General features: G+C 51.1%; 45 protein-coding genes (2 of these 45 only partly in view). 24 read left to right on the top strand and 21 right to left on the bottom strand.

Features of this window, described 5'->3' with window-relative positions; genetic code table 11:
• The 10 genes from metG to AACS80_RS13085 all read left to right on the top strand — a co-directional run.
• Positions 1-1,081 carry the 3' portion of a methionine--tRNA ligase gene (gene metG, locus AACS80_RS13140; protein WP_135410158.1) on the top strand. Its footprint begins 953 nt before the window's first position, so the window shows 1,081 of its 2,034 coding nt (coding positions 954-2,034); the start codon falls outside the window, past its left edge; its stop codon occupies positions 1,079-1,081.
• A gap of 140 nt (positions 1,082-1,221) precedes the next feature.
• The gene (locus AACS80_RS23980) at positions 1,222-5,022 is read left to right on the top strand and encodes a DUF4132 domain-containing protein (protein ID WP_138183816.1); all 3,801 of its coding nucleotides are present in this window, start codon (positions 1,222-1,224) and stop codon (positions 5,020-5,022) included.
• Positions 5,023-5,034: 12 nt separating this feature from the next.
• Positions 5,035-8,067 carry a DUF4132 domain-containing protein gene (locus AACS80_RS13125; RefSeq protein ID WP_138183815.1) on the top strand — a complete coding sequence of 1,011 codons (3,033 nt, stop codon included), beginning with the start codon at positions 5,035-5,037 and terminating at the stop codon, positions 8,065-8,067.
• A gap of 9 nt (positions 8,068-8,076) precedes the next feature.
• Entirely contained in the window at positions 8,077-11,724 is a 3,648-nt protein-coding gene (locus tag AACS80_RS13120) for a DUF4132 domain-containing protein (RefSeq protein WP_135410159.1), read from the top strand.
• Between the two features lie 60 nt (positions 11,725-11,784).
• A complete protein-coding gene (locus tag AACS80_RS13115) occupies positions 11,785-12,132 on the top strand; it encodes a hypothetical protein (protein ID WP_135407329.1) in 348 nt (115 codons plus the stop codon).
• Between the two features lie 734 nt (positions 12,133-12,866).
• Entirely contained in the window at positions 12,867-13,955 is a 1,089-nt protein-coding gene (locus AACS80_RS13105) for an ATP-binding protein (protein WP_135410160.1), read from the top strand.
• A gap of 10 nt (positions 13,956-13,965) precedes the next feature.
• Positions 13,966-16,245 carry a DUF5682 family protein gene (locus tag AACS80_RS13100; RefSeq protein ID WP_135410161.1) on the top strand — a complete coding sequence of 760 codons (2,280 nt, stop codon included), beginning with the start codon at positions 13,966-13,968 and terminating at the stop codon, positions 16,243-16,245.
• A complete protein-coding gene (locus tag AACS80_RS13095) occupies positions 16,238-17,374 on the top strand; it encodes a vWA domain-containing protein (RefSeq protein WP_135410162.1) in 1,137 nt (378 codons plus the stop codon). The genes AACS80_RS13100 and AACS80_RS13095 overlap by 8 nt, the downstream gene beginning before the upstream one ends.
• Complete coding sequence (locus tag AACS80_RS13090; RefSeq protein ID WP_135410163.1) at positions 17,371-19,362, top strand: SWIM zinc finger family protein; 1,992 nt, start codon at positions 17,371-17,373, stop codon at positions 19,360-19,362. Before AACS80_RS13095 ends, AACS80_RS13090 begins: the two co-directional genes overlap by 4 nt.
• 133 nt (positions 19,363-19,495) lie before the next feature.
• Positions 19,496-19,957 carry a YehR family lipoprotein gene (locus AACS80_RS13085; protein WP_135491628.1) on the top strand — a complete coding sequence of 154 codons (462 nt, stop codon included), beginning with the start codon at positions 19,496-19,498 and terminating at the stop codon, positions 19,955-19,957.
• Between the two features lie 41 nt (positions 19,958-19,998).
• Here AACS80_RS13085 and AACS80_RS13080 read toward each other — a convergent pair whose 3' ends face one another.
• From AACS80_RS13080 to btsS, 3 genes are read right to left on the bottom strand one after another with little or no spacing between them, the layout of a single operon-like run.
• Positions 19,999-20,469, bottom strand: coding sequence for a YehS family protein (locus tag AACS80_RS13080; protein WP_130257535.1), 471 nt, complete (start codon positions 20,467-20,469; stop codon positions 19,999-20,001).
• A gap of 46 nt (positions 20,470-20,515) precedes the next feature.
• Positions 20,516-21,235: a two-component system response regulator BtsR gene (gene btsR, locus AACS80_RS13075; protein WP_130207024.1), complete on the bottom strand. Its 720-nt coding sequence runs from the start codon at positions 21,233-21,235 to the stop codon at positions 20,516-20,518.
• A complete protein-coding gene (btsS, locus tag AACS80_RS13070) occupies positions 21,232-22,917 on the bottom strand; it encodes a two-component regulatory system sensor histidine kinase BtsS (RefSeq protein ID WP_135410164.1) in 1,686 nt (561 codons plus the stop codon). Before btsS ends, btsR begins: the two co-directional genes overlap by 4 nt.
• A 221-nt stretch (positions 22,918-23,138) precedes the next feature.
• Between btsS and mlrA the strand changes: the two genes are divergently transcribed.
• Entirely contained in the window at positions 23,139-23,870 is a 732-nt protein-coding gene (mlrA, locus tag AACS80_RS13065; RefSeq protein WP_130207028.1) for an HTH-type transcriptional regulator MlrA, read from the top strand.
• Between the two features lie 59 nt (positions 23,871-23,929).
• Positions 23,930-24,037, top strand: coding sequence for a protein YohO (locus tag AACS80_RS13060; protein WP_064526871.1), 108 nt, complete (start codon positions 23,930-23,932; stop codon positions 24,035-24,037).
• Here the strand turns inward: AACS80_RS13060 and yehW are convergent.
• The 5 genes from yehW to bglX form a co-directional block, all read right to left on the bottom strand.
• Positions 24,018-24,749: a glycine betaine ABC transporter permease YehW gene (gene yehW, locus AACS80_RS13055; RefSeq protein ID WP_135410165.1), complete on the bottom strand. Its 732-nt coding sequence runs from the start codon at positions 24,747-24,749 to the stop codon at positions 24,018-24,020. The two genes, AACS80_RS13060 and yehW, sit on opposite strands and share 20 nt — an antisense overlap.
• Positions 24,750-24,753: 4 nt before the next feature.
• Positions 24,754-25,680 carry a glycine betaine ABC transporter ATP binding protein YehX gene (gene yehX, locus AACS80_RS13050; protein ID WP_135410166.1) on the bottom strand — a complete coding sequence of 309 codons (927 nt, stop codon included), beginning with the start codon at positions 25,678-25,680 and terminating at the stop codon, positions 24,754-24,756.
• On the bottom strand, positions 25,673-26,830 hold the full coding sequence (yehY, locus tag AACS80_RS13045; RefSeq protein WP_135410167.1) for a glycine betaine ABC transporter permease YehY: 1,158 nt from the start codon (positions 26,828-26,830) through the stop codon (positions 25,673-25,675). Before yehY ends, yehX begins: the two co-directional genes overlap by 8 nt.
• Positions 26,831-26,836: 6 nt before the next feature.
• Complete coding sequence (gene osmF / locus AACS80_RS13040) at positions 26,837-27,754, bottom strand: glycine betaine ABC transporter substrate-binding protein OsmF (protein WP_130207036.1); 918 nt, start codon at positions 27,752-27,754, stop codon at positions 26,837-26,839.
• Between the two features lie 244 nt (positions 27,755-27,998).
• Positions 27,999-30,296, bottom strand: a complete 2,298-nt coding sequence (gene bglX, locus AACS80_RS13035; RefSeq protein ID WP_130207038.1) for a beta-glucosidase BglX — start codon at positions 30,294-30,296, stop codon at positions 27,999-28,001.
• A 195-nt stretch (positions 30,297-30,491) separates the two neighbouring features.
• Here bglX and dld point away from each other — a divergent pair, with 195 nt between their 5' ends.
• Positions 30,492-32,207, top strand: a complete 1,716-nt coding sequence (gene dld, locus AACS80_RS13030) for a D-lactate dehydrogenase (protein ID WP_131162578.1) — start codon at positions 30,492-30,494, stop codon at positions 32,205-32,207.
• Positions 32,208-32,305: 98 nt separating this feature from the next.
• On the opposite strand, the gene pbpG is transcribed toward dld, so the two are convergent.
• Together pbpG and AACS80_RS13020 are read right to left on the bottom strand one after the other, a co-directional pair.
• A complete protein-coding gene (gene pbpG, locus AACS80_RS13025) occupies positions 32,306-33,238 on the bottom strand; it encodes a D-alanyl-D-alanine endopeptidase (RefSeq protein WP_130207042.1) in 933 nt (310 codons plus the stop codon).
• 173 nt (positions 33,239-33,411) lie between these two features.
• The gene (locus AACS80_RS13020) at positions 33,412-33,999 is read right to left on the bottom strand and encodes a Yip1 family protein (protein WP_001295454.1); all 588 of its coding nucleotides are present in this window, start codon (positions 33,997-33,999) and stop codon (positions 33,412-33,414) included.
• Positions 34,000-34,167: 168 nt separating this feature from the next.
• Between AACS80_RS13020 and AACS80_RS13015 the strand changes: the two genes are divergently transcribed.
• Entirely contained in the window at positions 34,168-34,725 is a 558-nt protein-coding gene (locus tag AACS80_RS13015; RefSeq protein ID WP_130261138.1) for a DedA family protein, read from the top strand.
• A 51-nt stretch (positions 34,726-34,776) separates the two neighbouring features.
• Here the strand turns inward: AACS80_RS13015 and mdtQ are convergent, their stop codons facing one another.
• Positions 34,777-36,216 carry a multidrug resistance outer membrane protein MdtQ gene (gene mdtQ / locus AACS80_RS13010; RefSeq protein WP_135410168.1) on the bottom strand — a complete coding sequence of 480 codons (1,440 nt, stop codon included), beginning with the start codon at positions 36,214-36,216 and terminating at the stop codon, positions 34,777-34,779.
• 159 nt (positions 36,217-36,375) lie between these two features.
• Here mdtQ and yohP point away from each other — a divergent pair, with 159 nt between their 5' ends.
• Positions 36,376-36,522, top strand: a complete 147-nt coding sequence (gene yohP / locus AACS80_RS13005) for a small membrane protein YohP (protein WP_205712852.1) — start codon at positions 36,376-36,378, stop codon at positions 36,520-36,522.
• Between the two features lie 373 nt (positions 36,523-36,895).
• Here the strand turns inward: yohP and dusC are convergent, their stop codons facing one another.
• Positions 36,896-37,843 carry a tRNA dihydrouridine(16) synthase DusC gene (gene dusC, locus AACS80_RS13000; RefSeq protein ID WP_135410169.1) on the bottom strand — a complete coding sequence of 316 codons (948 nt, stop codon included), beginning with the start codon at positions 37,841-37,843 and terminating at the stop codon, positions 36,896-36,898.
• Between the two features lie 272 nt (positions 37,844-38,115).
• On the opposite strand from dusC, the gene AACS80_RS12995 reads away from it, so the two are divergent.
• The 7 genes from AACS80_RS12995 (at position 38,116) to preA (ending at position 44,085) form a co-directional block, all read left to right on the top strand.
• Entirely contained in the window at positions 38,116-38,514 is a 399-nt protein-coding gene (locus AACS80_RS12995) for a CidA/LrgA family protein (RefSeq protein WP_001295452.1), read from the top strand.
• Positions 38,511-39,206: a CidB/LrgB family autolysis modulator gene (locus AACS80_RS12990; RefSeq protein WP_130207051.1), complete on the top strand. Its 696-nt coding sequence runs from the start codon at positions 38,511-38,513 to the stop codon at positions 39,204-39,206. Before AACS80_RS12995 ends, AACS80_RS12990 begins: the two co-directional genes overlap by 4 nt.
• Positions 39,207-39,335: 129 nt before the next feature.
• Positions 39,336-40,220 (top strand): cytidine deaminase, encoded by an 885-nt coding sequence (gene cdd, locus AACS80_RS12985; protein WP_130221870.1) that lies wholly within the window; start codon positions 39,336-39,338, stop codon positions 40,218-40,220.
• A 185-nt stretch (positions 40,221-40,405) separates the two neighbouring features.
• Positions 40,406-41,125 (top strand): outer membrane permeability protein SanA, encoded by a 720-nt coding sequence (gene sanA, locus AACS80_RS12980; RefSeq protein WP_130207054.1) that lies wholly within the window; start codon positions 40,406-40,408, stop codon positions 41,123-41,125.
• 2 nt (positions 41,126-41,127) lie between these two features.
• The gene (locus AACS80_RS12975; RefSeq protein WP_135491635.1) at positions 41,128-41,367 is read left to right on the top strand and encodes a DUF2542 family protein; all 240 of its coding nucleotides are present in this window, start codon (positions 41,128-41,130) and stop codon (positions 41,365-41,367) included.
• 250 nt (positions 41,368-41,617) lie between these two features.
• A complete protein-coding gene (locus AACS80_RS12970) occupies positions 41,618-42,850 on the top strand; it encodes an NAD(P)-dependent oxidoreductase (RefSeq protein WP_135491636.1) in 1,233 nt (410 codons plus the stop codon).
• Entirely contained in the window at positions 42,850-44,085 is a 1,236-nt protein-coding gene (gene preA, locus AACS80_RS12965; protein ID WP_135410170.1) for an NAD-dependent dihydropyrimidine dehydrogenase subunit PreA, read from the top strand. The genes AACS80_RS12970 and preA overlap by 1 nt, the downstream gene beginning before the upstream one ends.
• Positions 44,086-44,143: 58 nt before the next feature.
• On the opposite strand, the gene mglC is transcribed toward preA, so the two are convergent.
• From mglC to folE, 6 genes are all read right to left on the bottom strand, one after another.
• Positions 44,144-45,154, bottom strand: a complete 1,011-nt coding sequence (gene mglC / locus AACS80_RS12960) for a galactose/methyl galactoside ABC transporter permease MglC (protein ID WP_001275110.1) — start codon at positions 45,152-45,154, stop codon at positions 44,144-44,146.
• Between the two features lie 15 nt (positions 45,155-45,169).
• Positions 45,170-46,690, bottom strand: a complete 1,521-nt coding sequence (gene mglA, locus AACS80_RS12955) for a galactose/methyl galactoside ABC transporter ATP-binding protein MglA (RefSeq protein ID WP_135410171.1) — start codon at positions 46,688-46,690, stop codon at positions 45,170-45,172.
• Positions 46,691-46,750: 60 nt separating this feature from the next.
• Positions 46,751-47,749, bottom strand: a complete 999-nt coding sequence (gene mglB, locus AACS80_RS12950; protein WP_001036964.1) for a galactose/glucose ABC transporter substrate-binding protein MglB — start codon at positions 47,747-47,749, stop codon at positions 46,751-46,753.
• A gap of 297 nt (positions 47,750-48,046) precedes the next feature.
• A complete protein-coding gene (galS, locus tag AACS80_RS12945) occupies positions 48,047-49,069 on the bottom strand; it encodes an HTH-type transcriptional regulator GalS (RefSeq protein WP_130207064.1) in 1,023 nt (340 codons plus the stop codon).
• Positions 49,070-49,210: 141 nt separating this feature from the next.
• Complete coding sequence (gene yeiB, locus AACS80_RS12940; RefSeq protein ID WP_135491637.1) at positions 49,211-50,368, bottom strand: DUF418 domain-containing protein YeiB; 1,158 nt, start codon at positions 50,366-50,368, stop codon at positions 49,211-49,213.
• Positions 50,369-50,384: 16 nt separating this feature from the next.
• On the bottom strand, positions 50,385-51,053 hold the full coding sequence (gene folE, locus AACS80_RS12935) for a GTP cyclohydrolase I FolE (RefSeq protein WP_001139613.1): 669 nt from the start codon (positions 51,051-51,053) through the stop codon (positions 50,385-50,387).
• Between the two features lie 257 nt (positions 51,054-51,310).
• On the opposite strand from folE, the gene yeiG reads away from it, so the two are divergent.
• Positions 51,311-52,147 carry an S-formylglutathione hydrolase gene (yeiG, locus tag AACS80_RS12930; protein WP_135410172.1) on the top strand — a complete coding sequence of 279 codons (837 nt, stop codon included), beginning with the start codon at positions 51,311-51,313 and terminating at the stop codon, positions 52,145-52,147.
• Between the two features lie 31 nt (positions 52,148-52,178).
• Here the strand turns inward: yeiG and cirA are convergent, their stop codons facing one another.
• The 3 genes from cirA to yieE form a co-directional block, all read right to left on the bottom strand.
• Positions 52,179-54,170 carry a catecholate siderophore receptor CirA gene (gene cirA, locus AACS80_RS12925; RefSeq protein ID WP_135410173.1) on the bottom strand — a complete coding sequence of 664 codons (1,992 nt, stop codon included), beginning with the start codon at positions 54,168-54,170 and terminating at the stop codon, positions 52,179-52,181.
• A gap of 285 nt (positions 54,171-54,455) precedes the next feature.
• Complete coding sequence (lysP, locus tag AACS80_RS12920; protein ID WP_130207072.1) at positions 54,456-55,925, bottom strand: lysine-specific permease; 1,470 nt, start codon at positions 55,923-55,925, stop codon at positions 54,456-54,458.
• Between the two features lie 204 nt (positions 55,926-56,129).
• Entirely contained in the window at positions 56,130-57,011 is an 882-nt protein-coding gene (gene yieE, locus AACS80_RS12915) for a DNA-binding transcriptional regulator YeiE (RefSeq protein WP_130207074.1), read from the bottom strand.
• Between the two features lie 98 nt (positions 57,012-57,109).
• Here yieE and AACS80_RS12910 point away from each other — a divergent pair, with 98 nt between their 5' ends.
• Positions 57,110-57,671: the 5' portion of a YeiH family protein gene (locus AACS80_RS12910; protein WP_000182044.1), read on the top strand. Its footprint extends 488 nt past the window's final position; the window shows 562 of its 1,050 coding nt (coding positions 1-562); it begins with the start codon at positions 57,110-57,112; the stop codon falls past the right edge of the window.

The following is a 57,671-nucleotide window of genomic DNA, read 5'->3' as shown; positions in this document are numbered from 1 at the left end:
GACCAACCTGTTTGTTCACGGCTATGTGACAGTGAACGGCGCGAAAATGTCCAAGTCTCGCGGCACCTTTATTAAAGCCAGCACCTGGCTGAATCATTTTGACGCCGACAGCCTGCGTTACTACTACACTGCGAAACTCTCTTCGCGCATTGATGATATCGATCTCAACCTGGAAGATTTCGTTCAGCGTGTGAATGCCGATATCGTGAACAAAGTGGTTAACCTGGCCTCCCGTAATGCGGGCTTTATCAACAAGCGTTTTGACGGTGTGCTGGCAAGCGAGCTGGCTGACCCTGAGCTGTACAAAACCTTTACCGATGCCGCTGAAGTGATTGGCGAAGCGTGGGAAAGCCGCGAATTTGGTAAAGCAGTGCGCGAAATCATGGCGCTGGCTGACCTGGCTAACCGCTATGTCGATGAACAGGCTCCGTGGGTAGTCGCAAAACAGGAAGGTCGCGATGCTGACCTGCAGGCGATTTGCTCAATGGGCATCAACCTGTTCCGCGTGCTGATGACTTACCTGAAGCCGGTACTGCCGAAACTGACCGAGCGTGCAGAAGCATTCCTGAATACGGAACTGACCTGGGATGGTATCCAGCAACCGCTGCTTGGCCATAAAGTGAATCCGTTCAAGGCGCTGTATAACCGCATCGACATGAAACAGGTTGAAGCACTGGTGGAAGCATCCAAAGAGGAAGTAAAAGCCACTGCTGCACCAGTTACTGGCCCGCTGGCAGATGATCCGATTCAGGAAACCATCACCTTTGACGACTTCGCCAAAGTTGACCTGCGCGTGGCGCTGATTGAAAACGCAGAGTTTGTTGAAGGTTCTGACAAACTGCTGCGCCTGACGCTGGATCTCGGCGGCGAAAAACGTAATGTCTTCTCCGGCATTCGTTCTGCTTACCCGGATCCGCAGGCACTGATTGGTCGTCACACCATTATGGTGGCCAACCTGGCACCACGTAAAATGCGCTTTGGTATCTCCGAAGGCATGGTAATGGCTGCTGGTCCTGGCGGGAAAGATATCTTCCTGTTAAGCCCGGATGCTGGTGCTAAACCAGGCCATCAGGTGAAATAATCCTCCTTCAAGGCGCTGCATCGACAGCGCCTTTTCTTTATAAATTCCTAAAGTTGTTTTCTTGCGATTTTGTCTCTCTCTAACCCGCATAAATACTGGTAGCATCTGCATTCAACTGGATAAAATTACAGGGATGCAGAATGAGACACTTTATCTATCAGGACGAAAAATCACATAAATTCTGGGCGGTGGAGCAGCAAGGCAACGAGTTGCATATCAGTTGGGGCAAAGTCGGCACCAACGGGCAAAGCCAGGTAAAAAGTTTTGCTGATGCTGCTGCGGCGGCAAAAGCGGAACAGAAGCTGATCGCAGAGAAAACGAAAAAAAGCTATGTGGAAGGCGATTCGGCAAACGTATATATCCCTCCAGTCACCAAAGCCACTCCTGAAGTTAAAACTCCCCCTGTGAGTCAAAATAAACGCCCATGGCTGGCTGATGATGCAGTCATTCCGGTAACTGACGATATTAATCGATTTGCTTTTCCTTATCGCCGCAGGCCAAGAGAAATTAATTATCCGCGCAATAAAGGAGAGATATGGAAGCGTATTGCAGATAACACCAATGCATATGATTTAAAACAATACTACAGTTCTTATCCGGAAAACTGGAAGCAGGCGTTTGCCGAATTACAGTTGCGAATCCGGGATAATCTACAGACAGGGAGTGCGCAGTCTGACGCAGCATTACTCTGGCACTTTAGGAACTCTTACTCTGCAGATGAACTGGTCGATGACTTAGTCATTCGCTGTGGTCTGGAAAGTGCCGTTGAAATTGCCCTTCTCGCTCTTCAACTAAAATATAAATCAGTAAAAGGCGTCGTCACGACCATTATTCCTCCAGCTCACGAAGCAGAATCACTACCGAACTGGCATCAACGTCTATGTCATCATCTTTCACTCGCTTCAGAAGATGAGTGGCAACGCTGTGTAGATAAAGTACTTGCGGCTATTCCCTCGCTCTCCCCCGCACGGCAACCTTTTGCGGCGTTACTGCTCCCTGAACGCCCGGATATCGCCAATGCTATGGCTCTACGCTATGCAGACCAAAACGTTCCGGCGATGACCTGGTTAAGACTGGTGGTAACCGATGACGCCGCTCTGACTACAGCAGAAAAATACGATTTCCCACCGTTATATCGTGATTTTCGCGCTTATCTGGCAATGTTGCTGGCAAATAATGGGGTGCGCGGTGTAAGTCGGATACTTCTTGAGTTAACAGAAGACCATTCTGACAATCCCACTTATCTCTTCGAGCGCATCAGCGAGACTGAAGATCTTGTCAAATGGCTATGGAAAACGAATCACCCGGATGCGATTCAAATTCTGATCCTCGGTGTAATTGGCAAGAAAAAGCACCTGGAATACTTAAGCAAAGCTTGTCACAAACATCCCGCTGCGGCTATTGCCGCTTATGCAACTTTGCTGGCAATACATGAAGATAAAGACTGGCGTAAAGCGCTTATCAAACTGATTACCGCCACGCCAGAGTTAGTATGCGACGTCATTCCCTGGGTGAATGTCAAAGCCGCTGGCATCTTATCTGAATGTCGTCCGCAGCCAGTAGCTGAAGTATGTGAATATGCCACTGTGGATATGTTGCCACAATTGCTTGTTTCGCCCCCCTGGATGACCAAAGAGAAAAAGAAAAATACGCCGGGGTTTGATCTTCCTGTGCTCCCAGTTCCTTCTGTTTCGGATATCACTCCCGAGATTGCCAAAAGACTAACCCGTACATACCTTGTCACCCGCTTCCAGCAAATAGCCCAACAGCAGGCAACAAAACAAACATTGTTTACTGACCTGCCGCCGATGGAAAAAGCAAGCTGGGAGACTCACTTAGTCCCCCTTACGCCAGAACAGCAAATTCTGTGGCATCTTGGTTTTGACAAATGGCGGGAGAGCGGAGAAAAAACATACGAAAAAATTCCGGCGCCACAAAGTGCCGTTGATGCCCTGCTACGCTTCGATTTTCCAGCACTCAATGCTGAATTTGCGCAATACCATAACAGTGCTTACAAAAGCTGGAATCTCATTGCCCTCTGTTATCTACCTGGTCAACAGGCCATTTCTTTTCTTAACCAGATAGTCAAAGAAGATAACTACTCTGGTGAGGGAAATATTCTGGCAATTTTTGGTAGTGCCGCCATTCCTGCATTTATGACCTGCCTGCAACGTGATCCACGACGCCTGTGCTTCTTCACCTTTTTCCTTGGTGTCAATGACCTGGCCTTACCGATGGCGCAACAGCTACAGAAAAAAATGTCTTATGAAGATGCGCGAAACTGGCTAACTGATTACCCACGCCATGCCGCCGCCGGGCTACTGCCTGTGGCACTGGGCAAACAGGGAAAAGATCGTGATTGTGCTCGCCAGGCGCTCCGCCTGCTAGTGAAATTAAACCAGCGAGAAACGATTGAGGAAATCGCGCAAGGCTATAATCAACCTGATGTTTTAACTGCGCTGGCAACATTATTTGATAGCGACCCGCTGGAAGAATATCCCGCAAAAATCGCCCCACTGCCCGGTTTTTATGAGTTCACCTTATGGCGCAGGCCACGGCTGAAAAGTAATAACCTGCCTCTATCCGATGACGCTATGCGCCACCTCGGCACAATGTTGAGCTTTCCACGCGACATTACCTCCTACGCTGGGCTGGCGATCATCAAAGAGACCTTCACCCGCGAATCACTGGCTGACTTTGGCTGGGATCTGTATACCGCCTGGACGGAGGCTGGCGCTCCCGCAAAAGAAAACTGGGCATTTACTTCGCTTGGGATTTTAGGCAATGACGACACCGCGCGTAAATTAACCCCGCTTATCCGTGCCTGGCCTGGGGAATCCCAGCATAAACGGGCGGTTTACGGGCTGGATGTGTTAGCCAGTATCGGTAGCGACATTGCGCTAATGTTGCTTAATGGCATTGCGCAAAAGATTAAATTCGTTGCATTACAGGAACATGCCAGCGACAGAATCAATATGGTCGCCGAAAATCGCGGACTGACAATGGCCGAACTGGAAGACCGCCTGGCACCGGATTTAGGGCTTGATATCAACGGCTCGCTGATACTTGATTTCGGCCCCCGCAAATTCACCGTTGGTTTTGACGAAACCTTAAAACCTGTAGTGTGCGATGCAAACGGCAACGTCCTGAAAGATTTACCTAAGCCAAACCAGAGCGATGATAAAACACTGGCAACTGACGCAGTTAATCTCTTCAAACAGTTGAAAAAAGATGTTCGTGCTATCGCCAGCCAGCAAATTACCCGTCTGGAACAGGCTATGTGCCAGCGCAGACGCTGGACGGCAGAGCAGTTCCGCCTGTTTCTGGTGGAGCATCCGCTGGTACGTCACTTAACCCGACGGCTGTTATGGGGGGTATATACTGAGGAAAACACGCTGATTGCCTGCTTCCGGGTCGCAGAAGACAGCACTTACAGCGATGCGCAGGATGAGCTATTCACGCTGCCAGCAGGAAACATCGGTATTCCGCATGTGCTGGAAATCCCCCCTGAATCCGCCGCTGCATTCAGGCAAATTTATGCTGATTACGAACTGCTTCCCCCTTTCCAACAGCTCGATCGTGGTAGTTACCACCTTGCTGATAACGAGCGTAATGTCCATGAATTGTCACGCTGGGACGGACGTCTCTGCCAGGCCGGATGCATTGTCGGGCTGGAACGCAGAGGCTGGCAACGTCTGGAAGAAAGCGGCAGCATCTATGCGATGCGCAAATCTACCCCTTATGGCGCTCTCGAACTTGAAACAGAACATTTTTCATTAATTTATGGCGAAACGGGGTATAGCGACCTGCTGCCTGTCGAAAGCGTAAAAATCACTGCCTCTTATGATCGCTACGGTAAACAATCCTCCCCCACTTTCTCCGTGCTCGACGATATCACCGCCAGCGAGCTGATTAACGACATCGAATCACTGTTTGATTAAAAGGACTTTGCAATGAAAACCTATATCTATCAGGACGAAAAATCACACAAATTCTGGGCGGTTGAGCAGCAAGACAACGAGCTGCATATTAGTTGGGGTAAAGTCGGTACCAACGGGCAAAGCCAGGTAAAAAGCTTTGCAGATGCTGCGGCGACGGAAAAAGCGGAACTGAAGCTGATTGCGGAGAAGGTGAAGAAGGGATATGTAGAGCAAGTAGACTCTAACGCTCACTCACATGACGCCTCAGCAAAGAAAATCCTCGTCACAGAGGAAAAAACCTTAATAAATCATCAGGCTGCGACTAACGGTTTACCCTGGCTGGCAGACAACGATCCCATTATTCTTCCCCCGAATATTGCCCGCTATGCACTCAGCCACCGCCTTTGGCCTGGGGAACCAGTAAAAAAAACGACCAAACCCGAGAAACAAAATTTAATTTCCCGGCTGGCAAATCGTACTTATCACTATTATAAAAATCTGACTTTCGATTACAGCTCATGCTCTGATGAATGGGCTGATGCGATTAACCAGGCAATTAGCTTAATTAATGCTCAAAAGCTGGAGGTACCTGCACGTGCTATGGCGGTGCTGACCTTACTGGAAATTTGTTTTTGTCAGAGCTGGAATGATGAAACCTCATCCGAGTTGCTGGATGAAATTGTAAGTACGTTCGGTATTGAATACGCGACTGAAACAGTCATCTTCTGGTGGCAAATTGATTTCGATTTTGACTATAAAGATGAACATTTAACTTTCTTTATTAATCATGCAGATAACAGCAAGGACAGTTATAGAAGGAATAGAGACAAGTTTAGTTTCCGTCTACGTAAACATTTATCGCTGGCTGATGAGGAAGTCTGGAATAACTGTATTGCAAAATTACTCGTTGCGTTACCAGATATATCACTCTATCGCCAGCCGTTAATTGCCATTTTAATGCCAGAAATACCCGAAGTGGCCCATGAGATCGTACACCGATTGCACCAGGTCGCAGATGTTCCACAACTGGAAATGTTGAAACTGGTTGCGACAGATGCCTTCACGCTCGAAATACTGGAAAACTATCAACATATTGATGTATTTAACATCTATGGTACCAGCTGGTCAGCTACAGTATTACGGGAACAAGGCATAGCGGCATTAGCTCGCCTGGTTCCCTATGCTCAACATGACAGTTGCGGCGATGTACTTACATGGGTCAATCATCCCCTGGCTGTTTCTGCCCTTATAGAAGCCGCCGATAATAATAAACGTTGTTATGAACGACTGATAAAAAGTGCCGAAAATTTTCCTTCTGCCACAATAGCAGCATTAGCCGAAGCATTAGTAAAAAAAGATGATAAACGCAAACATACATTGCTGGTTTCATTACTCAATGCAAATCCTTTATTGGCCGAAAAATTAGTCATGAGGTTATCGCCATACGCTGCGGACTTAGTGCAACAATGCCAGCAATTGCTGAATAGTCGCAATGAAGATTTTGCAAACTCAGAAATGCTACCAATGATATTAGTCTCGCCGCCCTGGGCAACGCCAAATAAAAATAACGACAACAGTCCTATGGGTAAATACCCGGCGAAAATACCCGCTTTGCCGTTGTTTTATCAACCCTCATTATGGACACGCCCGAAACTCAAAAATAGCAGCAAGGTACTTCCAGATAACGCCCTCCTCCACCTCGGTGAAATGCTCCGCTTCCCTCAGGAAGAGGCGCTGTATCCGGGATTATTGCAGGTGAAAGACGCCTGTACCGCCGACTCACTGGCTGGATTTGCCTGGGATCTGTTTACCGCCTGGCTGACTGCGGGAGCACCGTCGAAAGAGAGCTGGGCGTTCACTGCGTTAGGTGTTCTCGGCAACGATGACACCGCCCGCAAACTGACGCCATTAATCCGCGCCTGGCCTGGCGAATCCCAGCACAAACGCGCTACCGTCGGGCTTGATATCCTCGCTGCTATCGGCAGTGATATCGCCCTGATGCAGCTTAACGGCATCGCCCAGAAACTGAAATTCAAAGCATTACAGGAGCGAGCAAAAGAGAAAATTGCCGACATTGCCGAGAGCCGCGAACTCACGGTCGCGGAGCTTGAAGACCGGTTAGCGCCCGATCTCGGTCTGGATGATAACGGTTCGCTACTGCTGGATTTTGGCCCACGTCAGTTCACCGTCAGCTTTGATGAAACCTTAAAACCGTTTGTGCGCGATGTTTCCGGCAGCCGCCTGAAAGACTTACCTAAACCGAATAAAAGCGATGATGACTCACTGGCGAACGTGGCTGTTAACCGCTACAAATTGCTGAAAAAAGACGCGCGGACCGTTGCTGCCCAGCAGGTGGCAAGGCTGGAATCCGCCATGTGCCTGCGCCGCCGCTGGTCGGCTGAAAACTTTCAACTCTTCCTGGTTGAACATCCACTGGTCCGCCACTTAACCCGCCGTCTGATTTGGGGCGTTTATAGCGCCGACAACCAGCTACTGGCTTGCTTTCGCGTGGCTGAAGATAACAGCTACAGCACCGCTGACGATGACCTTTTCACTTTGCCGGAAGGCGATATCTCTATTGGTATTCCTCACGTTCTGGAAATATCACCGACGGATGCTGCCGCCTTTGGTCAGCTTTTTGCCGACTACGAACTGCTACCACCGTTCCGCCAGCTCGACCGTAACAGTTACGCCCTGACAGAAACCGAGCTCAATGCCAGCGAATTGACCCGCTGGGCGGGCAGAAAATGCCCGAGCGGTCGGGTCATGGGACTGGCGAATAAAGGCTGGGTGCGTGGCGAGCCGCAGGATGCTGGCTGGATCGGCTGGATGATCAAACCCCTGGGGGGCTGGTCGTTAATCATGGAAATCGATGAAGGTTTTGCGGTAGGCATGTCACCAGCCGAACTCAGTGCCGAGCAACTCTTAAGCAAACTGTGGCTATGGGATGGAAAAGCAGAGAATTATGGCTGGGGAAGTAATTCAACTCAGGAAGCGCAGTTCTCCGTACTCGATGACATCACCGCCAGCGAGTTCATTAACGATATTGAAGCTCTGTTTGAATAAGGAAAGCACATGAGCAAGGAACTACCGTGGCTGGCGGATAACGCACAACTGGAACTGAAATATAAAAAAGGCAAAACACCACTCAGCCATCGTCGCTGGCCGGGAGAACAGGTGCCTGTTATCACTGAAAGCCTCATCCAGACACTGGGTGATGAACTTCTGCTACGTGGAGGCAGCAAAGAAAATATTAACTGGCAATATGAGCACTGTTCAGCTGAGTGGCACGCCCCCATCAGACAAGCAATCGCGCTGCTCGGCGAGCATAAGCCGTCAGTATCTCCCTTTACAATGGCGGCACTGATCTGTATCGCAAACAATGACAGTGAGCAGTTGCTGGATGAAATCGTCCAAAAAGAAGGGCTGGAATATACGACGGATGTAGTGATAGCCCGTCAGAGTATTGCGCAGGGCTACCGTACTGATCCATTAATAGTGCATTTAATGACGGTGACTGATGACCAGAGTTATGGCTATCGCTCAGAAACCTATAACGATTTCGATCTGCGACTGCGTAAACACCTTTCCCTGGCGGAAGAAAGCTGCTGGCAACGTTGCGCCGACAAACTCATTGCCGCACTGCCAGGAATACCCAAAGTTCGCCGTCCTTTTATTGCGCTGGTGTTGCCGGAAAAACCAGAAATTGCTAATGAACTCGTAAGTGTTGAAAGCCAGTGGACTCATTTTCATTCTAAGGAATGGTTAAAAGTCGTAGCGACTGACCCTAAAGCGATAACGAAACTTGAACGTTTCTGGGTCCTGGACATCTTTTGCGATCGCGAAGCCAGCTACATGTCGCATGAAAACCGCTTCGGCTACGCGGCCTGCGCCGCCCTTTTGCGCGAACAAGGATTGGCAGCCGTTCCGCGCCTCGCGATGTATGCGCATAAAGAAGATTGCGGCAGCTTGCTGGTGCAAATTAACCATCCGCAGGTCATCCGCACTTTGCTACTAGTTGCCGATAAAAATAAACCCAGCCTGCAACGTGTTGCTAAATTTAGTAAAAATTTCCCCCATGCAACACTCGCCGCACTGGCAGAACTGCTGGCGTTAAAAGAACCACCTGCGCGCCCTGGTTATCCAATCATCGAAGACAAAAAGCTGCCTGCACAGCAAAAAGCTCGAGATGAATACTGGCGTACGCTGTTACAAACGCTGATGGCATCGCTGCCACAACTGGCAGAAGACGTCATGCCATGGTTAAGTATTCAAGCCCGGACAGTGCTGAAGAGTTATTTATCGGCACAGCCCAAACCGGTTATTGATAGCACCGATAACAGCAATCTGCCTGAAATCCTCGTTTCACCACCGTGGCGTGGGAGGAAGAAAAAGACTTCCATAACTCACTTTTCGCTGCCTGATCTTACGCTTGCACCGCAAACGTACAGGTCGCCGAATAAACACTGGACGCCGGAGCAGCAAGCTGCAATTGACCATTTTAGCGCCATGTCTTTTGACGAACGTCTTGCTAACAGAGGGGCGGATACCTTCTTGCGGGAATTAGGTTTTGACGTTCATAGCCTGAAATTTAATAAGTGTCTTCTTAATGGACAGTTGGATGCCTTTGATGCTCAGCAACTGCAAGAATACACATCAATAGGACTATTGCGTACTTATCACGCGCATCAGGCCAAATCTAAACAGTACCGGGAAGAAGCCACCAAATCATTACTTGCACAAGATAGCATTGCATTGATGGGAGGGTGGCGAACTTTTCAGCACGGATTTTACTATGGTAATGAAAAGCGTTGGGGGATTTGGAATCTGTACCTTATCGCGCAGATGCCGCGCGAAATGGCGGTATCGTGCTGGCAACAAATTGTTGAGGCTGATTTTCATTACACCGGGGTGGAATATCTGTTAAGTGTGCTGGGTACCGATGCTTTGCCTGGATTAAACACCGCCTTTGCCCGACATCCAAAAGAGATATTTCCGCTGCTGATTTATTTCGGCGCAACAGAACTGGCGCTGCCCGTTGCCCGCGTCTGGCACCGTTTTGCGGGCCAGCGTAATCTGGCACGCCAGTGGATTTTACAATGGCCAGAGCATACGGCTACTGCACTCATCCCTCTTGTCTTCACCAAATCCAGCGACAACAGTGAAGCCGCATTACTTGCCCTGCGTTTACTTTACGAACAAGGATATGGCGAATTGCTGCAAACCGTGGCAAACCGCTGGCAGCGTACAGATGTATGGCCTGCCCTGGAGCAATTACTTAGACAGAGTCCAATAGAGATTTACCCGGCACGCATTCCAAAAGCTCCTGATTTCTGGCATCCGGCAATGTGGTCCAGGCCGCGACTTATCACGAATAATCAGCCTGTTACCGATGACGTTCTGGAAATTATCGGCGAAATGCTGCGCTTTACCCAGGGTGGACGTTTTTATAGCGGGCTGGAACAACTGAAAACGTTCTGCCAACCGCAAACGCTGGCCACTTTTGCCTGGGATCTCTTTACCGCGTGGCAACAAGCTGGCGCCCCCGCAAAAGACAACTGGGCATTTCTGGCGTTAAGTCTCTTTGGCGACGAAAGCACGGCACGTGATCTGACGACACAGATCCTCGCCTGGCCACAGGAAGGCAAATCTGCCCGTGCTGTCAGTGGTCTGAATATACTTACCCTGATGAATAATGATATGGCGCTGATACAGCTACATCATATATCACAACGGGCGAAATCCCGCCCCTTACGTGATAACGCGGCGGAATTCCTTCAGGTGGTCGCAGAAAATCGCGGGCTAAGCCAGGAAGAGTTAGCGGACAGATTAGTCCCATCACTGGGCCTTGATGATCCGCAGGCGTTGATTTTTGATTTTGGTCCCCGGCAGTTTACCGTTCGCTTCGATGAAAACCTCAACCCGGTTATCTACGATCAGCAAAACGTTCGCCAGAAAAGTGTTCCCCGGTTGCGCGCCGATGACGACCAACTAAAAGCATCCGATGCACTGGCCCGACTAAAAGGACTAAAAAAAGATGCCACTCAGGTGAGCAAAAACCTGCTCCCGCGTCTTGAAACGGCCCTACGCACCACCCGCCGCTGGTCGCTGGCAGATTTTCATTCTCTCTTTGTTAATCATCCCTTTACCCGCCTGGTTAGCCAGCGACTGATATGGGGCGTTTATCTGGCAAATGAACCGCGACGTTTACTCAACGCCTTTCGTGTGGCCGCAGAGGGGGAGTTCTGCAATGCGCAAGATGAGCCAATTGACCTGCCTGCCGATGCTCTGATTGGCATTGCCCACCCGTTAGAAATGACAGCAGAAATGCGCAGTGAATTTGCACAGCTTTTTGCCGATTACGAAATTATGCCGCCTTTTCGCCAGTTGGCGCGGCACACGGTACTGCTCACACCTGACGAGTCAGCCAGTAACAGCCTGACTCGCTGGGAAGGTAAATCCGCTACCGTTGGGCAACTTATGGGAATGCGATACAAAGGCTGGGAGTCAGGCTATGAGGACGCATTTGTCTATGACCTGGGCGCGTACCGGCTGGTCCTTAAGTTTTCACCCGGTTTTAACCACTACAGTGCTGATAGCAAAGCGCTGATGAGCTTCCATTCTCTTCGGGTGTACCGTGACAATAAATCCGTCACTTTTGCCGAACTCGATACGTTTGATTTAAGTGAGGCGTTAAGTACGCCAGATGTCATTTTCCACTGACACACAGCGGGCAGTGATGCAACTGCCCGTTATCAACACGACTTACCACCGGGAAAAGCGATGATCGTGCCAAAAGAGCTGGTCGCTATTTACGATTATGAGGTTCCTGTACCTGAAGATCCTTTTTCCTTCAGACTTGAGATCCATAAATGCTCTGAATTATTTACAGGTTTCGTCTATCGACTGGAACGATTCCGGCTACGTCCAACATTTAATGATGCCGACCCGCTAATAAATGATGCGTTGATTTATATAAGAGATGAGTGTATTGATGAGCGAAAATTACGAGGTGAATCACCAGAAACGGTAATAGCAATTTTTAATCGTGAACTACAAAATATATTCAACCGACAAATAGAAAAATATACTCTAAATAATTCAAGTTGCAGGAAGGCGATAAGCGAGTGAATCCCCAGGAGCTTACTAAAGTAAGTGACTGGAGTGAACGACAAATCCGCATGGAGCGGATTTGAACGCTACTTGTAGCGGCCCCGTAAGGGGTGAGGTCCATGGATGGGCCGAATAACCCGCAGTCGCAGCACATGCAACTTGAAGTATGACGAGTATAGCTTTATTAAAGGGGGAAACGGTATTCCCCCTTTAATGCGTTTCAATTTGCCCGTTACTTCAACAAATCAATCAACCGTAACAGAGCCACTAATAACTCCAGTACGGCAATGAGCACGGTTAACTTTTGTGTCAGCGTGTCCATCCGCTCTCCTTATTAAGGAGCGCAACACCAGTACCTTACCCTTACACTGCCTGTCGATACTGGTTTACGTATGTTGAGTCGCCATGTTGCACTCCGGATCAGGGCACCACCTGCGGCACCACCCGTCCGGTAGCCAGGACTTGAAATTGGTTCGATCCGGCGCAACTTCCCAACAGTCAGGATTATAAATCTCATTATCTTAATTGCAACACGGTCCAGAGGTGGTTATAATTCGTTCGTTGAGATGCCATGTTGCACTATCAGTAACTTAACATCAAAGTAGTAAATAAAAGAACCTGCCTCACCAGCAGGTTTTTTTATTTACTGTGATCTGCTTTCCAGATATTTTCCGCTCAAACAACTAATGCGCCAAACATTTATTGCGCGTAAAATATCGTTTATTTTCTTAATACATTTCAGGGATGAATATATGTCACCGCAGAATAATCACCTGCAGCGTCCGCCTGCTGCTGTGTTATACGCCGTTGAACTGGCAAAATTAAAGCAAAATGATAACGCACCTTGCCCGCCCGGTTGGCAGTTAAGTTTGCCTGCAGCCCGTGCTTTTATCCTTGGCGACGAAGCGCAAAATATTAGCCGTAAAGTCGTGATTAGTCCCTCCGCTGTCGAACGTATGTTAGTCACTCTTGCCACCGGACGCGGTTTGATGTTGGTGGGAGAACCCGGCACCGCAAAATCTCTCCTGTCTGAATTACTGGCAACCGCTATTAGCGGCGATGCCGGGTTAACCATCCAGGGCGGCGCATCTACCACCGAAGATCAAATCAAGTACGGCTGGAACTACGCCCTGCTTATCAACCATGGTCCGTCAACGGAAGCGCTGGTCCCTGCCCCGCTTTACCAGGGAATGCGCGACGGCAAAATTGTCCGTTTTGAAGAGATAACGCGTACACCGCTGGAAGTACAAGACTGTCTGTTAGGCATGCTTTCTGACAGGGTAATGACGGTGCCGGAACTCACTGGTGAAGCCAGTCAGCTCTATGCGCGAGAAGGCTTTAATATTATTGCCACTGCCAATACCCGCGATCGCGGCGTCAATGAAATGAGTGCCGCGCTAAAGCGTCGCTTCGATTTTGAAACGGTTTTTCCGATTATGGATTTCGCCCAGGAGCTGGAACTGGTCGCCAGTGCTTCGGCGCGTTTGCTGGTCCATAGCGGTATTCCGCATAAAGTGCCTGACGCGGTACTGGAGTTACTGGTACGCACCTTCCGCGATCTGCGTGCCAACGGCGAAAAGAAAACGTCAATGGATACACTAACAGCGATTATGTCCACCGCTGAAGCCGTGAACGTGGCCCACGCCGTGGGCGTCCGCGCCTGGTTTTTAGCGAATCGCGCAGGTGAGCCAGCCGATCTGGTGGACTGTATTGCCGGAACCATCGTCAAAGATAACGAAGAAGATCGCGCTCGTCTGCGCCGTTACTTCGAACAGCGTGTCGCCACACATAAAGAAGCTCACTGGCAGGCTTATTATCAAGCCCGCCACCGCCTGCCGTGAGGAAAGATGCATGAGCGAGCCGTTAATTGTCGGCATCCGGCATCATAGTCCGGCCTGCGCCCGGCTGGTGAAATCGTTAATCGAAAGCCAGCGCCCGAGATACGTGTTGATTGAAGGCCCGGCTGATTTTAATGACCGGGTAGACGAACTGTTTTTAGCCCACCAGCTTCCGGTAGCTATTTACAGTTATTGCCAGTATCAGGACGGTGCGGCCCCCGGGCGTGGTGCCTGGACGCCATTTGCTGAATTTTCGCCGGAGTGGCAGGCGCTACAAGCCGCACGTCGTATTCAGGCACAAACTTACTTCATTGATTTGCCTTGCTGGGCGCAAGGTGAAGAAGAGGACGATTCGCCTGATACGCAAGAGGAAAGCCAGACCTTGCTGCTGCGTGCCACCCGCATGGATAACAGCGACACCCTGTGGGATCACTTGTTCGAAGATGAAAGCCAGCAAACTGCATTACCCTCTGCACTGGCGCGCTATTTTGCCCAACTGCGGGGCGACTTCCCCGGCGATGCACTCAATCGTCAGCGCGAATCCTTTATGGCCCGCTGGATTGGATGGGCGATGCAGCAAAACAATGGCGACGTGTTAGTCGTCTGCGGCGGCTGGCACGCTCCTGCACTGGCAAAAATGTGGCGAGAATGCCCGCAGGAAATTAACAAGCCAGAATTGCCCTCGCTGGCAGATGCCGTTACAGGTTGTTATCTCACACCCTACAGTGAAAAGCGCCTTGATGTGCTGGCTGGATACCTTTCCGGTATGCCTGCCCCGGTCTGGCAAAACTGGTGCTGGCAGTGTGGCTTACAGCAGGCGGGAGAACAACTGCTAAAAACGGTTCTGACCCGTTTGCGCCAGCACAACTTGCCTGCTTCGACCGCTGATATGGCTGCCGCTCATCTGCATGCGATGGCACTGGCACAGTTGCGTGGTCATACACTACCGTTACGCACTGACTGGCTGGATGCTATAGCAGGATCGCTGATTAAAGAAGCCTTGAACGCGCCGTTGCCGTGGAGCTATCGCGGAGTTATTCATCCCGATACCGATCCGATTCTGGTTACGTTGATAGACACATTAGCGGGTGACGGATTCGGTAAACTTGCCCCCTCCACGCCACAACCGCCTCTGCCAAAAGATGTCACCTGCGAACTGGAACGTACCGCAATCTCTCTTCCGACTGAGCTTACCTTAAATCGCTTTACCTCCGATGGGCTGGCACAAAGTCAGGTGTTACATCGGCTGGCAATACTCGAGATTCCCGGCATTGTGCGCCAGCACGGAAGTACGCTGACGCTCGCAGGCAATGGTGAAGAACAGTGGAAATTAACCCGCCCGCTTAGCCAACATGCGGCATTGATTGAGGCCGCCTGTTTTGGTGCCACACTCCAGGAAGCCGCACGCAATAAATTAGAAGCCAATATGCTGGACGCGGGCGGAATCGGCAGTATCACCACATGTCTTAGCCAGGCGGCGTTAGCGGGTCTGGCGTCCTTCAGTCAACAATTACTGGAGCAACTCACATTATTAATCGCCCAGGAAAATCAATTTGCCGAAATGGGCCAGGCGCTGGAAGTGCTATATGCCTTATGGCGGTTAGATGAAATCAGCGGTATGCAAGGCGCGCAGATATTACAAACGACGTTATGCGCGGCTATCGATCGCACGCTGTGGCTGTGTGAATCTAACGGAAGACCGGATGAAAAGGAGTTTCACGCTCACCTGCATAGCTGGCAAGCGTTGTGTCATATCCTGCGCGATCTACATAGCGGTGTGCAACTCCCCGGCGTTTCTCTTTCTGCGGCGGTGACCTTACTGGAGCGCCGCAGTCAGGCGATTCATGCCCCGGCACTGGATCGCGGTGCGGCTCTTGGCGCACTGATGCGTCTGGAACATCCCAACGCCAGTGCCGAAGCGGCGCTGACGATGCTGACGCAGTTATCCCCGGCACAATCCGGCGAGGTGCTGCACGGTTTGCTGGCGCTGGCCCGCCATCAACTGGCCTGTCAGCCTGCATTTATCGCCGGTTTCAGCAGTCATTTAAATCAACTAAGTGACGCCGATTTTATCAACGCCCTGCCCGATTTACGCGCGGCGATGGCCTGGCTGCCGCCACGAGAACGCGGGACGCTGGCGCATCAGGTGCTTGAGCATTATCAACTGGCGCAACTTCCCGTCTCGGCGCTGCAAATGCCGTTGCATTGCCCACCGCAAGCCATTGCACATCATCAACAACTCGAACAGCAGGCACTGGCATCGCTGCAACACTGGGGAGTTTTCCATGTCTGAACAGAACGATCTTCTGACCACCCGTGAGCTACAACGCTGGCGATTGATTCTTGGCGAAGCGGCAGAAACGACGCTTTGTGGACTGGATGACAACGCCCGACAAATAGACCACGCGCTGGAGTGGCTGTACGGGCGCGATCCTGAACGGATCCAGCGTGGTGAACGTTCCGGCGGATTAGGTGGCTCAAATCTCACCACGCCTGAGTGGATCAACAGTATTCACACGCTGTTTCCGCAACAGGTAATTGAGCGGCTGGAAAGCGATGCCGTGCTGCGCTACGGCATTGAAGATGTGGTGACGAATCTCGACGTGCTGGAACGTATGCAGCCTTCTGAAAGCCTGCTACGCGCCGTTTTGCACACCAAACATCTGATGAATCCTGAAGTGCTGGTTGCCGCCCGCCGGATAGTGCGCCAGGTTGTTGAAGAAATTATGGCGCGACTGGCAAAGGAAGTTCGTCAGGCTTTTTCTGGTGTCCGCGATCGCCGTCGCCGTTCATTTATTCCACTGGCGCGTAATTTCGATTTCAAAAGTACTCTGCGCGCCAACCTGCAACACTGGCACCCACAACACGGCAAGTTGTATATCGAATCCCCCCGCTTTAACAGCCGTATTAAGCGCCACAGTGAACAATGGCAACTGGTCTTACTGGTCGATCAAAGCGGATCGATGGTCGATTCGGTGATCCACTCTGCGGTGATGGCGGCCTGTTTATGGCAGTTACCCGGCATTCGTACCCATCTGGTCGCTTTTGACACCAGCGTGGTTGATCTCACCGCCGACGTTGCCGATCCGGTAGAGTTATTAATGAAAGTACAATTAGGCGGCGGGACCAATATCGCCAGTGCCGTGGAGTATGGTCGGCAACTTATTGAACAACCAGCAAAAAGCGTCATTATCCTCGTGAGCGATTTTTATGAAGGGGGTTCATCATCATTGCTGACGCATCAGGTGAAAAAGTGTGTCCAGAGCGGCATCAAAGTGCTGGGACTGGCAGCGCTCGATAGCGCCGCAACACCTTGCTATGACCGCGATATGGCCCAGGCGCTGGTTAATGTCGGCGCACAAATAGCCGCGATGACGCCGGGCGAGCTGGCGACCTGGCTGGCGGAGAATCTTCAATCATGAATTCACTACGCCCGGAATTATTAGAACTGACACCACAGGCACTGACGGCGTTAAGCAATGCCGGTTTTGTTAAGCGCAGCCTTAAGGAACTGGAAAATGGCAATGTTCCAGAAATCAGTCATGAGAACGGCGCTTTAATCGCCACCTTCAGTGACGGTGTCCGTACCCAGCTGACGAACGGTCAGGCACTGAAAGAGGCTCAGTGCACCTGCGGGGCCAGCGGCATGTGCCGCCATCGCGTGATGCTGGTGTTAAGTTATCAACGACTTTGCGCTACCGCCCAGCCCACGGAAAAAGAAGAAGAGTGGGATCCAGCAATCTGGCTGGGAGAGCTGGCAACCCTACCCGATGCCACCCGTAAACGCGCACAGGCGCTGGTCGCTAAAGGCATCACCATTGAGTTGTTCTGTTCGCCAGGGGAGATTCCCTCTGCTCGCTTACCAATGAGTGACGTACGTTTTTATTCCCGCAGTAGTATTCGCTTCGCACGCTGTGATTGCATTGAAGGAACACTTTGCGAACATGTCGTACTGGCGGTACAGGCCTTTGTCCAGGCCAAAGCGCAGCAAACAGAATTTACCCATTTGATCTGGCAGATGCGCAGCGAGCAAGTTGCCGCGAATGATGACCCATTTGCCAGCAACGAGGGCAACGCGTGTCGTCAATATGTTCAGCAATTAAGCCAGGCATTATGGCTTGGCGGTATCAGCCAGCCGCTCATCCATTACGAGGCAGCATTCAACCGCGCATTGCAGGCGGCAGAGACCTGCAACTGGCGCTGGGTGAGTGAATCAATACGACAGCTACGGGCAAGCGTTGATGCCTTCCACGCCCGCGCCAGCCACTACCACGCCGGAGAATGCTTGCGTCAGCTGGTGGCGTTAACCAGTCGCTTGAACAGTGCACAAGAAATGGCACGCCGCGACAGTGTTGGTGAAATTCCTCCCATGCCGTGGCGCACGGTGGTTGGCGCAGGCATTGCCGGAGAAGCAAAGCTTGATCATCTGCGGCTGGTGTCGCTAGGTATGCGTTGCTGGCAGGATATTGAGCAGTATGGTTTACGCATCTGGTTCACCGATCCCGACACCGGCAGTATTTTGCACCTTTCGCGCAGTTGGCCGAGAAGCGAACAGGAAAACTCACCGGCAGCCACACGTCGGCTGTTTAGTTTTCAGGCTGGCGCACTGGCAGGTGGGCAAATTGTTTCACAAGCCGCGCGTCGCAGTGCCGAAGGCGAGCTGCTGTTAGCTACTCGCAACCGCTTAAGCAGTGTTGTCCCACTGTCGCCTGATGCCTGGCAAATGCTGGGGGCGCCGTTGCGCCAGCCCGGCATTGAAGCTTTGCGGGAATACTTACACCTGCGCCCGCCAGTCTGCGTCCGGCCGCTTAATCAGGTGGATAATTTATTTATTCTGCCGGTGGCGGAGTGTATTTCGCTGGGATGGGACAGCAGCCGCCAGACGCTGGATGCGCAGGTGATTAGCGGCGAAGGTGAAAATAATGTGCTGACGTTATCGCTGCCAGCCTCTGCCTGTGCCCCCTTTGCGGTTGAACGCATGGCGGCGCTTTTGCAGCAGACGGATGATCCCGTGAATCTGGTTTCTGGGTTTGTCCGTTTTGTCGACGGGCAGTTAACGCTGGAGCCGCGGGTAATGATGACGCTAACCCGCGCCTGGGCGCTGGACGCTGAAACTGCGCCTGTTGCAGCACTACCTTCTGCCAACGTTCTTCCTGCGCCATCCACCGCGCATCAGTTGCTGATGCGCTGCCAGACATTGCTCATTCAACTGCTACATAACGGTTGGCACTATCAGGAACAAAGCGCTATTGGTCAGGCCGAATTGCTGGCGAATGAACTTTCCGCAGTGGGTTTTTATCGGCTGGCGCATGTGTTGGCACAATTGCGTAACCCGGAATGCGATTCAAGGGTAGAAGCATTGAATAACTGTGTTTTACTTTGCGAGCAGTTATTACTGATGCTTGAGTAACAAGGAGGGAAAGATGCTTTTTATTAAGAGTTCTACTCCATTTCCGGACTGCTCAAAACAAGGTATAAAGCATATTCTATAGCGCCCTGGTGAGAGTCACCAGTTTCCTGATTTTGATAAAATGGAGTTTTACATGAAGGCTTTCAACAAGCTGTTTTCCCTCGTTGTTGCATCTGTTCTGGTTTTCTCTCTCGCAGGCTGCGGTGACAAAGAAGAATCTAAGAAATTTAGCGCTAACCTGAACGGTACTGAAATTGCCATTACTTATGTCTACAAAGGCGACAAAGTGATTAAGCAATCTTCAGAAACCAAAATTCAGTTTGCAACCATTGGTGCAACCACCAAAGAAGATGCAGCTAATAAACTTGAGCCATTAAGCGCCAAATACAAAAACATTCCGGGCGTTGAAGAAAAATTAACCTATACCGATACTTACGCGCAGGAAAATGTAAATATCGATATGGAAAAAGTTGATCTGAAAGCCCTGCAGGGCATTTCCGGTATCAAGATGGGTGATGAAGATACCAGCAAAGGTGTCAGCATGAAGCAGATTGAACTGGTCATGGCTGCTGCTGGTTTTAAAGAAGTGAAATAATCTGTCGGCGGCCATGTTCTTGCATGGCCGCCATGCCCGTCTTAGCTTTTCTTCACATGCTGGCGCGCTGCCAGCCCACGCAGAAAATAACGCAAGAATTGATCACCGCATTCGCGGAAGTTTTTATGATCCGGTGCACGCATCATCGCAGTAATTTCCGGCATCGAAACACGGAACTGCTGTTCGGTCAGGATCGCCAGAATGTCATCGGTTTTAAGCGAAAACGCGATGCGTAATTTTTTCAGCACGATGTTGTTATTAATGCGACGTTCCGGCTCCAGTGCCGGAGCAGACTCATCCTTGCCGCGTTTTTCGTAAATCAAACCATTCAGGAATGAAGACAAAACAATGTCCGGACAACGCTGAAAACCCTCTTCGTCTTCTTTACGTAGCCAGACGGCGATCTGTTCCGCGGTGGCTTCAACATTAGCCAGCGCCAGGATACGCACCAGATCATTATTGTTGGCTTTCAAAATGTAGCGCACGCTGCGCAGAATATCGTTACTTAGCATGAGGCCTTCGGGTGTTAATGAGGCAAAAAGCCATTTTAGCAGTCTTTTACAGGCCAATCGCCTCTTTTAAACTTTTCAGATAACGGCGGCTGACAGGGACGGTTAATCCATTACGCAAAATCAACTCAGCCTGACCGTTATCTTCCAGGCGAATCTCCTGTAAATGCGCGAGGTTAACCAGATACTGTCGATGGCAGCGCAGTAGCGGTGTGCGGCTCTCCAGCGTGCGCAAAGTTAATTCTGTGAAGCCCTCTTTCCCTTCCTGGCTGATAACGTAAACACCGCTCATTCGACTACTAACAAACGCCACGTCTTTCATTTGCAGCAAATAAATACGACTATGACCGGTACAAGGGATAAATTTCAGCGCCTGCTGATTTTCCGGTAACAGTGAAACATCCTGCTTGCTGCGCTCCTGTCGCAAACGCACCAGTGTTTTCTCCAGCCGCGCTTCATCAATCGGCTTCAATAGATAATCAAAGGCATGTTCTTCAAAGGCTTTAATAGCGTATTCGTCAAACGCGGTGAGAAAAACGATATATGGGCGATGTTCCGGGTCGAGCATCCCCACCATTTCCAGACCGCTGATACGCGGCATCTGGATATCGAGAAACAGCACATCCGGGCGCAGTTTATGCACCGCGCCGATCCCTTCTACGGCGTTTGAACACTCGCCAACAATTTCAATATCACTCTGTTCCTGCAAAAATACGCGCAGATTCTCCCGTGCTAACGGTTCATCATCGACAATTAAGACTTTAATCATGCCTCATCCCTCCATGGCAGTCGTAACGTTATTCGGGTGTAACTATCAGGCTCACAGGCGACGCTTATCCCATAGTCATCGCCAAACCGCTCACGTAAACGCTTATCCACCAGATTCATCCCCAGCCCGCTGGCATTGGTTGCCGGTTGATACAAACCGGCATTGTCTTCGATCTCCAGCATTAAATGTTGCCCCTCACGTCGGGCGCTAATTGCCACTCTCCCCGTATCCAGGAGTTGTGATGTCCCATGTTTGATGGCGTTTTCCACTATCGGTTGTAGGGTAAACGCGGGCAATTGCTGCTGAGATAACGGCTCCGGAATAGAAATATTGACCTGCAACCGCGACTGGAAACGCGCCTTTTCAATTTGCAGATAAGCATTCACATGTTCAATTTCGTCGGCGAGAGTAACAAACTCCGAAGGCCGCTTTAAGTTTTTGCGGAAAAAAGTGGAAAGATACTGCACCAGCTGACTGGCCTGTTCGCTGTCACGGCGGATCACGGCTTTGATGGTGTTAAGCGCATTAAACAAAAAATGGGGATTGACCTGGGCGTGAAGCAGTTTGATCTCTGACTGGGTGAGCATCGCTTTTTGCCGCTCATACTGCCCGGCGAGGATCTGCGCCGAAAGCAGTTGTGCAATCCCCTCACCCAGCGTGCGGTTGATCGAGCTGAACAGCCGATTTTTAGCTTCATACAATTTGATGGTACCCATCACCCGCTGATTTTCACCACGCAGAGGGATCACCAGCGTTGAGCCTAACTTGCACTGCGGATGCAAAGAGCAACGGTAGGGCACTTCGTTGCCATCGGCGTAAACCACTTCTCCGGTTTCAATGGCTTTTAAGGTATAAGCCGAAGAAATCGGTTTGCCGGGTAAATGATGGTCGTCGCCAATACCAGTAAAAGCCAACAGTTTCTCGCGATCGGTAATCGCTACCGCGCCAATATCCAGCTCCTGATACAGCACCTGGGCCACCTTCATGCTGTTCACTTCGTTAAAGCCCTGGCGCAAAATGCCTTCCGTCGAGGCCGCAACTTTCAGCGCGGTAGCGGAAAAAGCCGAGGTGTATTTTTCAAACATCGCGCGCTTATCGAGCAAAATGCGCATAAACAGCGCCGCGCCCACGGTGTTGGTTACCATCATCGGCGCAGCGATATTACTCACCAGACGCACCGCATCTTCATAAGGTCGGGCAATCGCCAGGATGATCAGCATTTGCACCATTTCCGCGACGAACGTGACGGCACCAGCGGTAATGGGGTTAAAGACTTTATCGGTACGCCCGCGGCGGATCAGGATGCTATGTACCAGCCCGCCGAGCAATCCTTCGACGATCGTCGAGATCATGCAACTCAGCGCGGTCATGCCCCCCATCGAATATCGATGTAGACCGCCGGTCAGACCAACCAGTCCGCCCACTACCGGACCACCGAGTAAGCCGCCCATCACCGCGCCAATCGCTCGCGTATTAGCAATCGAGTCGTCGATGTGTAACCCGAACCAGGTGCCCATGATGCAGAAGATGGAAAAGACGATATAGCAGAGAAATTTGTGCGGCAGACGAACTGTGACCTGCATTAACGGTATGAATAATGGCGTTTTACTCATCAACCACGCAATGACCAGAAAAACGCACATCTGCTGAAGCAGCAGCAACACCAGATTAAAATCGTACATACCCGCAAACCACACGTCCCTTTAAAACGCGTAACATACATTGCTCGCGTTTAACTTTCTTTGAACTGTTGCAGAAAAATGAAAAATCGTGAGTACGATCACTCAAAACAACCTGGCAAAAACAAAATCATCCTAATCGAGATCAAAAAACGGCCAAAACTACCTGGTTCATAAAAGAACGTCTACAGTTATGCTGGGACCTCGCAAGCAAGGGTGGGACGATGGCGCTTTACACGATTGGTGAAGTGGCGTTGCTTTGTGATATCAACCCTGTCACGTTACGCGCGTGGCAGAGGCGTTATGGGCTGTTAAAACCGCAGCGCACAGACGGCGGTCATCGCCTGTTCAACGATGCCGATATCGACCGGATCCGGGAGATCAAACGCTGGATCGACAACGGTGTGCAGGTCAGCAAAGTTAAAATGCTACTCAGTAATGAGAATGTTGATGTGCAGAACGGCTGGCGCGATCAGCAAGAAACTCTGCTTAGTTACCTGCAAAGTGGCAACCTGCAAAGTCTGCGAATGTGGATCAAAGAGCGTGGTCAGGATTATCCCGCCCAGACGCTCACCACACATCTGTTCATTCCTCTGCGCCGACGGCTTCAGTGCCAACAACCGACTCTCCAGGCACTGCTGGCGATTCTGGACGGCGTACTGATCAACTACATCGCCATTTGCCTGGCTTCGGCACGTAAAAAACAGGGCAAAGATGCGCTGGTGGTTGGCTGGAATATTCAGGATACCACTCGTCTGTGGCTGGAGGGCTGGATTGCCAGTCAACAAGGATGGCGCATTGATGTCCTCGCCCACTCGCTCAATCAACTACGCCCTGAACTGTTCGAAGGCCGTACATTGCTGGTGTGGTGCGGCGAAAATCGAACCTCCGCCCAACAGCAGCAACTCACCAGTTGGCAGGAACAAGGGCATGATATTTTCTCACTCGGCATTTAATGATTCGTTAACAAATGCGCTTTACTGTACAATCCTTTCGTTAACATAAGGAGTGCATTATGCGCATAGCTAAAATTGGGGTTATCACCCTGTTCCTGTTTATGGCGTTAGGCGGTATCGGTGGCGTAATGCTCGCAGGTTATACCTTTATTTTGCGTGCTGGCTAAGCGCCTGCACCAGCCGTTCAAACAGGCGGTCTACGATGATCGCCGCCAGTGCCACCAGTAACGCCCCCTGAATCACATAAGCGGTATTAAATCCGCTAAGCCCGATGATGATGGGCGTACCCAGCGTACTGGCCCCAACCGTTGAGGCGATCGTCGCCGTGCCAATGTTGATAATTACTGAAGTCCGCACGCCCGCCAGAATCACCGGCGCTGCCAGCGGTAACTCGACTTTGCGCAGTCGCTGACTACGGCTCATTCCCATGCCTTTGGCAACTTCGGTCACGCTGGCATCAATCGCTCCCAGCCCGGCAAGTGTCGCCTGCAAGATGGGGAGCACGCCGTAAAGGATCAGCGCGATAATCGCCGGTTGCTGACCAAAGCCGATTACCGGAACGGCAATCGCCAGCACCGCGACGGGCGGAAAAGTCTGCCCAACGGCGGCAATAGTTTCCACCATCGGGCGAAATTCCGCGCCCCACGGGCGAGTGACAGCAATTCCAGCACCAGTGCCAATGATCACCGCAAATAAACTCGAAATTCCCACCAACCAGAAATGGGCCAGCGCCAGGGCTGCAAAGCTTTCTTGCTGATAAACGGGCCTCGGCAGTTGCGGAAATAAAGCACCGAACAGCGGCTGGCTGTAAGGCAGCCAGAAGATCAGCGCCACAAACAGAGCAATGAGCCAGAACAGCGGATCGCGCAATATCTTCATTCGATTACGCCTCCACCAGCAGATCCTGAAAATGCAGCGTGCCGCAAGGCTGGCCCTGCGTGTTGACCACCGGCAGCACTTCGCATCCCCGCGCAACAAACAGGGAGAGCGCATCGCGTAGCGTCATCTCTTCTGCCAGCGCCTCACCTTCAGCCCGTTCTTCGCGGCGCACGTAATCCGCTACGCTACGCAATGACAACAGACGCACACCCAGTTCGCTGCGCCCAAAAAACTGGCGGACAAAATCGTTTGCCGGACGAGTCAGCATCGCCAGCGGATTGCCCTGCTGCACCACTTCACCGTGATCCATTAACACCAGATGTTCTGCCAGCCGTAGTGCTTCATCAATATCATGAGTGACCAGCACAATGGTGCGCCCCAGCAAACGGTGAATGCGCCTCATCTCTTGTTGCAACGCGCCGCGCGTTACCGGGTCCAGCGCGCCAAAGGGTTCATCCATCAGTAAGACTTGCGGATCGGCAGCCAACGCGCGCGCCACCCCCACACGTTGCTGTTGACCGCCGGAAAGCTGGTGCGGATAACGCTCACGCAAATTCGGTTCCAGCCCCAGTAACGCCATTAGTTCGTCGATACGATCGTCAATCCGCGCCCGCGACCATTTTTGTAATTGCGGCACGGTGGCGATGTTTTGCGCCACGCTCCAGTGGGGAAACAGGCCAATAGATTGAATGGCATAGCCCATCCGGCGGCGCAGCTCCAGCACTGGCAGCGAGCGAATTTCTTCTCCGGCAAAGCGGATCACTCCGCTGTCATGCTCCACCAGGCGGTTAATCATTTTCAGGGTGGTGGATTTACCGGAGCCAGATGTACCGATCAGCACCGAAAAACTCCCTTCCTGAAAATTGAGATTGAGATCGTTAACGGCTTTTTGTGCGCCGAACAGTTTGCTGACATGGCTAAATTCAATCATTACGTTTCACCTTCAGCAGTGCGATAAGCAAATCGAACAGCGCGTCGATCAGCACCGCCAGAACAATTACCGGGATCACCCCCAGCAACACTAAATCAATGGCACTGCTTAGCAGCCCCTGGAAAACCAACGCCCCAAAGCCACCCGCACCAATTAACGCCGCAATCACCGCCATACCGACGGTCTGCACCATCACCACCCGCAGGCTGCGCAGAAATACTGGCAGCGCCAGCGGTAACTGGACATGCAGGAAACGCTGCGCCCCGCTCATACCCATCGCTGTGGCGCTCTCCAGCACATCACGCGGGATCTGGTTCAAGCCGACTACCACGCCGCGCACCAGAGGCAGCAAAGCATAGAGCACCAGCGCTATCAGCGCTGGCGTCATGCCTGTTCCTGCCACACCAAGCGTACCCAGCAACGGAAAGGCAGTAACCAGCGCGGCAAGCGGCGCAATCAACAGGCCAAAAAGCGCCACCGAAGGCACGGTCTGAATGACATTGAGCAGAGAAAAAATCGCCCCCTGCCGCGCAGTGGAAAAGTAGCACCAGACGCCCAGCGGCACGCCAATCACTAACGCAGGCAGCACCGCACCAAACAGCAGGGTCAGATGTTGCGCCAGCGCGTCATCGAACACATCCTGACGGTTGGCGTATTCTTTCATTAACGAGAGATCGTTAAGCGTGCCGGAGTACAGCAACCACAGCGGAATAATGGCAATCTGCATATGCAACAACCAGCGCCACAGCGGATGCGTGGAAATTCGGCGGATGGCATCGCTACAGGCCAGCAGTACCAGCGCCGCAGCCAGCCAGAAACCACTGCCGAGGCTGGTACGCGCCAGCGCACTGCCATTTTGCGCCAGTTGTGTCGCCGCCTTTCCAGCTCCCCACACCAGCAATACGAAGACGAATTGCGCCAGAATGAGTGCAAAAATGCTGCCTTTTCTACCGGGAATAAAACAGGCAGTCAGCCAGGCGCAACCAACGCCCACCAGCATCCAGATCGTTTGTGGCCACAGTTGCCAGAGATAACGTCCCTCACCAGAGACTAACCTGTTAGGTGCATAGCTGATAAACGGCAGCGCCGCTGCGATTGCCGTCAGCAACAGCAGCAGCGCCAGAACAGGATTAATACGTAGATAAGACACGGGAAATTACTTCGTCCACCCTTTTTGTTTCAGATAGTCGGCAGCCACTTTTTTGGCATCCAGTCCTTCCACAGCAATGCTGGCATTCAGTTTTTGTAACGTTTTTTCATCGAGGCTGGCGAAGACTGGCTGTAGCCACTGTGCCATTTGCGGATACTCTTTCAACACCGACTCACGCACCACTGGTGCAGGCGCGTAGATCGGTTGAACACCCTGCGGATCGCTTAAGGTTTGCAGCCCCAGCGCCGCGACCGGGCCGTCAGTGCCGTAAGCCATCGCCGCATTAACGCCAGAGGTTTGCTGGGCAGCGGCTTTGATCGTCACCGCCGTGTCGCCACCGGCCAGTGACAGCAACTGATCCTGATCGAGTTTAAAGCCATAGGCTTTTTCAAAAGCGGGTAACGCATCGGCGCGTTCGATAAACTCTGCCGAGGCTGCCAGTTTGAAGGTGCCGCCCTCTTTCAGATAACGGCTCAGGTCGGCAAGCGAAGTGAGTTTGTTTTTCTCTGCCACATCCTGGCGCACGGCGATGGTCCAGGTGTTATTCGCAGGTGCGGGCGTCAGCCAGATTAACTTGTTTTGCTCCGCATCGAGCTTTTTGACTTTCTCGTAGCCCTGCCCGGCATTTTTCCACGCTGCATCGTTTTCATCTTTAAAGAAGAAAGCACCATTGCCGGTATATTCCGGATAGATATCCAGTTCGCCGGAAGTAATTGCCCCGCGCACCACGGGTGTTGTTCCCAACTGGACTTTATTCACCGTCGGTACGCCGTGGCTTTCGAGTACCTGCAAGATGATGTTGCCGAGTAGTGCGCCTTCAGTATCGATTTTCGAACCGACTTTAACGGGGGAAGCCGCCTGTAGCGGCAGGCTCACAGCTGCCAACATAACCAGTGAACCCGCCCAGAGCTTTGAGAGTGGCATGATGCTTTCCTCATTCTTTTACTGTTGTTTTCAGCGAATTAAGAGAAAAGCATAGTTGATAATGGCGGGGTTAGCCTGAGCGGAAGGATTCAGTTGCAGAATCAGATAAATACTTAAAGGGCATATCTTGCCGGATGCGGCGCTACAAAGGGTGAAAATTAAACAAGTTGCAAACACACCCTGTAGGCCTGATAAGCGCAGCGCATCAGGCAAAGGGCGCAAATTTCGCGCCCTTACTAAAGCATTACAGCAACTCAAACTCGCCTTTCTTAACGCGTGCGGAATCAGTGCCGATAAAGACATTGAACTTACCAGGCTCGGCATCATACTTCATCTGCTGATTCCAGAACTTCAGCGCCTCAATATCGATTGGGAAGCTGACGGTCTGAGTTTCGCCCGGTTTCAGGGTGATTTTCTCAAAACCTTTCAGCTGCTTCACCGGACGACTCATGGAAGCCGTTACATCCTGCAGGTACATCTGAATCACCGTTGCCCCTTCGCGCTTACCGGTGTTCGTCACCTGCACGCTGGCGGTCACTTTACCGTCACGCTTCATGGTCGGCGCAGAAAGTTTCACATCAGAGACGGTAAAAGTGGTGTAGCTCAGACCATAGCCGAACGGATAAAGCGCCCCGTTAGCTTCATCAAAATAGCGCGAAGTGTATTTGTTCGGCTTGTCGGCATTATACGGACGACCGGTATTCAGATGGCTGTAGTAAACCGGGATCTGCCCGACAGAACGCGGGAAGGACATCGGCAGCTTACCGGACGGGTTGTAATCACCAAACAACACATCGGCAATCGCATTACCCCCTTCCGTACCCGCAAACCAGGTTTCCAGAATCGCGTCGGCCTGCTGATCTTCTTTCACCAACGCCAGCGGGCGACCGTTCATCAGCACCAGCACCAGCGGTTTTCCGGTGGCTTTCAGCGCCGCAATCAAATCGCGCTGGCTTTGCGGAATAGTGATATCGGTCCGGCTGGAGGCTTCGTGCGCCATCCCTTGGGCTTCACCGACCACAGCCACTACCACATCAGATTGTTTCGCCGTCTGCACCGCTTCATCAATCATCTCTTGCGGCGAGCGCGGATCGACTTTGACTGCTTCTTCATACTGATTCAGGAAATCGATAATACCTTTGTCACTGGTGACGTTCGCCCCTTTGGCATACAGCACCTTGCCGTTTTCCCCGACGGCATTTTTAATCCCGGTCAGTACAGTCACGGATTGATCGGCAACACCAGCTGCGGACCAGCTGCCCATCACGTCACGTTTGCTGTCCGCCAGTGGACCAACCACCGCAATGGTTGCCGACTTTTTCAGCGGCAGGGTTTCAAGGCGGTTTTTCAGCAACACCAGGCTTTCGCGCGCTACTTCACGTGCTTCTTTGCGGTGCAGGCGGCTTTCGGCATTGGTATCAACCGGGTCAGACTCTTTCGGACCAAGATGGCTGTATGGGTCGTTAAATAACCCCATATCATATTTAACGTTCAGTACATGGCGGGCAGCGTCGTCCAGCTCTTCCATGGTCACTTTGCCAGACTTGATCAAACCAGGCAGATACTTCGAGTAATACTCGTCACTCATGCTCATGTTGATCCCGGACTTAAGCGCCACGCGCACCGCATCTTCCGGGTCTGCCGCCGTGCCATGTTTAATCAGCTCTTTGATTGCACCGTGATCGGAAACCGTGATGCCTTTAAAACCCCACTGGTCGCGCAGAACATCTTTCAGCAGCCAGGAATCAGAAGTTGCAGGCGTGCCGTTGAGTGAGTTCAGCGCCACCATCACCGCGCCGCTGCCTGCGTCCAGCCCCGCTTTGTACGGCGGCATATAGTCATTAAACAGGCGCTGCGGGCTCATATCGACGGTGTTGTATTCTTTACCGCCTTCAACCGCACCGTAAGCAGCAAAGTGTTTGACGCTGGTCATCACCGAGTAGCGATCTGCCGGGCTTTTACCCTGCATCGCTTCAACCATGGTTTTACCCATAATTGAGGTGAGATAGGTATCTTCACCAAAACCTTCGGAAGCGCGACCCCAGCGAGGATCGCGCGAGACATCGACCATCGGCGCCCAGGTCATGTTCAGGCCATCGTCCGCCGCTTCATAAGCTGAAACGCGCCCGACGGTTTTCACTGCGTCGAGGTTAAAAGAGGACGCCAGACCGAGGCTAATCGGGAAAACTGTGCGCTGACCGTGCAGCACGTCGTAGGCAAAGAAGAGAGGAATTTTCAGGCGGCTCAGTTCCATCACTTGATCCTGCATGGCGCGGATATCCTGACGGGTTACGGTATTAAAAATCGCTCCAACCTGCCCGTCTTTGATCATCTCGCGGATCGCCTCTTTCGGGTTATCCGGGCCGACGCTGATTAGGCGCAGCTGACCAATTTTCTCATCAACCGTCATTTTCTTGAGCAGCTCGGTGACGAACGCATCCCGCGCTTCGGGCGTTAATGGATGGTTGCCAAATAAATCATCCGCCAGTGCTGGCTGTAGGGCCAGACTCACCGCGATACCTACTGAACATAGCCATTTCATGTGGATTATTCTTCCTCTGTTGCCCGACGTGGCAGCGAAAATGGTGCAAAAGCGGTAGTTTGCCATAACCCTGATGGAGAGAGAAAAAGAAAGCTCAGTTTATTGTCTGAATTTTCAAAATATTCACTCGCTGAATTGTCATACAAGGCGCTATTCTAGTTTGTGATGTTTTTTCGCCACCACAAGGAGTGGAAAATGTCTTCCATGACAACAACTGATAATAAAACCTTTTTGAATGAACTTGCCCGTCTGGTCGGTTCTTCATACCTGCTCACCGATCCCGCAAAAACGGCCCGCTATCGCAAGGGCTTCCGCTCCGGTCAGGGTGACGCGCTGGCCGTTGTTCTTCCAGGCTCGCTACTGGAATTGTGGCGAGTACTGAAAGCCTGCGTCACCGCCGACAAAATTATTCTGATGCAGGCCGCCAATACGGGTCTGACCGAAGGCTCGACACCAAATGGTAACGATTATGATCGCGATATCGTGATCATCAGCACCCTGCGCCTCGACAAGCTGCATGTTCTCGGTAAGGGCGAACAGGTGCTGGCGTATCCTGGCACTACGCTCTATTCGCTGGAAAAAGCCCTCAAACCATTAGGCCGTGAACCGCACTCGGTGATTGGTTCGTCGTGTATAGGCGCATCGGTCATCGGCGGTATCTGTAACAACTCCGGCGGCTCACTGGTGCAGCGTGGTCCGGCGTATACCGAAATGTCGTTGTTTGCACGCATTGATGAAAACGGCAAACTGACGCTGGTCAACCATCTGGGGATTGATCTGGGCGAAACGCCGGAGCAGATCCTCAGCAGGCTGGATGACGATCGCATCAAAGAGGATGATGTGCACCACGATGGTCGCCACGCCCACGATTATGACTATGTTCATCGCGTGCGTGATATCGAAGCCGACACACCTGCACGTTATAACGCCGATCCGGATCGCCTGTTTGAATCCTCCGGTTGCGCCGGAAAACTGGCCGTCTTCGCCGTGCGTCTCGACACCTTTGAAGCGGAAAAAAATCAGCAGGTGTTTTATATCGGCACCAACCAGCCGGACGTGCTGACCGAAATCCGCCGCCATATTCTGGCTAATTTCGAAAATCTGCCGGTTGCCGGGGAATACATGCACCGGGATATCTACGATATCGCGGAAAAATACGGCAAAGACACCTTCCTGATGATCGACAAACTAGGCACCGACAAGATGCCGTTATTCTTTAATCTCAAGGGACGTACTGATGCGATGCTGGAGAAGGTGAAGTTCTTCCGCCCACACTTTACCGATCTCGCAATGCAGAAATTCAGTCATTTGTTCCCCAGTCATTTGCCACCGCGCATGAAAAGCTGGCGCGATAAATATGAACATCATCTGCTGTTAAAAATGGCGGGGGATGGCGTGGGCGAAGCAAAATCCTGGCTGGTAGATTTTTTCAAACAGGCCGAAGGCGATTTCTTTGTCTGTACGCCGGAGGAAGGCAGTAAAGCGTTTTTACACCGTTTCGCGGCGGCAGGCGCAGCGATACGTTATCAGGCCGTGCATTCCGATGAAGTCGAAGACATTCTGGCGCTGGATATCGCTCTGCGGCGTAATGACACCGAGTGGTATGAACATCTGCCGCCAGAAATCGACAGCCAGCTGGTGCATAAGCTCTATTACGGGCATTTTATGTGCTACGTCTTCCACCAGGATTACATCGTTAAGAAAGGCGTGGATGTGCATGCGCTGAAGGAACAGATGCTGGAATTGTTACGCCAGCGCGGCGCGCAATATCCTGCCGAGCATAACGTCGGTCATTTGTATAAAGCACCGGAGACGCTGCAAAAGTTTTATCGTGAAAACGATCCGACTAACAGTATGAATCCAGGGATCGGTAAAACCAGTAAGCGGAAAAACTGGCAAGAAGTGGAGTAAATACGGCTGGATGCCTGATACACAAGCACCGTATCAGGCATGGGCATCGAATGCCGGATGCGGCGTGAACGCCTTCTCCGGCCTACGGGCAAGCAAACTTAATCGTTCTGTGCCGTCTGCCCTGCCGCCGCCATCTGGGCGGCTTTTTGTTTTTTATAACTCAACGCCGCTGCCGGAACGGGCATCACTTTGCCGGTTTCAATCCATGTACGCAGGCGGCTGGCATCGGCAAAATGGGTATATTTGCCAAACGCATCCATCACCACCAGCGCCACCGGTTTATTATTGAAAACCGTGCGCATCACCAGGCAATGCCCTGCGGCATTGGTAAAGCCCGTTTTGGTTAGCTGGATATTCCAGTTATCGCGATACACCAGATGGTTAGTATTGCGGAATGGCAGCGTATACGACGGGTTAGAGAAGGTCGCCATATCTTCACGGGTGGTACTTAACTGACCGATCAACGGATATTGTTTGGTAGCAATCAACAATTTGGTCAGATCACGGGCAGTCGAAACGTTATGCACTGATAGCCCGGTCGGTTCAACGAAGCGCGTGTTATTCATCCCGAGAGCTTTTGCTTTCGCATTCATTGCTTTAATAAATGCGTTATAACCGCCAGGATAATGATGTGCCAGGCTCGCCGCCGCGCGGTTTTCCGAAGACATCAACGCCAGCAGCAGCATATCTTTACGGCTGATTTCACTGTTCAGTCGTACGCGCGAATAGACCCCTTTCATCTCCGGCGTCTGGCTGATGTCTACTTTTAGTTTCTCATCCAGCGGCAGTCGTGCATCCAGCACAACCATCGCAGTCATTAATTTGGTGATTGAGGCAATCGGACGCACCAGATCCGGGTGGTTCGAATAGATCACTTTGTTGGTATTAAGATCAACAATCATCGCGCTACCGGAAGCAATTTCCGGCTGCGAAGCAGTGGTAGCGGCTGCCGTTTTCGCAGCGGCCTGCGGTGCAAAAGGCACAGCCAGCATCAGGGCCAGGCTAAATAAAGAAACTCGAAATTTCGGCATGATGAGCATTCAAATAGTGGTTCACGCGCACGGGTTGCGCACCGCCGGAGTAAGGATTTACTGAGGCTAGCGAAGCCATCATAACGAGCAAAAAGTGCGGTCGTCAAAGGAGAATCGTGAGGAAATGCTGCATTGCTGACATTTACGCCAGCAATGCAACGCAAAAGAACTTTCTAGAACAGACGATAACCGTACCCCCAAAGTATGACGGTAAGGGCGAGCAGGACTTCCAGTACCAGCACACCAATCGCCAGTGTCGAACTGGAGAAGCTAAGACCTTCCTCTTTGTTGATATTCAGGAAGCTTGGAATACCGAGATAAAGCAGATACCCCGTGTAAAACAGCGCCACCGTGCCAACCAGAGCACACAGCCAGACCAGCGGGTAAAGCGCTACCAGACCGCTTAGAAACAGCGGCGTCGCGACGTATCCCGCGAAGACCATACAGTGCGCAAGCGACGGGCGCTGTGGGTAATTGCGCGCCATCCACCAAATGACCCGCCCCATCACCGCGACCCCAGCCAGCATCACGCCATAAAACAAGACAGCCAACGCCAGTCCGGTAAACCAGGATAACTTCAGGATAGTGCCATCGCCAAAATTCCAGCCGATTTGCGTGGTGCCAATGAAGGCGCAAATCACCGGAATCGCCGCCATCAGCAAAACGTGGTGGGTGTAGTGGTGAGAAATCGTTTCGTTTTCACGATTAATTACCTGCATTTCACGATCGGGATGGGAAAACAGTCCCCAGACATGGCTCATACCGCCCCCTTGTTGTGAGTTCATGAACCTGACAGTTCAAGTATAAGTCAGCTTGTGATTATTTTTTGCGCGATCACTAAATTAGTGCACTGCCCTGCGGGGCTTTTTCTGCGTGAATGATTTACTGGGTGTATGCTTACAGGCAACCAAAGGGAGACAGACTGGCCTATGGATATTAATACGCTTATTTCACAATATGGTTATGCCGCGCTGGTACTTGGCAGTCTGGCAGAGGGTGAAACCGTCACCTTGCTCGGTGGTGTTGCCGCGCATCAGGGGCTGCTGAAATTCCCGTTGGTGGTACTTTCCGTAGCACTTGGCGGCATGATTGGCGACCAGGCGCTTTATCTGTGTGGACGGCGGTTTGGCGGCAAGCTGTTACGACGTTTATCAAAACATCAGGACAAAATTGAACGGGCGCAGAAGCTGATCCAACGTCATCCGTATCTGTTTGTTATTGGTACACGTTTTATGTATGGCTTTCGGGTGATTGGTCCGACGCTGATTGGCGCTAGTCAGCTACCGCCGAAAATATTTCTACCGCTGAATATTCTCGGCGCATTTGCCTGGGCGCTGATTTTTACCACCATTGGCTACGCAGGTGGCCAAGTGATTGCGCCGTGGTTGCACGAACTTGACCAACATTTGAAGCACTGGGTTTGGTTGATTCTGGTTGTGGCTCTGGTGGTTGGTGTTCGCTGGTGGCTGAAACGGCGCGGGAAATGAAACGCCGGTGAGGTCCAACGTTTCTCTGCTTAATACTTGATAAATGAGACATCAACCGCGTTTATAGCCCCCGCCCAGCGCACTGGTGAGTTGAATGGAGGCATCCAGCCATTGCCCTTGCAAAAGCAGGCCGTTGGCTCGTTCGCGAAGCGCCGGAATTCTGGCTTCACTGACGCGGGAACCCGCGATGATGCCCGCGTTAAATCGCGCCTGTGCCAGCCCCACCACACGCATGGCATCGCGCTCAATTTGCGCCTGATGCTGGTTTTTCTCTGCCAGTGTCTGCACCTGACTCGCCGCCCGCGCCACATCATTCACCGCCTCGACCACTGCTTTGTTGTAGTTGGCAATCGACAAGTTGCTTTCGGCTTTCGCAATATCAAGATTGGCATTAAGTCTGCCACTGTCGAATATTGGCAATGTCAGCCCCGCCGTGACGCCCATCTGTTGGGCGGAACTACGAAAAAGATCGCTTAAATGCAAAGCATCCTGTTGCAGGAAGGCCATCAGATTGATGTCGGGATAAAATGCCGCTTTTGCTGCGTCGATGGTACTTAACGACGACTCGACATACCAATGTGCCGCCTGTAAATCTGCCCGCCGGGCCAGCAAGGAATATCCCAGTTCATCAGGAAGCTGGCTTGCCACTTTCGGCAACGTGACCGGATGCAGCTTCAATGCGCTTTTCTGATGGTTGGTGAGCGCACTTAATCGCGCCTCGATAATTTTCATTTTACCCGCGACATCGTTGAGCTGTTGCTGGGTTTTACTGGCATTAATATCGGTTTCCACACCTTCAACCGAAGAGGTAATTCCACGCTGATAGAGCTGGCGATCGGTCGCAATAATGGTGTTCTGCTCTTTTTCGATTTGCAGCAATACAGTGTTCAACGCCGCCTGGGTTTGCCACTCCCAGTACAGGCGTGCCACGCTGCCAGCCAGCAATTGTCGGGTCTGCTCACGTTCAGCCGCCCGTGCTTTAACATTCCCCAGGCGAGCAGTAACTTCCGCCCGATTCTTTCCCCAAATATCAAGATGCCAGCCCGCCGTTAAACCAAAAATACCGTTGGTATACCACGGCCCCGTAGTTCCTGCGGCAGGATCGTTCAGGGCAAACGGCCCCATTAACCCTTCAGCCGACATTTTTTGCCGTTCCATATCCGCAGAAAAATCTACCTGCGGGCCATCCTGGGTCGCTACTGCTTTCGCCTGCGCTTCAGCCAGTTGAATGCGCTGTTCAGCCACCTGCATATCCGGCGCGTTCTGTATTGCATTATTAATTAAGGAAGTGAGTTGATTATCGTGGTATTCCAGCCACCACTGACTGTCTGGCCAACCGTTTTTCAATGCCGCAGGTAACGCCGTGTCCACTTGCGTGGCAGGCGTTTGCAGGCTTAACGCATGGCGAGTTTCGTGCACAGGCGCACACCCAGCCAACAAAATTAAAAGCGGAAAACAGACGCTTGCTGCATTAAATGAATCACGATTCATGGGGAATAATCAGGTAAGAAACGGTGCGCGGAGATTACCGTGTGTGGCGATATATTTTTTAGTTTCGCGTGGCAATACATCAGCGGAAATAAAACGACATATCCAGAAAAATATACAGTAAGTGAATGATATCCTCTGATTTATCTTAATTGCTTATGAATGACGGCAAAGAGTTTCATTTTTTCCTATACTTATTCAGCATTCACAAATAAAGGAACGCCAATGAAAATTATACTCTGGGCAGTATTGATTATTTTCCTGATTGGGCTACTGGTGGTGACTGGCGTATTTAAGATGATATTTTAAAATTAATTAATGTCATCAGATTCGAAAATAACGAGAATATTTCAGTCTCTCATCCTGTTGCGCTCCTGTCATGTGCATTGCTTCATATAATCACTGGCGCAAGGAGCGCGCAAGGGGCGGCCAATCGCCGCCGCCCCCTGCACCCCCGGGCTCTGGCGAACAAAATCGCCGCTGCGCGGTGCCCTCGGCTTATCCCTTACGGCTACCGGGTCGGGCGCGAGGTAACATCCCTGTAAGACGCGCCCTCAGCCCACATCCATGTGGGCTGCCCCGGCCTTCAGGGAACGCCTCGGCGATTTTGACGCCACCCAACAACCGTGCGGCCTATTGATAAAGAGCTAACACATTGTCAAAAAAACATCACTATAGTTTTTTAGAGTTTCTCGATATCAATTGCCTGAATAGCCCTTGCAATATCAGGGGAATTATTCAACACCCGCACATGCTGAAATAATTCCGTTGCTTCATCATATTCTTTACGTAAATAACTCAACCACTGCTTAATCCGCGCGACGTGATATAAGCCGGTATCTCCCTGTTTCTCCAGACGGGTATACTTTTGCAGCAATGCAACGACCTCCGGCCACGGCATTCGCGGTTCGTTATATTTCACCACCCGACTCAGGTTGGGAATATTGAGCGCCCCGCGCCCAATCATCACCGCGTCGCAGCCGCTGATAGCCATGCATTGTTGCGCACTCTGCCAGTCCCAGATTTCACCATTGGCAACCACCGGAATATTCAGCCGCTGGCGAATCTCGCCAATCGCCTGCCAGTCAATATGCTCCGCGCGGTACCCCTGCTCTTTTGTCCGCCCATGCACCACCAGCTCCGTAGCGCCAGCCTGTTGAACAGCATCGGCAATTTCAAATTTTTTCTCGCCACTGTCCCAGCCCAAACGCACTTTCACGCTGACGGGCAAATGCGCCGGTACGGCTTCGCGCATCGCTTTCGCGCCCTGGTAGATGAGTTCGGGATCTTTCAGTAACGTTGCCCCACCGCCGCTGCCGTTAACCGTTTTCGACGGGCAGCCGCAGTTAAGATCCACGCCCCAGGAACCTAATTCCACCGCACGGGCGGCGTTCTCTGCCAGCCATTGCGGGAACTGCCCCAGCAACTGTACGCGCACCAGCGTACCTGAAGGAGTACGGCTGGCGTTTTGTAGCTCAGGACAAATGCGATGAAAAACTTTTACCGGCAGCAGTTGATCCACCACGCGAACAAACTCAGTGATGCACAGATCGTAGTCGTTAACTTCGGTCAGCAATTCGCGCACCAGAGAGTCAAGTACCCCCTCCATTGGCGCCAGTAACACTCGCATATCATCACCCGCAAAAAAATGAGGCGCTATGTTAGCGCCTCCGGTCAGCGGATTAAAGGTCTGCCGAGTGAGATTGCGGCAAAGCTGCAATCCCTCTCTATGCTTGATCTATGGCAAACACACTTTCTGTTGCGAAAAAGCAGATTTGCCTGAGTTCGCTGCTCACATCGTCATACCCAGGCGCGAAAAATAGCGATGAATTCTTAATGTGATCTGTAGCACATTTTATGAATTAATTGTATGATGAATCCATCTCATCTGGGGTGTTGATTATGAGTAAGACACTGAACATTATCTGGCAATATTTACGCGCTTTCGTCCTGATTTATGCCTGCCTGTATGCAGGCATTTTCATTGCATCCCTGCTACCGGTAACCATTCCGGGCAGCATTATCGGGATGCTGATCCTGTTTGTCCTGCTGGCCTTGCAAATTCTTCCGGCGAAGTGGGTCAATCCGGGGTGTTACGTTTTAATTCGCTATATGGCGCTATTGTTTGTGCCGATTGGCGTAGGCGTAATGCAATATTTTGATTTACTACGCGCGCAGTTTGGCCCGGTAGTGGTTTCCTGTGCAGTCAGTACGCTGGTGGTTTTTCTGGTGGTGAGCTGGAGTTCTCAACTGGTGCACGGTGAACGTAAAGTCGTAGGTCAGAAAGGATCAGAAGAATGATGGCAAATATCTGGTGGTCATTACCGCTGACGTTGATTGTCTTTTTTGCCGCCCGCAAGCTGGCGGCGCGGTATAAGTTTCCCTTGCTTAACCCGTTGCTGGTGGCAATGGTGGTGATCATTCCTTTTTTAATGCTGACCGGCATCTCTTACGACAGCTACTTTAAAGGTAGCGAAGTGCTAAACGATCTGCTGCAACCGGCGGTCGTCGCACTGGCCTATCCTTTATATGAACAGTTGCATCAAATCCGCGCCCGCTGGAAATCAATCATCACCATCTGTTTTATCGGCAGCGTGGTAGCGATGGTGACAGGGACTTGCGTGGCATTGTTGATGGGGGCTTCACCGGAAATTGCTGCGTCAATATTACCGAAATCGGTCACTACGCCAATTGCGATGGCTGTCGGCGGCAGTATTGGCGGTATTCCGGCAATCAGCGCAGTTTGTGTCATTTTCGTCGGGATCCTCGGCGCGGTCTTTGGTCATACGTTACTTAATGCAATGCGTATTCGTACCAAAGCGGCGCGCGGTCTGGCGATGGGGACGGCTTCCCACGCCCTCGGTACGGCGCGCTGCGCCGAACTGGATTATCAGGAAGGTGCATTTAGTTCGCTGGCGCTGGTGTTATGCGGGATTATTACTTCGCTGATCGCGCCGTTCCTTTTCCCAATTATTCTGGCAGTAATGGGCTAAAATTTGCGATGCGTCGCGCATTTTTGATGTACGTTTCACGCGTTGCATAATTAATGAGATTCAGATCACATATAAAGCCATAGCAGGTTCGTAAACTGTTATCCCATTACATGATTATGAGGCAACGCCATGCATCCACGTTTTCAAACTGCTTTTGCCCAACTTGCGGATAACTTGCAATCTGCGCTGGAACCTATTCTGGCAGACAAGTACTTCCCCGCTTTGTTGACCGGGGAGCAAGTCTCTTCGCTTAAGAGCGCAACCGGGCTGGACGAAGACGCGCTGGCTTTCGCACTGCTACCGCTGGCTGCGGCCTGCGCGCGTACGCCATTGTCGAATTTTAACGTTGGCGCTATTGCACGCGGCGTGAGTGGTACATGGTATTTCGGTGCCAATATGGAATTTATTGGTGCAACAATGCAGCAAACTGTTCATGCTGAACAAAGTGCTATCAGCCACGCCTGGTTAAGCGGTGAGAAAGCTCTCGCGGCCATCACCGTTAACTACACGCCTTGCGGTCACTGCCGTCAGTTTATGAATGAACTGAACAGCGGTCTGGATCTGCGTATTCATCTGCCGGGTCGCGAGGCGCACGCACTGCGTGACTATCTGCCGGATGCCTTTGGACCAAAAGATCTGGAGATAAAAACGCTGCTGATGGACGAGCAGGATCACGGCTTTGCGTTAACTGGTGATGCGCTTTCTCAGGCGGCGATTGCCGCGGCAAACCGTTCGCACATGCCTTACAGTAAGTCACCAAGCGGTGTAGCGCTGGAATGCAAAGACGGTCGTATTTTCAGCGGCAGCTACGCTGAAAACGCCGCATTCAACCCGACTCTGCCGCCGTTGCAGGGTGCGTTAATTCTGTTGAATCTCAAGGGTTATGATTACCCGGATATCCAGCGCGCGGTTCTGGCAGAAAAAGCCGATGCGCCGTTGATTCAATGGGATGCAACCTCAGCAACGCTGAAAGCTCTCGGCTGTCACAGTATCGACCGCGTTCTTCTCGCTTAAGCCTGGTGCCGGATGCGGCGGGAACGCCTTGTCCGGCCTACAGGTCTGGCACGCTGATAAGCGTTGCATCAGGCTTGCCAGCGCTCTCCTGATGTCGAAAATCCCGGCAAACAGTTTACCGTTTCTTGCGCAAAAGCAGCGGGTAAAGTAGCCTGATAAAAATTTCCCGAGATCGAGTCTTCTGCATGTTAAAGCGTCTGTTCTACAGCCTGTTAGTCATGATCGGCTTGCTGCTGTTGACTGTGCTCGGCCTCGATCGCTGGATGAGTTGGAAAACCGCGCCTTATATCTACGACGAGTTGCAGGATCTCCCCTACCGTCAGGTCGGCGTGGTGCTTGGCACAGCAAAGTATTATCGCACCGGAGTCATTAATCAGTATTACCGCTACCGTATTCAGGGGGCGATTAATGCCTATAACAGCGGTAAGGTGAACTATCTATTACTTAGCGGCGATAACGCGTTGCAAAGTTATAACGAGCCGATGACCATGCGCAAAGATTTAATAGCTGCTGGCGTCGACCCCTCTGATATTGTTCTCGATTACGCGGGCTTCCGAACACTGGATTCCATCGTACGCACGCGCAAAGTGTTCGATACTAACGATTTCATTATTATCACCCAGCGTTTTCACTGTGAGCGGGCATTATTTATCGCTTTACATATGGGTATTCAGGCCCAGTGTTATGCCGTACCATCGCCAAAAGATATGTGGTCTGTCCGTATTCGCGAATTTGCCGCCCGTTTCGGCGCGCTGGCTGACCTTTATATTTTTAAACGTGAGCCGCGCTTTTTAGGTCCATTGGTCCCTATTCCGGCAATGCATCAAGTGCCGGAAGATGCGCAGGGCTATCCCGCCGTCACGCCCGAACAGTTACTTGAATTACAAAAGAAACAAGGAAAGTAGTTATGGATGTACAGCAAATATTTGTCATTGCCGTTTTTTTCCTCATTCCTGTATTTTGTTTCCGCGAAGCATGGAAAGGCTGGCGTGCTGGTGCAATAGATAAACGGGTAAAAAACACCCAAGAACCGGTATATGTTTATCGTGAAAAAAATCCTGGACTCTTTTTCGCTTATATGGTGGCGTATAGCGGATTCGGAATTTTATCTATTGGCATGATTATTTATCTTATTTTTTATCGTTAATATTTTCCCGCCCCAGCTAATTATTGAGAATAATTATTACTTCAGCTAATAAACTGCGGATGTAATATTCTGATCCGCAGCTATTTGTGAATCCTTTCACAGTTTAAATGCTCCCGAACGCTTAGCCTTTATATCAGTTCGCTATATTTATTTTTTACCCTGAATGCACTCTTCGAAGCACATGCAATGTGCAGTATGACGGGTAAACCAGTCGTTTGACTTAATTACCATTAGTATTTAGGAAGATTACATGCCCCAACAAAATTATCTGGATGAACTCACTCCAGCTTTTACACCTTTATTGGCGATTAAAGAAGCCTCCCGCTGTTTATTATGTCACGATGCGCCCTGTAGTCAGGCTTGTCCGGCGCAAACTGATCCGGGGAAATTTATTCGTTCTGTCTATTTTCGTAATTTTAAGGGGGCAGCTGAGACAATCCGCGAAAATAATGCCCTTGGCGCCGTTTGCGCCAGAATTTGCCCTACGGAAAAATTATGTCAACGTGGATGTACGCGAGCCGGTGTGGATAATCCGATAGATATTGGTCGGTTACAGCGTTTTATTACCGACTTCGAACAACAAACTGGAATGGAAATTTATAAACCAGGCAGCAAAACGCTAGGTAAAGTGGCAATTATCGGCGCTGGTCCGGCTGGATTACAGGCCAGCGTGACGCTGACAAATCTGGGTTATGACGTTACGATTTATGAGAAAACAGCACAGCCAGGCGGCTGGCTTTGTCAGGGTACTCCACAATTTCGTCTGCCAAAGTCAGTAGTGGATGCGGAAATCGCCCGTATCGAAAAAATGGGTGTGACTATTGAGTGCAATTGTGAAATTGGTAAAACGATCACACTGGACCAATTAAAAGCGAAAAACCGCGCGGTGCTAGTGGCCGTGGGGCTATCGAGCGGTTCTGGGCTGCCGCTGTTTGAGCATAGCGACGTTGAGATCGCCGTCGATTTCTTGCAACGAGTGAGTCAGGCGCAAGGCGATATCAGCATCCCACAGAGTGCATTAATTATCGGCGGCGGTGATGTCGCGATGGATGTCGCCAGTACGCTTAAAGTACTCGGTTGCCCGGTGGTGACTGTCGTGGCGCGTAAAGAGATAGATAAGCTCCCGGCAAGTGAAAGAGAGTTGACCTGTGCCAGGGATCTGGGGGTTTCGATTATTGGTGGCTTTGCGCCAGTCGCCGTTGACGGCAATGAAGTTACCTTTAAGCGTGTCCTTTTGCCGGGTGAACTGACGATGACTGTAGACAAAATTTTTCTCGCCGTGGGTCAACATGCCGAACTTGCCGCTTTTGCGACGTTGCAACCACAGCCTAATTCCATCGAGACGCAAAATTACCAGACCCGCGACCCGCAAGTATTTGCCGCTGGCGATATTATTGAGGGTGATAAAACTGTGGTCCATGCAGTGAAAACTGGGAAAGAAGCCGCTGGGGCAATTCATCATTATTTAGAAGGAGCTTGCTGATGTTAACGAAGGATCTTTCTATAACTTTTTGCGGCGTTAAATTTCCCAACCCGTTCTGCCTCTCTTCTTCGCCGGTAGGTAACTGCTATGAAATGTGTGCCAAAGCCTATGACAGCGGCTGGGGCGGCGTGGTGTTCAAAACTATCAGCTACTTTATTGCCAACGAAGTGTCACCGCGTTTTGATCATCTGGTGAAAGAAGATACCGGTTTTATCGGTTTCAAAAATATGGAGCAGATTGCCGAACATCCGCTGGCGGAAAATCTGGCTGCCCTGCGGCGACTGAAACAGGATTACCCGGACAAAGTGTTGATAGTCTCAGTCATGGGTGAAAATGAGCAACAGTGGGAAGATCTGGCACGTCTGGCACAAGAAGCTGGCGCCGATATGATCGAGTGTAATTTCTCCTGCCCGCAAATGACCTCCCACGCGATGGGCAGTGATGTCGGGCAAAGTCCGGAGCTGGTGGAGAAATACTGCCGTGCGGTGAAACGCGGTTCAACGCTACCGATGCTGGCAAAGATGACGCCGAATATTGGTGATATGTGTGAGGTGGCGCTGGCAGCGAAACGCGGTGGCGCAGATGGAATTGCGACGATTAACACAATCAAATCAATTACCCACATAGACCTTAAGCAGAAAACTGGTTTACCTATTATTAATGGAAAATCAAGTATCTCCGGTTATTCCGGTAAAGCAGTGAAACCGATCGCCCTGCGCTTTATTCAACAATTGCGCACTCACCCGGAGCTACGTGATTTCCCAATCAGCGGTATCGGTGGTATTGAAACCTGGGAAGATGCGGCGGAGTTTTTATTGCTCGGCGCGGCAACACTTCAGGTAACCACCGGCATTATGCAGTACGGGTATCGAATAGTAGAAGATATGGCCAGCGGATTGTCGCATTATCTTGCCGATCAGGGATTTGATTCATTGCAGGAGATGGTAGGTCTGGCGAATCACAATATTGTCCCGGCGGAAGATTTAGACCGCAGTTATATCGTTTATCCCCATATCAATCTTGATAAATGTGTTGGCTGTGGACGCTGTTACATTTCCTGTTATGACGGCGGTCATCAGGCGATGGAATGGAACGAGAAAACGCGCACGCCGCATTGTAATACCGAAAAATGCGTTGGTTGTTTGCTTTGCGGTCATGTTTGCCCGGTGGGTTGTATCGATCTCGGGGAAGTGAAGTTTAAGAAGGGAGAGAAAGAACACCCGGTAACGTTGTAAAACCAGCATTTGGCACCGATTGCCGGATGCGGCGCATCCGGCAATACCCACAATCACATCACTTCTTACGCGCGTACTTCAGTGAATCCAGCGCCACGGCGAAGATAATAATCGCCCCTTTGATGATGTACTGCCAGTACGGGTTTACGCCGATGTACGTCAGGCCATAGTTAATGACCGTAAAGATAATTACCCCGGTCACTACACCAATGACCGTCCCCACACCGCCGCTGAACGATACGCCGCCCACCACGCACGCCGCGATAGCATCCAGCTCATACATAAAGCCGAGGTTGTTGGTGGCCGAGCCGATACGTCCAGCTTCTAACATCCCGCCGAAGGCATAGAACACGCCAGACAGCGCGTAGATCATCAGCAGGTTCAGGCCGACGTTAACACCAGATACTTTTGCCGCTTCCGGGTTACCGCCGATAGCAAAAATATTCTTACCGAAGCGGGTTTTGTTCCACAGTACCCAAACGAACGCCACGGCAATCAGCGCGTAGAAGGTGATGTAAGAGAGCCGGAAACTCCCCAGTGCAATAAATCCCTGGGCAAAGGTGGAGAAGCCGCTATCAAAACCAGAAATCGGCGACGCCCCCACAAAGTCGTAATAGAGCGAGTTGATGCCGTAGACGATAATCATCGTGCCGAGAGTGGTAATAAATGGCGTTACGTTGAGATAGGCGATAATCAGGCCGTTGATCAAACCGATAACCGCGCCAATGGCACAGACAATCAGAATAACCAGCGCTATCGGCATCGTCGCCATTTCCGGGAACACTTTGTTGGCGTTATCCATTGACTGCAATAGTGTTGCTGCCACAACGGCCGCCAGCCCTACCTGACGCCCGGCAGAAAGATCGGTTCCCTGGGTGACAATTAACCCTGCCACACCGAGGGCAATAATAATACGCACTGATGACTGGGTGAGAATATTACTTAAGTTCAATAGACTTAAAAAAGTGGGATCCTGGAAAATAATAATCGCCAGCAAAACTAAAAGAACGACGTAAATACCGCCCTCTTTCAGGTAAGTAAGAAAACTTTTCTTATTTAACGCACTCATGGGAAGCCCCTAATCTTAAAGGTGCAAAGACGCAAGACGCAGAATTTCGTTTTGCGTTGTTGTTTTTGTATCGACAATTCCGGAAACGAGGCCATTGCTCATAACCAGAATACGGTCTGTTATCCCTAACAACTCTGGCATTTCAGAGGAGATAATAATAATCCCCTTGCCTTTCTTCGCCAGTTCGGCAATTAACTGATAAATTTCAAACTTCGCCCCGACATCAATACCGCGCGTCGGTTCGTCGAGCATTAATATTTCTGGTTGCGTTAACAGCCAGCGACCAATAATCACCTTTTGCTGATTACCACCTGAGAGCGAACCAATTTGCGTACGATGCCCTGGCGTTTTTACCCGCATCGAATCAATCACCCACTGGGTATCGCTTTTCATCCGCGAGTTATCCAACAAGCCCACTTTATTTTTGTAGTTGCGAATATTGGAAATTAATGAGTTAAAGCCAATATCCAGATAGGCATAAATTCCCGTTGAACGGCGTTCTTCAGTTACTAGTGCAAATCCGTGGTTAATGGCTTCGTTGGCATTATGGTTATTGATCTTTTTGCCATGCAACGTAATGGTGCCAGCAGATTTCTCGCGAATGCCAAATAACGTCTCAACAATATCGGTACGTTTCGCCCCCACCAGCCCGGCAATACCGAGGATCTCCCCTTTATGCAGGTCAAACGAGACATCGCGAATCGATGGCTGGCGTAGTGACGTCAGGTTACGCACTTCGAGGATCACTTCGCCCGGCTTGTTTTCTTTATCCGGGAAACGCTGGTTAAGAGAACGACCAACCATCATGGCGATGATCTTGTCCATCGTCAGCCCTTCCAGCGGTTCGGTAGCGATCCACTGACCATCGCGCAATACGGTGACTTCATCACATAACTGGAAAATCTCTTCCATTTTATGCGAGATATAGACAATACCGCAGCCGCGTTCTTTTAATTTACGAATAATAGTAAACAAATGATTGACCTCTTTTTCGGTTAACGAAGAAGTCGGTTCATCCATAATCACAATTTTCGCGTTATAGGAAAACGCTTTAGCAATTTCGATCATCTGCATTTGCGAAACAGATAATGTACCGACGCGCGCACGCGGATCGATATCAATATCCAGTTCATCAAAAATCGCTTTAGTTTCGCGGTACATTTTGTCCTGATCGACAAACATGCCTTTGGTGGGGTATCGCCCCAGCCACATGTTATCCATCACCGATCGTTGTAATACCAGGTTTAACTCCTGGTGTACCATCGAAATACCATTTTCCAGTGCTTCTTTGGCAGAATGAAAATCGATCTCTTTACCCTGGAATAAAATGGTGCCGGAATCTTTTTGATAAATACCAAACAGGCATTTTAATAATGTTGATTTTCCCGCGCCGTTTTCCCCCATTAATGCATGGATAGAATGTGGCCGGACATTTAAATTAACGTTATCAAGTGCCTTAACACCGGGAAAGGACTTGTTGATACCGCTCATTTCCAACAAGTATTCACCTGATGACGGAGTCGTTGAGCTGACCATATAATTTTACCTTGTTGGTCATATAATAAGGGCGCAATAAACTATTGCGCCCGTTCAGTCTTATTTCTTGCTGAATTCAGCCAGGTTATCTTTGTCTACGCCAACATAAGGTACGCGAACCACTTTGTTGTCGATTTTCCAGTTGGTGCCGTCAGCGGCGCCCTTGCCATCGGCCAGGTTTTTCGCCAGATCAAAAGTCGCTTTCGCCTGGTTGTTGGCATCATTCAGTACGGTACCCGCCAGCGCACCGGATTTCACCAGCGCCAGAGCTTCTGGCAGCGCATCGACGCCAAACACCGGAATGCTGGACTTGTTGTGTGCTTTCAGCGCTTCAACCGCACCCATTGCCATCGCATCGTTGTTAGCAATAACCACTTCGATTTTGTTGGCGTTCGGACCAGACAGCCAGGCGTCCATCTTATCTTTCGCCTGAGCGGTGTCCCACATAGCGGTATCTAACTGTAACTGTTCAGTTTTGATGCCTTTGTCGTTCAGCTCTTTAATCACGTAAGTGGTGCGGGCTTCTGCATCCGGATGGCCCGGCTCGCCTTTCAGCAGTACGAATTGAATCTGACCGTCTTTATTCAGATCCCAACCCTGATTCGCCGCCCAGTGTTTAGCAATCAAATCGCCCTGAATAATGCCGGACTCTTTGGAGTCGGTGCCAACGTAGTAGGCCTTGTCGTAGCTATCCAGCGCCTTACGGGAAGGTTCTTTGTTGAAGAAAACTACCGGTACGTTTTGTCCGCGCGCTTTCTCAATCACTGTACCCGCAGCTGCCGGGTCAACCAGATTGATTGCCAGCGCCTTCACCCCTTTCGCCAACAGCACGTCAATCTGATCGTTCTGCTTGGACTGGTCATTCTGTGAATCATTCATCAGCAACTGGACGTCTGGTGCTGCTTTCGCATCCTGTTCGATAGCCTTACGCACAACAGACATAAAGTTATCGTCATATTTATAAATCGTCACACCAATACGGGTATCAGCAGCGTGTGCAGCGGCGCCGAATAACATGCTGGCCATCACAGCAGACAGGGTTAACACCTTCTTATTCATGGTATCTCCGGTTTTTCTTATGCAGGGTAGTGCTTGAGATAAATGCTCGGCGGGCCAGTATGGTTAATGAAGTGTTACTGAACGCCGAAGCTCATTTTTAAAAATCCGTTCGTCCATGCCCGGTAACGCTCCATAAAACGGCTCTAATTGTTGTTATGACGCCATAACCTCGATAAAAGCGATTATTCGCTGTTACATACAAGTTACAACGTTAAAACGGTGCAATCATAGCTACCACATTGTTAACATACTGTGAAATCACTCACAAATTGAAAGCGGTTACATCCCCTGATTTGCTCAGTTAGTGATCGCCGCCGCATTCTGGCGTATTGCGACAGAATGGCGGCGCACTAACGTCGGCATAAAACAGTGGCTGGCACGCGGATCAATGTTGCCTGCTGCCCCCTGCAAGGCCAGTTCCGTGGCTAATTTTGCCATCGAAGCAATGGGGTAACGCACAGTCGTTAATTGCGGGTCGGTGTAACGAGCAATGGGGATATCATCGAAACCGATGATTGAGAGATGTAACGGAATCGCAATGCCATTATCTTTTAATGCCGTCAGAGCGCCAGCGGCCATATTGTCATTATAGGCAAATACAGCGGTAAGTTGTAGATTGCGCCCGAGTAGTTCAACCATCGCCGCCTCGCCGCCTGGCATATCCGGCGTCCCCGTGCCAATCCAGCTTTCCGGCGGAACAATATCCTGCTCTTTCAGCGCGCTTATCCAGCCCGCTTTACGCATTGCGTCATCTTCAATGCTGTGGCTGGAAGAGAGATAACCGATACGTTGATGGCCGTTGTTCAGCAACATGCGCGTCGCCATTCTGGCACCGCTGATATTATCCAGACAAACACAGCGATGGGCATAGCCTGGCACAACCCGATTGATGAGCACCATGCCGGGAATGTTGTCCATAAATTGCGCCAGCTCGTCGTCACTTAACGCCTTTGAATGAACAATCAATGCGTTACAACGCTGGCGGATTAGCACTTCGATGGCGTGACGCTCTTTTTCCGCTTCATGATAGCTATTGCCAATCAACACATATTTCTGATGTTGCTGGGCAACGAGATCGACAGCTTTAACCAATGCGCCGAAAAATGCATCTGAAACATCCATGACCACCACACCGATGGTATCGCTCACCTGAGTTGCCAGCGCCTGTGCATTGGCATTTGGCCGATAATCCAGCTCACTCACCGCTTTCATAACTGCTTCACGCGTGTCGGCACTTACCAGCGTGCTGTTATTGAGCACCCGGGAAACCGTTGCCACAGAGACGCCAGCCTGACGCGCTACATCACGAATGGTGATCATATTCACTACCTGTTATGAGAATGCAGTAGGTTACTGCTTGCTGGCGGCTATTTTGTCAGCACTGAATACAGGACTTCGTGAATCGAGTCACAGCAATGGAAACGGTTACAGCCGTTTTGTTAATGAATGTGATCCAGATCGTTATCTGGATGTTTTAGATAATGCAGGTCCGGCAGCGCGCAAGGTTAACTGACGCCAGAGCCATTCCACCGGCCCCTGACGGAAGTAACGCAGCCAGATAACAGAGAAAAGCAGGTTCGCCAGCCATACCGGAACGACAAACACCAGCAACTCCAGGCGGTCAAACTGCATAAACAAACCGAGGTGGTAAAACAGCGTGGTACAAATCAGCGTTTGCAGTAGATAATTGGTTAGCGCCATCCGTCCGACGCAGGCGATTGCCAGCACCAGCCTGAAGCGGCTTAATTGCGGCCAAAAGCCATAAAACAGCGACGCATAGCCAATTGCCTGAAACGGCGCGCTAAGTTCACGCGGCATTTGAAGTAAGAAGGCACACCAGCGATACGCCCAGTCCAGCCGCCATTGCAGTGCGATAGCAGGAAGGTTAATCAGCACACCAATTGCTACCAGCACAAAACCGGTACGACGATAGTGACGTAAGCTGAACTGCCCTTTCAGCCAGCCGCTGCGCATCAGCGCCGCGCCAATTAACATCATCCCCGCCAGTTGCCAGCCATACTGCGCGCCCAGTGCCAGTAAACTGTTGCCTACGCCATCGGCACGGTTACTGATCGCTTCGACGCCGCCATGAAGTTTCCAGTATTTTTCATACAAAATGGCCGATGCATCTGGCGTCCAGGCGCGGCTGGTCTGGCTGTCAGAAATCAACCCCAGCAACAGCAAAACGCCAATCCCCACCAGATACAGCATCACGCCAGTATTAAATAAACTTTTTACCGATGGCGCATCGCGCACCAGTCGCCAACTGATTAAGCCCACCAACCCGTAAGCCAGCAGGATATCGCCGTCCCAGAACAATAAACCGTGAATAAAGCCCAGCAAGACTAACAGTGTTAACCGCGACTGGATCCAGCGTCTGCCGCGCGGCAGCAACATTTGCAGGCCCGCGCCAAACAGCAGCGCAAAAAGCGTGAGGAATTTTACCTGGCCGATGAGATCCAAAAACGCCCAGGTCCAGGCGTCGGACGGGGTAATAGTGCCATACCAGGCGGGATTGAGATAAGCCGCCTTTGGTAAACCAAAGGCGCTGATGTTTAATAGCAGGATCCCCAGAATGGCGACGCCGCGAACAAAATCGAGCGTGACGTTGCGCTCCATGGTTCCTGCCTTTTAATCAGTTGTGATGACGCACAGCGCGCAGAAACTCGTGCCGCGTATTCTGACTGGATTTGAACAAACCACCGAGGGAGGTCGTTGTCGTGGCGCTGGTTGCATCGCGGATGCCACGCGCTTTCACGCAGTAATGCACCGCGTCGATGGAGACAGCCACGTTATTGGTCCCCAGCAGCGTTTGCAGCGCAATGAGGATTTGCTGAGTCAGACGTTCCTGCACCTGCGGGCGCTGGGCAAAGAACTGCACGATGCGGTTAATTTTCGACAGGCCAATCACCGAATCTTTCGGGATATAGGCTACCGTCGCTTTGCCATCGATAGTGACAAAATGGTGCTCGCAGGTGCTGGTCAGGGTGATATCGCGCACGGTGACCATTTCATCGACCTTCATTTTGTTTTCAATGAGGGTGATTTTCGGGAAATTGGCGTAATCCAGACCGGAGAAAATTTCATCGACATACATTTTAGCGATGCGATGCGGCGTTTCCATCAAACTGTCATCAGCGAGGTCGAGATTCAATAGCTGCATGATTTCAGTCATATGACCGGCGATAAGGCTTTTGCGCGTTTCGTTATCCATTTCATGCACGGGCGGGCGCAGCGGTGTTTCCAGTCCTCGCGCAACTAACGCTTCATGAACCAGGGCCGCTTCTTTACTGAGTGATGGCATTTATGTTTTCTCCTGCAGGTGTGACGCCTCCGCCCTGCGTGGGGGCAAAGTTATTAAGCTGATTAGCAGCCCGATTATTGTGCGTGAGGTGGCGCACATAATCCAGTATTCACAGCGATAATTATTGTAATTGCCGCTGCCTTTCAGCGTTAGATGTTAAAACATCGTTATGCATATGCGGAAGTGAAAGTTACTCACAGCGCATTGAATAAACGGTATGATGACTAAAATGCAAACAACACAACAAGGAGCCACGCATGGAAATGCTCGAAGAGCACCGCTGTTTTGAAGGCTGGCAGCAACGCTGGCGGCACGACTCCAGTACCTTAAATTGCCCGATGACGTTCAGCATCTTTCTCCCACCGCCCCGCGACAACGCCCCTCCGCCTGTGCTGTACTGGCTTTCAGGTTTAACCTGCAATGACGAGAACTTCACCACCAAAGCAGGCGCTCAGCGCGTAGCGGCAGAACTGGGGATTGTGCTGGTGATGCCAGACACCAGCCCGCGCGGCGAACAGATTGCCAACGATGATGGCTACGATTTAGGCCAGGGTGCAGGGTTTTATCTCAACGCCACGCAACCACCGTGGGCGACGCATTACCGGATGTATGATTATCTGCGCGATGAATTACCGATGCTGATTCAATCGCAATTTAACGTCAGCGATCGCTGTGCTATTAGCGGTCATTCGATGGGTGGTCATGGCGCATTGATTATGGCGCTGAAAAATCCGGGCAAATACACCAGTGTTTCGGCCTTTGCGCCGATTGTGAATCCGTGCAGCGTCCCGTGGGGAATCAAAGCATTTAGCGCCTATTTAGGTGAGGACAAAAATGCATGGCTGGAATGGGACAGTTGCGCGCTGATGTACGCCAGCAATGCGCAAGATGTGATTCCGACGCTTATCGATCAGGGTGATAACGATCAGTTTCTTGCCGACCAGCTTCAACCCGCGGTACTGGCAGAAGCTGCGCGCCAGAAAGCGTGGCCGATGACGCTACGTATTCAACCTGGTTATGATCACAGTTATTACTTCATTGCTTCTTTTATAGAGGATCATCTGCGCTTCCATGCGCAGTATTTACTGAAGTGAAAGTTCGCCCGGTTCGCCGGGCATCTCCTCATCAGAAGCGATAATCCACTGCCATAAAGTAACGACGCCCGTCTTCGTTATAGCTGTAGTCATCACGACTCAGATCTTTGTCGCCCAGGTTCAGCACGCCTGCGCGCAGTTTGACGTCTTTGGTCACCTGCCAGGCCGCGCCGGTATTCCAGATGGTATAACCGCCCGGTGTTTTAGCGGTATCGCTATCGGCTCGTTTCTGACCAGTGTAGTGACCAGAAACATAAAACGACCAGTCTTCCAGCGCCAGCGGTTTCCAGTCCAGCGTACCGTTAGCGGTATGGAACGGCAGATCGGATAGCGGTTTGTTTTCACCGTTGCTGACATCGCGTCCATCGTTGTAGGTGTAGTTGAGTGACAGCTTCCATTCATCGTTGAACGGGATTTTCAACTCAGTTTCCACACCCTGGATACGTGCTTTATTGACGTTGTAGTAACTGAACACCGGTATACGTCGACCGTTTGCCCCCGTTTCAAAACCAACAAAGTTTTGGTAACCCGGCGCAGCATTGACGTCAGATGTACGGCTGATGCTAATACGATCTTTCACATCATTGCGAAAGACGGTCACACTGGATTCAACGCCTTCCAACCAACCTTCTTCGCCCATGTAGTAAAGCCCCAGCTCCCAACTTTCGCTGGTTTCTGGTTTCAGGTCCGGGCTACCAATAATCTTGCATGCGCCACGGCAGGAGTTGGTCGTCCAGTCGGGGCTAAGTTGCAACAGAGAAGGTGCTTTAAAAGCCGTCGCCCAGCCGCCTTTTACTGTTACGGTATCGGTGGCGTTATAGACCAGATAGGCACGCGGGCTCCAGTGTTCGCCGTAGGTTTCGTGATCGTCCATACGCACGCCGGTCGTCAGCGCCAGCGGCTCGAAGATCCGCCATTCATCTTCCACAAACAGCGCGTACTGACTGGCGGACGTTTTAGTGCTGGTGCCGCCGGTCAGGTTCACCGCATCGCTAAGTTTGTCGTGGCGCCATTCACCACCTACCGTGACAAACTGATTGATAGCCGTCAGCGGCAGCGTGTATTTACCATCGACCGTGTTACTTTCGGAAGTAATCGGGCTACTGTTGCCAGGGTTTTTGTTCTCGACTTTCTCACCATAATATTTCAGTTCGCTGGTGCCGTAATCCCAGCGCCCATTATGGCTTACGGAGTAGTTCTGGCGTTCGAGGCGGTTTTTGTCCAGCGAGTCAGAATCGCGATCCTGGCGGTCGAAACCGTAACCAGCGGTAAAATCGTGATTTTGATTCGGCGTCCAGGCAAATTCGACATTGCCGTCGCGGCTGGAGAATCCTTCAATACGCGGCGTTTCTCCCGTGTCGGTAGTAGAGGAAATCTGCGGGTCATCCTTTTCACGTTTTGCCAGGCTGCCGTAAGCTTTCATTCCCAGCACGCCGTCAATCAGCGGTCCACTCGTGAAGAACTGGCCGTTGTAGGTGTCACCGCGATCGCGATGTTCCTGAATGGTGGTATCTACCGTTACCGTACCTGACCATTTCTGGCCGATTTTTTTGGTGATGATGTTCACCACGCCGCCGAGCGCATCGGAACCATACAGTGAAGACATCGGGCCACGTACCACTTCGATACGTTCGATGGAATCGACCGGGATCCAGTTCAGGTCAAAGTCATTATGGCGGAAGACGGCATTGCGCGAGTTAACACGTTTACCATCGACAAGAATCAGGGTGTAGCTGCTATCCAGACCACGAATACTGACGCCCTTACGGTTGTCCCCTTCGTTAGTCAGTTGCACGCCCGGCACTTCTTTGAGGACATCCTTCAGATTCTGTACCGGTTTTCGCTGCAGGTCTTCCTGGGTAATGACGCTGATACTGGCGGGCGCATCTTTGAGGTTTTGTTCAACGGAAGATGCCGTGACTACCATCGTTTCGCCATCATCATCAACCGCTAACACAGGCCATGCACATGAAACTGCGGACAAACACAGCCCGACCCGTACGAAAGGGTTCAACCTAAACATTCCATATCTCCATGAGGTAACTACGAAAATAAAATGGGTTATCGCTCACATCTTCTTCATGTCCCCTTGCGTACGGCAGCATCGCGGAAGACTTTTTTGTATGCAGGTGATCATCCCAAAAGCCTGAACAGCCTCTGATTTGTCAGCCTTTTTTGATTTCGGCGTAACGATAATGCAAACGATAACAATTATCAATCCAAATGTTAAGTTTTATATCCGTATGAATACTAAGGAAAAGAAAAAGCCCTCTCGGTTGAGAGGGCTTTATTAAGGAAGGGGTAAAACTTATTTCTTATCGTTCTGCGGGAACTTCATTTCGCTGTAGCGTACGAAGTGGGTTCCTTTAATCAACTTATAGCCAAACCAGATCATAAGGAACAGCGGGATGCCAATATAGGTTGCCGCTACGCCACCCCAGTCGATAGTGTCTTTCAGGAACGCTTCGTAGTTCTGGCCCAGAGTGATAATCAGGCACAGCACAAAAGCGAAGATCGGTCCCAGCGGGAAGAAACCTGAACGGTACGGCAGATCGTTAATATCATGCCCCTGCAGCACATAACCGCGACGGAAACGATAATGGCTGATCGCAATTCCCAGCCAGGCGATAAAGCCTGTCATACCGGAGGTGTTCAGCAACCACAGGTATACCGTCTGGTTACCAAACATGGAGGTCAGGAAGCACAGACCTGCAATTACCGTGGTCGCATACAGTGCGTTACGCGGTACGCCGCCACGCGACAATTTAGCGAAAATGCGCGGTGCTTTACCGTCACACGCAAGGGTGTACAGCATACGAGTAGACGCATACATACCGGAGTTACCCGCTGACAGCACCGCCGTCAGAATAACCGCGTTCATCACCGCCGCCGCAGAGAGCAGACCCGCATGCTGGAACACCAGGGTGAACGGGCTGACGCTGATGTCTTTAACATCATTACGCAGCAGGCTCGGATCGGTGTATGGAATGATCAGGCTGATGATCAGGATTGCGAACACATAGAACAGCAGGATTCGCCAGAACACCTGACGTACCGCGCGTGGAATGTTTTTCGCCGGTTCTTCGGACTCGCCTGCAGCAATACCGATCAGCTCGGTTCCCTGGAAAGAGAAGCCGACAATCATTGCCACACCGATCATCGCCGCAAAACCACCAGCAAATGGTGCTTCGCCAATCGTCCAGTTGCTCCAGCCCGCAGGCTGTGCGCCTTTGAAGATGCCGATAATCATCATCACGCCGACGATGATAAAGACAATGACCGTGGTGACTTTGATCAGTGAGAACCAGTATTCCGCCTCGCCAAAGCCACGAACTGAAATGTAGTTCAGGAGGAAGATAACGCCGAGGAACAGCGCACTCCAGATCCAACCCGGGGTGTCCGGGAACCACCAGCTCATGACCAACTGAGCGGCCACCAGGTCAACGGCGATAGTTACCGCCCAGTTGTACCAGTAGTTCCAGCCCAGCGCGAAGCCAAAGCCTTCTTCAACATAGTTCTGACCGTAAGTGGCAAAGGAACCAGAAACCGGCATATATGCCGCCAGTTCACCAAGACTGGTCATCAGGAAGTAAACCATCAGGCCGATCAGAATATACGAGAGCAGCGCCCCACCTGGACCTGCCTGAGAGATCGTTGCGCCAGAGGCAACAAAAAGACCCGTACCGATGGAACCGCCAATGGCAATCATCGTCAGGTGACGCGCCTTTAATTCACGGCGTAAGCCCGGCGCTTCTGTGGTTTTAGTTTCGGAAACCATACGAAAATGCTATCCATCTTAAAAATGAGGCGCGATTGTAGCAGACGATTTGCAATCCTTCCGGTAGAAATACGCTTTTATAAGACACCTTCATGATCGTCCAGGGATTATAAGTAAAGCAACCAAGCTCTTTTCTGGCGAATGTATACCGGTGGTGCTGCGTCACAAAATCGACACAGCCCCCGTAGGTTTCTGTACAACAGATTAACGCGGCAAAGTGGAGGAATCGCAGTACTCCAGAAAGCGCCGTAACGCGTTGGAAAGGTGTTTCTGCCGATGATGTATACGCCACAACGTACGCATCAGGCGCGGCAGAGGGACAGCAACTTCACTTAATGTGCCAGCCTGCAATTGATCTTCAATGACCCTTCGCGACAGGCAACTAATTCCCAACCCATGACGCACCGCATGTTTGATTGCCTCGGAGTTACCTAATTCCATCGCCATCTCAAACTTCGGTAAATGCGACAGTAACAGATAATCGACAATCTCCCGCGTGCCTGAACCGCGTTCACGCAGGATCCACGGCGCAGCGGCCAACTGTTCTAAGGTGACCGGACCACGAGCCAGCGGCGAAGTCGGCGCGGCGAAAACCACCAGCTCGTCTTCCAGCCACGGTTCAGAAATGATTTCAGTGCTGTGGCACGGTCCTTCAATAAAGCCAATATCAACGCGGAAATCCAGCACCGCTTGCATCACGTCCTGGCTGTTCCCAACGCTCAGTTCAATCGGCAACTGCGGATAATCATGGCGATAACGGGCGATGACTGCAGGCAGAATGTAGTTACCGATGGTACTACTGGCATAGACACGAATCGCGCCGTTGTCTTCGCGAAACAGTTGTTCGATTTCAATCGCCTGTTCAAGCAGTGCCAACGCACGCGGATAGAGCAGCCGCCCGTGTTCATTAACAACCAGTCTTTTACCCACGCGATCAAACAGTTGCACGCCAAGCTGCCCTTCCAGGTCGGTCAAGGCTGCGCTCACTGCTGATTGCGACAACGCCAGCATCACCGACGCCTGGGTGGTTGATCCACTTTTCAATACTTCTGCAAAAACTTCCAACTGCCGGAGGGTGATGTGCATAGTCGCTTACCACTTATAAAGATTAATTATAAATATATAATCAATTTTATTTTTAAACCAGTTAGTCGTAACCTTATGCCCGGTTAAAGGAGAGGGTTATGACGAATATCACCTTACAGAAACAACATCGTACACTGTGGCATTTTATTCCGGGGTTAGCCCTGAGTGCAGTTATCACCGGGGTCGCCCTGTGGGGTGGTTCCATTCCCGCGATTGCGGGTGCCGGGTTTAGTGCCCTCACCCTCGCAATCTTGTTGGGGATGGTTTTAGGCAACACCATCTATCCGCACATCTGGAAAAGCTGTGACGGTGGCGTGCTGTTTGCCAAGCAATATTTATTACGTCTGGGTATCATTCTTTATGGCTTCCGTCTGACGTTCTCACAAATTGCCGATGTCGGTATCAGTGGGATCATCATTGACGTGCTGACGCTGTCCAGTACCTTCCTGCTGGCTTGCTTCCTGGGGCAGAAAGTGTTTGGTCTGGATAAGCACACCAGCTGGTTGATCGGTGCCGGTAGCAGTATCTGTGGTGCTGCAGCGGTACTGGCGACTGAGCCGGTAGTGAAAGCGGAAGCCAGTAAAGTAACCGTGGCTGTTGCAACCGTTGTTATCTTCGGGACCGTCGCGATTTTCCTCTACCCGGCGATATATCCGCTGA

The sequence above is a fragment of the Escherichia sp. E4385 genome (genome assembly GCF_963883145.1).
GTDB lineage: Bacteria > Pseudomonadota > Gammaproteobacteria > Enterobacterales > Enterobacteriaceae > Escherichia.
The sequence above is the reverse complement of the archived record's forward strand: the minus strand, read 5'-3'. Positions and strand labels throughout refer to the sequence as shown.

Bases quoted from the DNA above. Each gene is read 5' to 3' on its own strand.
- btsR (WP_130207024.1), bottom strand. From the start codon at position 21,235: ATGATTAAAGTCTTAATTGTCGATGATGAACCGTTAGCACGGGAGAAT.
- preA (WP_135410170.1), top strand. From the start codon at position 42,850: ATGTTAACGAAGGATCTTTCTATAACTTTTTGCGGCGTTAAATTTCCC.
- yehX (WP_135410166.1), bottom strand. From the start codon at position 25,680: ATGATTGAATTTAGCCATGTCAGCAAACTGTTCGGCGCACAAAAAGCC.
- cirA (WP_135410173.1), bottom strand. From the start codon at position 54,170: ATGTTTAGGTTGAACCCTTTCGTACGGGTCGGGCTGTGTTTGTCCGCA.
- AACS80_RS12990 (WP_130207051.1), top strand. From the start codon at position 38,511: ATGATGGCAAATATCTGGTGGTCATTACCGCTGACGTTGATTGTCTTT.
- yeiG (WP_135410172.1), top strand. From the start codon at position 51,311: ATGGAAATGCTCGAAGAGCACCGCTGTTTTGAAGGCTGGCAGCAACGC.
- yohP (WP_205712852.1), top strand. From the start codon at position 36,376: ATGACGGCAAAGAGTTTCATTTTTTCCTATACTTATTCAGCATTCACA.
- AACS80_RS13085 (WP_135491628.1), top strand. From the start codon at position 19,496: ATGAAGGCTTTCAACAAGCTGTTTTCCCTCGTTGTTGCATCTGTTCTG.
- AACS80_RS13060 (WP_064526871.1), top strand. From the start codon at position 23,930: ATGCGCATAGCTAAAATTGGGGTTATCACCCTGTTCCTGTTTATGGCG.
- mglC (WP_001275110.1), bottom strand. From the start codon at position 45,154: ATGAGTGCGTTAAATAAGAAAAGTTTTCTTACTTACCTGAAAGAGGGC.
- AACS80_RS13125 (WP_138183815.1), top strand. From the start codon at position 5,035: ATGAAAACCTATATCTATCAGGACGAAAAATCACACAAATTCTGGGCG.
- AACS80_RS12970 (WP_135491636.1), top strand. From the start codon at position 41,618: ATGCCCCAACAAAATTATCTGGATGAACTCACTCCAGCTTTTACACCT.
- pbpG (WP_130207042.1), bottom strand. From the start codon at position 33,238: ATGCCGAAATTTCGAGTTTCTTTATTTAGCCTGGCCCTGATGCTGGCT.
- AACS80_RS13120 (WP_135410159.1), top strand. From the start codon at position 8,077: ATGAGCAAGGAACTACCGTGGCTGGCGGATAACGCACAACTGGAACTG.
- lysP (WP_130207072.1), bottom strand. From the start codon at position 55,925: ATGGTTTCCGAAACTAAAACCACAGAAGCGCCGGGCTTACGCCGTGAA.
- AACS80_RS13095 (WP_135410162.1), top strand. From the start codon at position 16,238: ATGTCTGAACAGAACGATCTTCTGACCACCCGTGAGCTACAACGCTGG.
- mdtQ (WP_135410168.1), bottom strand. From the start codon at position 36,216: ATGAATCGTGATTCATTTAATGCAGCAAGCGTCTGTTTTCCGCTTTTA.
- btsS (WP_135410164.1), bottom strand. From the start codon at position 22,917: ATGTACGATTTTAATCTGGTGTTGCTGCTGCTTCAGCAGATGTGCGTT.
- yehW (WP_135410165.1), bottom strand. From the start codon at position 24,749: ATGAAGATATTGCGCGATCCGCTGTTCTGGCTCATTGCTCTGTTTGTG.
- AACS80_RS12995 (WP_001295452.1), top strand. From the start codon at position 38,116: ATGAGTAAGACACTGAACATTATCTGGCAATATTTACGCGCTTTCGTC.
- bglX (WP_130207038.1), bottom strand. From the start codon at position 30,296: ATGAAATGGCTATGTTCAGTAGGTATCGCGGTGAGTCTGGCCCTACAG.
- dusC (WP_135410169.1), bottom strand. From the start codon at position 37,843: ATGCGAGTGTTACTGGCGCCAATGGAGGGGGTACTTGACTCTCTGGTG.
- yeiB (WP_135491637.1), bottom strand. From the start codon at position 50,368: ATGGAGCGCAACGTCACGCTCGATTTTGTTCGCGGCGTCGCCATTCTG.
- AACS80_RS13090 (WP_135410163.1), top strand. From the start codon at position 17,371: ATGAATTCACTACGCCCGGAATTATTAGAACTGACACCACAGGCACTG.
- osmF (WP_130207036.1), bottom strand. From the start codon at position 27,754: ATGCCACTCTCAAAGCTCTGGGCGGGTTCACTGGTTATGTTGGCAGCT.
- yieE (WP_130207074.1), bottom strand. From the start codon at position 57,011: ATGCACATCACCCTCCGGCAGTTGGAAGTTTTTGCAGAAGTATTGAAA.
- mlrA (WP_130207028.1), top strand. From the start codon at position 23,139: ATGGCGCTTTACACGATTGGTGAAGTGGCGTTGCTTTGTGATATCAAC.
- mglA (WP_135410171.1), bottom strand. From the start codon at position 46,690: ATGGTCAGCTCAACGACTCCGTCATCAGGTGAATACTTGTTGGAAATG.
- AACS80_RS13015 (WP_130261138.1), top strand. From the start codon at position 34,168: ATGGATATTAATACGCTTATTTCACAATATGGTTATGCCGCGCTGGTA.
- AACS80_RS13115 (WP_135407329.1), top strand. From the start codon at position 11,785: ATGATCGTGCCAAAAGAGCTGGTCGCTATTTACGATTATGAGGTTCCT.
- galS (WP_130207064.1), bottom strand. From the start codon at position 49,069: ATGATCACCATTCGTGATGTAGCGCGTCAGGCTGGCGTCTCTGTGGCA.
- folE (WP_001139613.1), bottom strand. From the start codon at position 51,053: ATGCCATCACTCAGTAAAGAAGCGGCCCTGGTTCATGAAGCGTTAGTT.
- sanA (WP_130207054.1), top strand. From the start codon at position 40,406: ATGTTAAAGCGTCTGTTCTACAGCCTGTTAGTCATGATCGGCTTGCTG.
- mglB (WP_001036964.1), bottom strand. From the start codon at position 47,749: ATGAATAAGAAGGTGTTAACCCTGTCTGCTGTGATGGCCAGCATGTTA.
- cdd (WP_130221870.1), top strand. From the start codon at position 39,336: ATGCATCCACGTTTTCAAACTGCTTTTGCCCAACTTGCGGATAACTTG.
- AACS80_RS13020 (WP_001295454.1), bottom strand. From the start codon at position 33,999: ATGAGCCATGTCTGGGGACTGTTTTCCCATCCCGATCGTGAAATGCAG.
- dld (WP_131162578.1), top strand. From the start codon at position 30,492: ATGTCTTCCATGACAACAACTGATAATAAAACCTTTTTGAATGAACTT.
- AACS80_RS13080 (WP_130257535.1), bottom strand. From the start codon at position 20,469: ATGCTAAGTAACGATATTCTGCGCAGCGTGCGCTACATTTTGAAAGCC.
- AACS80_RS13100 (WP_135410161.1), top strand. From the start codon at position 13,966: ATGAGCGAGCCGTTAATTGTCGGCATCCGGCATCATAGTCCGGCCTGC.
- AACS80_RS13105 (WP_135410160.1), top strand. From the start codon at position 12,867: ATGTCACCGCAGAATAATCACCTGCAGCGTCCGCCTGCTGCTGTGTTA.
- AACS80_RS12975 (WP_135491635.1), top strand. From the start codon at position 41,128: ATGGATGTACAGCAAATATTTGTCATTGCCGTTTTTTTCCTCATTCCT.
- AACS80_RS23980 (WP_138183816.1), top strand. From the start codon at position 1,222: ATGAGACACTTTATCTATCAGGACGAAAAATCACATAAATTCTGGGCG.